Annotated in this window: 45 protein-coding genes (1 of these 45 running past the window's edge); 26 read left to right on the forward strand and 19 right to left on the reverse strand. The window is 72.8% G+C overall.

The annotated features are described in order from the left end of the window. Positions 1 to 121: 121 nt before the first annotated feature. The 6 genes from JS756_RS27690 to JS756_RS27715 form a co-directional block, all read right to left on the reverse strand. A complete protein-coding gene (locus tag JS756_RS27690; RefSeq protein WP_205385958.1) occupies positions 122 to 805 on the reverse strand; it encodes an alpha/beta fold hydrolase in 684 nt (227 codons plus the stop codon). Positions 806 to 1,324: 519 nt separating this feature from the next. Further along, entirely contained in the window at positions 1,325 to 1,540 is a 216-nt protein-coding gene (locus tag JS756_RS27695) for a hypothetical protein (protein WP_205385959.1), read from the reverse strand. Then, positions 1,540 to 1,938: a hypothetical protein gene (locus JS756_RS27700; protein ID WP_205385960.1), complete on the reverse strand. Its 399-nt coding sequence runs from the start codon at positions 1,936 to 1,938 to the stop codon at positions 1,540 to 1,542. Before JS756_RS27700 ends, JS756_RS27695 begins: the two co-directional genes overlap by 1 nt. An 83-nt stretch (positions 1,939 to 2,021) precedes the next feature. After that, the gene (locus tag JS756_RS27705) at positions 2,022 to 3,485 is read right to left on the reverse strand and encodes a sensor histidine kinase (RefSeq protein ID WP_205385961.1); all 1,464 of its coding nucleotides are present in this window, start codon (positions 3,483 to 3,485) and stop codon (positions 2,022 to 2,024) included. Further along, positions 3,482 to 4,177 carry a response regulator transcription factor gene (locus tag JS756_RS27710; RefSeq protein ID WP_205385962.1) on the reverse strand — a complete coding sequence of 232 codons (696 nt, stop codon included), beginning with the start codon at positions 4,175 to 4,177 and terminating at the stop codon, positions 3,482 to 3,484. Before JS756_RS27710 ends, JS756_RS27705 begins: the two co-directional genes overlap by 4 nt. Before the next feature lie 901 nt (positions 4,178 to 5,078). Next, positions 5,079 to 5,504 (reverse strand): hypothetical protein, encoded by a 426-nt coding sequence (locus JS756_RS27715; protein ID WP_205385963.1) that lies wholly within the window; start codon positions 5,502 to 5,504, stop codon positions 5,079 to 5,081. Between the two features lie 368 nt (positions 5,505 to 5,872). Between JS756_RS27715 and rlmN the strand changes: the two genes are divergently transcribed. The 4 genes from rlmN (at position 5,873) to JS756_RS27735 (ending at position 10,963) form a co-directional block, all read left to right on the forward strand. After that, the gene (gene rlmN / locus JS756_RS27720; protein ID WP_205385964.1) at positions 5,873 to 6,979 is read left to right on the forward strand and encodes a dual-specificity RNA methyltransferase RlmN; all 1,107 of its coding nucleotides are present in this window, start codon (positions 5,873 to 5,875) and stop codon (positions 6,977 to 6,979) included. A 199-nt stretch (positions 6,980 to 7,178) separates the two neighbouring features. Next, a complete protein-coding gene (locus JS756_RS27725) occupies positions 7,179 to 8,300 on the forward strand; it encodes a thiamine ABC transporter substrate-binding protein (RefSeq protein WP_205385965.1) in 1,122 nt (373 codons plus the stop codon). Positions 8,301 to 8,338: 38 nt separating this feature from the next. Further along, complete coding sequence (locus tag JS756_RS27730; protein WP_205385966.1) at positions 8,339 to 9,943, forward strand: ABC transporter permease; 1,605 nt, start codon at positions 8,339 to 8,341, stop codon at positions 9,941 to 9,943. Continuing rightward, positions 9,944 to 10,963, forward strand: coding sequence for an ABC transporter ATP-binding protein (locus JS756_RS27735; RefSeq protein WP_205385967.1), 1,020 nt, complete (start codon positions 9,944 to 9,946; stop codon positions 10,961 to 10,963). Positions 10,964 to 11,398: 435 nt separating this feature from the next. Here JS756_RS27735 and JS756_RS27740 read toward each other — a convergent pair whose 3' ends face one another. From JS756_RS27740 to JS756_RS27765, 6 genes are all read right to left on the reverse strand, one after another. After that, entirely contained in the window at positions 11,399 to 12,088 is a 690-nt protein-coding gene (locus JS756_RS27740) for an LAETG motif-containing sortase-dependent surface protein (RefSeq protein WP_205385968.1), read from the reverse strand. A gap of 201 nt (positions 12,089 to 12,289) precedes the next feature. After that, a complete protein-coding gene (locus tag JS756_RS27745) occupies positions 12,290 to 12,697 on the reverse strand; it encodes a VOC family protein (RefSeq protein ID WP_205385969.1) in 408 nt (135 codons plus the stop codon). Between the two features lie 120 nt (positions 12,698 to 12,817). Then, positions 12,818 to 14,155 carry a hypothetical protein gene (locus JS756_RS27750; RefSeq protein ID WP_205385970.1) on the reverse strand — a complete coding sequence of 446 codons (1,338 nt, stop codon included), beginning with the start codon at positions 14,153 to 14,155 and terminating at the stop codon, positions 12,818 to 12,820. Beyond that, positions 14,137 to 14,877 (reverse strand): ABC transporter ATP-binding protein, encoded by a 741-nt coding sequence (locus tag JS756_RS27755; protein ID WP_205385971.1) that lies wholly within the window; start codon positions 14,875 to 14,877, stop codon positions 14,137 to 14,139. The genes JS756_RS27750 and JS756_RS27755 overlap by 19 nt, the downstream gene beginning before the upstream one ends. A gap of 242 nt (positions 14,878 to 15,119) precedes the next feature. After that, positions 15,120 to 16,484, reverse strand: a complete 1,365-nt coding sequence (locus JS756_RS27760) for an aspartate aminotransferase family protein (protein WP_205385972.1) — start codon at positions 16,482 to 16,484, stop codon at positions 15,120 to 15,122. Between the two features lie 19 nt (positions 16,485 to 16,503). Next, a complete protein-coding gene (locus JS756_RS27765) occupies positions 16,504 to 17,028 on the reverse strand; it encodes an Lrp/AsnC family transcriptional regulator (protein WP_205385973.1) in 525 nt (174 codons plus the stop codon). 165 nt (positions 17,029 to 17,193) lie between these two features. On the opposite strand from JS756_RS27765, the gene JS756_RS27770 reads away from it, so the two are divergent. The 3 genes from JS756_RS27770 (at position 17,194) to JS756_RS27780 (ending at position 22,131) form a co-directional block, all read left to right on the forward strand. Further along, positions 17,194 to 18,633 carry a gamma-aminobutyraldehyde dehydrogenase gene (locus JS756_RS27770; RefSeq protein ID WP_205385974.1) on the forward strand — a complete coding sequence of 480 codons (1,440 nt, stop codon included), beginning with the start codon at positions 17,194 to 17,196 and terminating at the stop codon, positions 18,631 to 18,633. A 404-nt stretch (positions 18,634 to 19,037) separates the two neighbouring features. Continuing rightward, positions 19,038 to 21,464 (forward strand): MGH1-like glycoside hydrolase domain-containing protein, encoded by a 2,427-nt coding sequence (locus JS756_RS27775; RefSeq protein WP_205385975.1) that lies wholly within the window; start codon positions 19,038 to 19,040, stop codon positions 21,462 to 21,464. A 136-nt stretch (positions 21,465 to 21,600) separates the two neighbouring features. Next, on the forward strand, positions 21,601 to 22,131 hold the full coding sequence (locus JS756_RS27780; RefSeq protein ID WP_205385976.1) for a hypothetical protein: 531 nt from the start codon (positions 21,601 to 21,603) through the stop codon (positions 22,129 to 22,131). A 196-nt stretch (positions 22,132 to 22,327) separates the two neighbouring features. On the opposite strand, the gene JS756_RS27785 is transcribed toward JS756_RS27780, so the two are convergent. Together JS756_RS27785 and JS756_RS27790 are read right to left on the reverse strand one after the other, a co-directional pair. Further along, entirely contained in the window at positions 22,328 to 23,011 is a 684-nt protein-coding gene (locus JS756_RS27785) for a glycerophosphodiester phosphodiesterase (RefSeq protein WP_205385977.1), read from the reverse strand. Positions 23,012 to 23,044: 33 nt separating this feature from the next. Beyond that, positions 23,045 to 24,199 (reverse strand): adenosine deaminase, encoded by a 1,155-nt coding sequence (locus JS756_RS27790; RefSeq protein ID WP_205386034.1) that lies wholly within the window; start codon positions 24,197 to 24,199, stop codon positions 23,045 to 23,047. Positions 24,200 to 24,289: 90 nt separating this feature from the next. On the opposite strand from JS756_RS27790, the gene JS756_RS37620 reads away from it, so the two are divergent. After that, positions 24,290 to 25,357 carry a DUF4190 domain-containing protein gene (locus tag JS756_RS37620; RefSeq protein WP_275892739.1) on the forward strand — a complete coding sequence of 356 codons (1,068 nt, stop codon included), beginning with the start codon at positions 24,290 to 24,292 and terminating at the stop codon, positions 25,355 to 25,357. Between the two features lie 444 nt (positions 25,358 to 25,801). On the opposite strand, the gene ybiA is transcribed toward JS756_RS37620, so the two are convergent. Further along, positions 25,802 to 26,386 carry a riboflavin biosynthesis intermediates N-glycosidase gene (ybiA, locus tag JS756_RS27800; protein ID WP_205385978.1) on the reverse strand — a complete coding sequence of 195 codons (585 nt, stop codon included), beginning with the start codon at positions 26,384 to 26,386 and terminating at the stop codon, positions 25,802 to 25,804. Positions 26,387 to 26,598: 212 nt separating this feature from the next. Between ybiA and JS756_RS27805 the strand changes: the two genes are divergently transcribed. From JS756_RS27805 to JS756_RS27840, 8 genes are all read left to right on the forward strand, one after another. Then, positions 26,599 to 28,107 (forward strand): gamma-aminobutyraldehyde dehydrogenase, encoded by a 1,509-nt coding sequence (locus JS756_RS27805; protein ID WP_205385979.1) that lies wholly within the window; start codon positions 26,599 to 26,601, stop codon positions 28,105 to 28,107. A gap of 55 nt (positions 28,108 to 28,162) precedes the next feature. Beyond that, positions 28,163 to 29,410: a polyamine ABC transporter substrate-binding protein gene (locus JS756_RS27810; protein ID WP_205385980.1), complete on the forward strand. Its 1,248-nt coding sequence runs from the start codon at positions 28,163 to 28,165 to the stop codon at positions 29,408 to 29,410. Then, positions 29,407 to 30,561 (forward strand): ABC transporter ATP-binding protein, encoded by a 1,155-nt coding sequence (locus tag JS756_RS27815; protein WP_205385981.1) that lies wholly within the window; start codon positions 29,407 to 29,409, stop codon positions 30,559 to 30,561. The genes JS756_RS27810 and JS756_RS27815 overlap by 4 nt, the downstream gene beginning before the upstream one ends. Continuing rightward, on the forward strand, positions 30,561 to 31,490 hold the full coding sequence (locus JS756_RS27820; protein WP_205385982.1) for an ABC transporter permease: 930 nt from the start codon (positions 30,561 to 30,563) through the stop codon (positions 31,488 to 31,490). The genes JS756_RS27815 and JS756_RS27820 overlap by 1 nt, the downstream gene beginning before the upstream one ends. Next, positions 31,491 to 32,291 (forward strand): ABC transporter permease, encoded by an 801-nt coding sequence (locus JS756_RS27825; protein ID WP_205385983.1) that lies wholly within the window; start codon positions 31,491 to 31,493, stop codon positions 32,289 to 32,291. It abuts the gene before it with no gap. Positions 32,292 to 32,354: 63 nt separating this feature from the next. Beyond that, positions 32,355 to 33,782 (forward strand): NAD(P)/FAD-dependent oxidoreductase, encoded by a 1,428-nt coding sequence (locus tag JS756_RS27830; RefSeq protein ID WP_205385984.1) that lies wholly within the window; start codon positions 32,355 to 32,357, stop codon positions 33,780 to 33,782. Positions 33,783 to 34,065: 283 nt separating this feature from the next. Next, positions 34,066 to 34,539 carry a hypothetical protein gene (locus JS756_RS27835; RefSeq protein WP_205385985.1) on the forward strand — a complete coding sequence of 158 codons (474 nt, stop codon included), beginning with the start codon at positions 34,066 to 34,068 and terminating at the stop codon, positions 34,537 to 34,539. Positions 34,540 to 34,654: 115 nt separating this feature from the next. Next, positions 34,655 to 36,457: a chitinase gene (locus tag JS756_RS27840; protein WP_205385986.1), complete on the forward strand. Its 1,803-nt coding sequence runs from the start codon at positions 34,655 to 34,657 to the stop codon at positions 36,455 to 36,457. Here JS756_RS27840 and JS756_RS27845 read toward each other — a convergent pair. Both JS756_RS27845 and gabT read right to left on the reverse strand, forming a co-directional pair. Then, positions 36,396 to 37,007: a phosphatase PAP2 family protein gene (locus JS756_RS27845; protein WP_438817349.1), complete on the reverse strand. Its 612-nt coding sequence runs from the start codon at positions 37,005 to 37,007 to the stop codon at positions 36,396 to 36,398. The two genes, JS756_RS27840 and JS756_RS27845, sit on opposite strands and share 62 nt — an antisense overlap. A 383-nt stretch (positions 37,008 to 37,390) precedes the next feature. Next, positions 37,391 to 38,725 (reverse strand): 4-aminobutyrate--2-oxoglutarate transaminase, encoded by a 1,335-nt coding sequence (gabT, locus tag JS756_RS27850; RefSeq protein WP_205385988.1) that lies wholly within the window; start codon positions 38,723 to 38,725, stop codon positions 37,391 to 37,393. A 282-nt stretch (positions 38,726 to 39,007) separates the two neighbouring features. On the opposite strand from gabT, the gene JS756_RS27855 reads away from it, so the two are divergent. After that, positions 39,008 to 41,131, forward strand: coding sequence for an ATP-binding protein (locus tag JS756_RS27855; protein WP_205385989.1), 2,124 nt, complete (start codon positions 39,008 to 39,010; stop codon positions 41,129 to 41,131). 163 nt (positions 41,132 to 41,294) lie between these two features. Further along, positions 41,295 to 42,971 (forward strand): PucR family transcriptional regulator, encoded by a 1,677-nt coding sequence (locus JS756_RS27860; RefSeq protein WP_205385990.1) that lies wholly within the window; start codon positions 41,295 to 41,297, stop codon positions 42,969 to 42,971. A 436-nt stretch (positions 42,972 to 43,407) separates the two neighbouring features. On the opposite strand, the gene JS756_RS27865 is transcribed toward JS756_RS27860, so the two are convergent. Next, positions 43,408 to 45,417, reverse strand: coding sequence for an NHL repeat-containing protein (locus tag JS756_RS27865; RefSeq protein ID WP_205385991.1), 2,010 nt, complete (start codon positions 45,415 to 45,417; stop codon positions 43,408 to 43,410). 666 nt (positions 45,418 to 46,083) lie between these two features. Between JS756_RS27865 and JS756_RS27870 the strand changes: the two genes are divergently transcribed. Continuing rightward, positions 46,084 to 47,529, forward strand: a complete 1,446-nt coding sequence (locus JS756_RS27870) for an aldehyde dehydrogenase family protein (protein WP_205385992.1) — start codon at positions 46,084 to 46,086, stop codon at positions 47,527 to 47,529. 181 nt (positions 47,530 to 47,710) lie between these two features. On the opposite strand, the gene JS756_RS27875 is transcribed toward JS756_RS27870, so the two are convergent. Beyond that, positions 47,711 to 48,217, reverse strand: a complete 507-nt coding sequence (locus tag JS756_RS27875; RefSeq protein ID WP_205385993.1) for an NUDIX hydrolase — start codon at positions 48,215 to 48,217, stop codon at positions 47,711 to 47,713. A 509-nt stretch (positions 48,218 to 48,726) separates the two neighbouring features. Here JS756_RS27875 and JS756_RS27880 point away from each other — a divergent pair. The 7 genes from JS756_RS27880 to JS756_RS27910 all read left to right on the forward strand — a co-directional run. Continuing rightward, entirely contained in the window at positions 48,727 to 50,670 is a 1,944-nt protein-coding gene (locus JS756_RS27880; RefSeq protein WP_205385994.1) for an acyl-CoA dehydrogenase family protein, read from the forward strand. A 128-nt stretch (positions 50,671 to 50,798) separates the two neighbouring features. After that, on the forward strand, positions 50,799 to 52,082 hold the full coding sequence (dxr, locus tag JS756_RS27885; RefSeq protein WP_205385995.1) for a 1-deoxy-D-xylulose-5-phosphate reductoisomerase: 1,284 nt from the start codon (positions 50,799 to 50,801) through the stop codon (positions 52,080 to 52,082). Next, entirely contained in the window at positions 52,079 to 53,383 is a 1,305-nt protein-coding gene (locus tag JS756_RS27890) for a M50 family metallopeptidase (protein WP_205385996.1), read from the forward strand. The genes dxr and JS756_RS27890 overlap by 4 nt, the downstream gene beginning before the upstream one ends. 367 nt (positions 53,384 to 53,750) lie before the next feature. After that, positions 53,751 to 54,908: a flavodoxin-dependent (E)-4-hydroxy-3-methylbut-2-enyl-diphosphate synthase gene (gene ispG, locus JS756_RS27895; protein WP_205385997.1), complete on the forward strand. Its 1,158-nt coding sequence runs from the start codon at positions 53,751 to 53,753 to the stop codon at positions 54,906 to 54,908. A gap of 504 nt (positions 54,909 to 55,412) precedes the next feature. Then, on the forward strand, positions 55,413 to 56,261 hold the full coding sequence (locus tag JS756_RS27900) for a GNAT family N-acetyltransferase (RefSeq protein ID WP_205385998.1): 849 nt from the start codon (positions 55,413 to 55,415) through the stop codon (positions 56,259 to 56,261). 25 nt (positions 56,262 to 56,286) lie between these two features. Continuing rightward, the gene (locus JS756_RS27905) at positions 56,287 to 56,817 is read left to right on the forward strand and encodes a GNAT family N-acetyltransferase (RefSeq protein WP_205385999.1); all 531 of its coding nucleotides are present in this window, start codon (positions 56,287 to 56,289) and stop codon (positions 56,815 to 56,817) included. Positions 56,818 to 56,890: 73 nt separating this feature from the next. After that, positions 56,891 to 57,671 carry the 5' end (the start) of a proline--tRNA ligase gene (locus JS756_RS27910; RefSeq protein WP_205386000.1) on the forward strand. The gene runs 920 nt beyond the window's last position, so the window shows 781 of its 1,701 coding nt (coding positions 1–781); its start codon is at positions 56,891 to 56,893; its stop codon lies off the right edge, out of view.

The raw sequence follows: 57,671 nt of genomic DNA on the forward strand, positions 1-57,671 counted from the left end.
TCCGCCGCGAAGGTCTCCAACTCACCACGCACCACAGCAATCTCGTCCGGAGTCACGCAGACTCAACGCCACGCCGGGCCCACAGGACACGCACCGCCACAACCAACCTGACCAAGCACTACTAGGAGCCGGCGGCCTCGGCCAGGACGCGGGCGAGTTCCCGGGGGCGACTGGCCATCGGCCAGTGGCCCGAATCGAGGTCCACGTACCTCAGGTCGGCAACGCGGGCGAGGTCGGGACTCTCGCCTGCGGCGATCCACTTTTGGGCCTCGGCCGGGGTGAACTCGGGGCAGACGAGCACGACGGGGACGCCGAGTCGGCGCTCGTCGGTCAACCGCACGACCCCTCTGGCGACCGCCTCGGGCACCGGGACCGCGTGCGCGGCGATGCGGTCCCGGGTCGCCGCGTCCAGATCCGCGGAGTCCGCCCCTTCGAACGGCGCCCAGCCGGGGAAGGGCATGACGCCGTCCTCGACCGCGAAGAAGTCGGCGTACGCGCGACCGTCCGCGGCGGGGAAGCCGCCGATCATGGCGACCCCGGCTACGTTCCCCGGTCGCGCGTCGGCGGCCAACCAGGCCAGCGTCGCCGCGGCCGAGTGCCCCACCACCAGCGGCTTGCCGGGCGAGGCGTCCACGGCGGCGAGCACGGCCGCCAGCTGGTCGTCGAGCGTCGCGGAGGCGGCGCCGTCGCCCTGGCCGGGCAGGGTGATCGGTACGGGGCGGTGGCCGAGGGCGGTGAGTTCGGGCACGACGTCGTCCCAGGCCGATGCGTCGAGCCACAGTCCGGCGATGAGCAGAATGTCCACGCGGCTTCTCCCGGGGAAGGGTCGGATCAGACTCCCCGCACGTTATCGGGAGCCTCTGACAACGCTCTTGGACCAGCGGTGGAGCCCCTCAACCCCACCGGGCGGGACGCTCGGCAGCGGGGAGGGCTTCCGTGACGGGCCCCGGCTCGTGGCAGCAGGGGAGAGGCTGTCGACCACGGTGCCCCGGGTCCGGGGGGAGAATCTCCGCGCCACAGGTTGCCCCGCGCCGGCGCCTGAAGCACACGCGCCGTGAGCGCTCCCGTCCGGTCCTGCGCCTGATCGGAGGCCGGCGCCCGATCAGCGGTTGATCGCCCCCGCCGGTCCGGTCGTCCGCGGGCCGTCCGAGGGCGATCGGCGGCGACCGGTCACGACCGGGAGCGGCGGTGCCCGGTGCAACGGCCGCGGCTCACCCGAGTGAGCACACCACACGCGGCGCGGACCGCGGACGGAGCGGCCGGCGGCAAGCCGTACGCGCCGGGTGGGAAACGCTGAGCGGCATCCCCCACCCGGAAGCGCCCGTCAGTCGTCCTGCGCCGTGTCCTTCTCCGCCGAGGCTGCGGCGGACTCGGCCGCGTTCACCTTCTGCAGCATCTGCTCATAGCCCGAGGGCGTGGCCGACGAGGACGGCGAGGAGGTCGTCGGGGACGCGGTGTCCTGGGGCGCACAGCCCACGGCGAGCGCAGTGAGCAGCGCCGCCGCGGGGAGCACGCAGGCGGCGGCCCGGCGAGCCCGCATCAGCTCGCCGCCTTGCCGCCGCTGTTGTCCTTGCACCAGGTCCGCACCTCCGACAGGTCCTTCTTCCGCTGCGGGAGGGAGGCCGCCAGCGACTTGCGGAAGGCGAGCCGGTCCTTCAGAAAGGTGGCGATCTCGTCGTGGCCGGCCTTCTCGGCGCTGTCCACGCGCTGCTGCAGCCGCGCCACCGAACCGCGCGCGTCGGCACCGGCCTCCAGCCGCTTCAGGGCCCGGTCGATCCGCCGTTCCAGCTTGGGCACCCGCTTGCACAGCGCTGCGGCCCCGTCGCCGGTGGGCGCCGGAGCGGGGGTGCCGTCGGCCGCGGCCACGCCCGTGGTGCCCGCCAGCACCGCCGCCGCGGCGAGCCCGACCAGCAGGGTGCGCCGTCGTCGTACCAACATCTGTGCCTCCGTTTCCCGGGCGGCCGCACGGTCCGTCCGATGGTCCGCCGGACGGCCTCGTGGTCCGTCCGGCGCGACGGATGCTAGGAAGCGTCTTTGTGGGAACTCTGTGACCGGTTCGTCCCGGCCGTTCCGATCAGCCAGTCACGCCGCTCGGGCGGAGCAGCGCCGCCCGATGGCAGCCGTACCTCGAAGCGCGCCCCGACGCCGTGCGGGCCGTCCGCCACTGTGACGGTCCCCCGATGCAGCGCCGACTGCTGGGCCACGAGCGTGAGGCCGAGCCCGGAGCCCTCGCTGTCCGGCCCCCGCCGGAACCGGTCGAACACGTGCTGCCGCATCTCGGGTGGGACGCCCGGTCCGCCGTCGTCCACCGTGACGGCGGTCTGCTCTCCCACGCGCCGCACCGCGACCGAGACGGCCGCCCGGCCCCGGGCGTCCCGGCCGTGGGCCAGGGCGTTGGCCAGCAGGTTGTCGAGCAGCAGGCGCAGGCCCGGCTCCCAGCCGTGCACCGTCAGTCCCGGGGCCGCGTCCAGGGTGATCCGGGCGTCGGGGGCGCGGCGCCGGGCCTCGGCTACCGCCGCGTCCGCGATCTCGGTGAGGTCGACGGTCCGGAACGCCTCCGCCTCCACCAGGTCCCCGCGCCCCAGTTCGCGCAGCATCACCAGGAGCCCCAGCAGACGAGCGTGTTCACGGCGCAGGTCGGTGAGCACCTCGGTGTGGTCCGGGTCCGGGAGGTCGGGGTGTGCGGCGAGGATGTCGAGGTTGGTGCCCAGGCTCATCAGCGGCGTGCGCAGTTCGTGCGCGGCGGCCGCCGAGAACGAGCGTGCCGTCTCCAGTGCTTCGGCGGTGCGGCCGGCCTGCTCGTCGTAGCGGGCGAGCACGGTGCTCACGGTGGCCGCGAGGTCGTCGACCTCGGTGACGCCGGTCGGCCGGTGGTACGGCCGGGCGGTGCTGGTGCGGGGGTCGAGTCCCGCGGTACGCCGGGTGAGGCGGCGCAGGGGCCCGGTGGCGCCGGTCGCTATGCCCCAGGCCATGAGGCCGGACACCGGGGCGGCCAGCAGTGTGTTCACCAGCACGCGGCGGCCCACGAGCCGCAGCTGGCCGCGATCGGCGCTGTCCGGCGAGAAGACCCACAGGGTGCCCGAGGCGCCGGCGGTGCGGACCGGCCGGGACAGCGCCCGCCAGCCGGTGCCGCCCGCCCGGACGGTGACCGGGCCGGTGGCGTTCGCGGGCAGCGGCACCGAGGCCGCGGGCTGCGGGCCGCCACTGAAGGTGCCGTCCGGTCCTATGACGCGGATGCCCACGTCGAGCGCGGCGCTGTAGAGCCGGCGCTCCCTGGTGTCGGCCGCCTTGGGCCGGTCGGCGGTGGTGGCGCGCAGCAGCGCGCGGGCGTCCGGGGCGAGGGCCGCCGCGCGCTGGCGGAGGTGCTGGTCCTCGGCGCTGTGCAGGTCGCGGGCCACCAGGTGCAGCAGCAGCCAGCCGAAGGCGAGCACCAGGAGGGGCACGGTGCAGCCCACCGCGAGTCCGATGCGTGTCGACAGTCTCACGGCTCGTCCCGCAGGACGAAGCCCACACCACGCACGGTGTGGATGAGCCGACGCCGGCCGCCCACCTCCAGCTTGCGCCGCAGATAGCTGACGAACGTGTCGACGGCGTCGGTGCGCACGTCGAAGCCGTAGCCCCACACGCGGTCCAGCAACTGGTCGCGGGTGAGGACGATCCCGGAGTTGCGGGCGAAGGTCTCGAGCAGTTCGAACTCCCTGCGGGTCAGTTCCAGCGGCTGTCCGTCCCGCTCGGCGGTGCGCGCCGCCGGGTCGATCACCAGGCCCGCCGTCCGCAGCACCTCCCCTCCGCTCGGCGGCCGGCGGCGCAGCAGCGCGCGCAGCCGCAGCACCAGTTCCTGCAGGGCGAAGGGTTTGACCAGGTAGTCGTCGCCGCCCGCCTGCAGGCCGGCGATGCGGTCGGCGGTCTCGTCGAGCGCGGAGAGCATCAGCACCGGCAGGTCCCGGCCGGCGTCACGGAGCCGGGTGCACACCTCGATGCCGCTCATCCCGGGCATCGACACGTCCAGGACGAGCACGTCGGGCGGTGCGTCCGCGACAGCGGTGAGCGCCTCGGGACCACTGCCCGCCGTGCGAACCGCGAAGCCGCTCAGCCGGAGCCCGCGCTCCAGCGAACGACGGATCGCCGCGTCGTCGTCGACGACCAGGACAGCTCCCTGACCTGCCGTACCCCCCATGCGTCCCTCCTCGTCGTCGGGCAAGGGTACGACCCTCCCCGATCGAGGACAGCCGCGGTGCGGTATCCCCGGCGGGGGCACCGCCTCGTGCGGCAGCGGATGAGGGTCCTGCGCGACGATCTGCGACACGGGTACCGCCGTGCCCAGGCCCGGAGAACTCACTGGCCGTCACTGTTGCAGTGCTCCGGCGTGCACCCTTTGCCGTGCTCGGGGACCCTCACCGCGGCGGGCCGTCTGTGGGCCGTGGACGGGGTGCGGCGTCCTGTCGACCTGAGCGGAGACCTCCCGGGGTCGTGTCCATGCACGTGAGAATGGCCTCGTGGATGCAGCAGTGTGGGTCGGTGCCATCTCTGGTCTGTCGGGGGCGGCTTTGGGGGCAGCGGGCGCAATAGCGTCGACGTTGATCTCGCAACGTCATCAACGGTCTGTCGCCCGTGACGAACGGCGTTCGCAGCTCGCGCGAGAGGCCGTCGACATGTTGACGGCCGAGTTCGTGGCTCTGCGGAACCTGGCGAGAGGATTCCCGGAGGAGGGTGCCGGTGAGGACGAGATGCGCCCTTTCCGCTTGGAGGCACTCGACCATCACCTGCGTATCGACCAAGCACTCGTCAGACTTCCGGATGAGAAGCTCAGGACGCGCATCGGGGACGTCTTGTTGGCTAGTCAGCGTGCCTTTCAAGGCGTCGAAGACGACCGTCGGACAAAGTTCACGGCAGCCTTCAGCGTGACGGCGGAAGCACTCGGTTGCTTGGGCGCAAGCCTGAGGGAAGAGGAACTGCCGCCCCCTGGCCCGCATACGGCTGAGGCCCGGCGGCGACGCCTCGCGTATGAGGCTCAGCGCCGCGCGAGTGCTGCCGACTCGCCCTGAGTCTCAGGTCGGCCGAGTGAGTCGCCGTCGCCATCACGCTGTTCGGTCAGGACAGTGTCCACTGCTCTGCGGGTCCGCTCTCCGGCCGGACGGCATCAGGTCCGCGTACGCTCGCAGCGTCGACGCCGGGTCGGAGTCCGTCACGGCATGACCGGCTCGACGGGCCGGGTCGGTGCGGCGGGACACCATGGCGCGATGGAAGGCTTCTTCGCGCTGCTCGCCCCGCTGTCGGGGTGGCATGACGGGACAGTACGTGCAGGTGCCGTCGCCCTCGTTGCAGTCGGCCGACCATCCGTGGTCGACGGTGCGTCGTGTCGTCTTCGGCGACTGGTGCCAGGGGGTGTCCACGCGGGTCGCCCCAGGAACGGTGGCGTGCGTGGCCGGTGCGGCTCCCAGCGTCAGCAGGAGTGCCCCGGCGGCGGTGGCGGTGCGTCCTCTCGCGAGTAATGTCGTGGCCATGGACCCCAGGGAGCCGACAGGGACATTCCCGAGCGCTCTATTGCGCGAGGTGCGGGGATCCGGTCACCCCTCGGAGGTCCGTGAGCTGCATCGACCTGGAGGGGCCTGGTGGGACGGGTCACTGCTCGACCGGGACCTTCCCGCCATCCGGTGATGCGGTAGCACTCGACCGCTTGGACGCTCTGTTCCGCGTGAGCGGACCGGCACGATGAACAGTGGCCGCTCAGCCAGGGTGCACGGCCTCATCGGCTGGGCCGTCTCCGGGCCGTCCGATGCGGGCGGGCGGCGACCGGTGGCGACCATGGGCGACCGTCGTAGCGGGCGACAGCCGCAGGTCACCTGAGACGATCTGCGACACTGGTACCGCCATGCCTAAGCCCGGAGAACTCACCTTTGTCGCGCCGCGCGGAGCCAAGAAGCCGCCGCGGCATCTCGCCGATCTCTCGCCCGCCGAGCGCAAGGAGGCGGTGGCTGCGGTCGGCGAGAAGCCGTTCCGCGCCAAGCAGCTGTCGCAGCACTACTTCGCGCGGTTCGCGCACGACCCGGCGGAGTGGACCGACGTTCCCGCCGGGTCGCGCGAGAAGCTGCGGGAGGCGCTCTTCCCGGACCTGATGACCGTCGTGCGGCATCTGTCGACCGACCAGGGCACCACCCGCAAGACGCTGTGGCGGCTGTTCGACGGGACGCTCGTGGAGTCGGTCCTCATGCGCTACCCCGACCGGGTGACCATGTGCATCAGCTCGCAGGCCGGGTGCGGCATGAACTGCCCCTTCTGCGCCACCGGGCAGGCCGGGCTCGACCGGAACCTGTCGACGGCCGAGATCGTGCACCAGATCGTGGACGGCATGCGCGCGCTCAGGGACGGGGAGGTCCCCGGCGGCCCGGCCCGGCTGTCGAACATCGTCTTCATGGGCATGGGCGAGCCGCTCGCCAACTACAAGCGGGTCGTCGGCGCCGTCCGAGCCCTCACCGATCCCGCGCCGGACGGGCTCGGGCTGTCGCAGCGCGGGATCACCGTGTCGACGGTCGGGCTCGTGCCCGCCATCCACCGGTTCGCGGACGAGGGCTTCAAGTGCCGGCTCGCGATCTCCTTGCACGCGCCCGACGACGAGCTGCGCGACACCCTGGTGCCGGTGAACACGCGCTGGAAGGTGCGCGAGGTCCTCGACGCGGGTTTCGACTACGTCGAGAAGTCCGGCCGCCGGCTGTCCATCGAGTACGCCCTGATCAGGGACATCAACGACCAGGCCTGGCGTGGCGACCGGCTGGGCCGCCTGCTGCGGGGCAAGCCGGTGCACGTCAACCTCATCCCGCTCAACCCGACGCCCGGGTCCAAGTGGACCGCCTCCCGGCCGGAGGACGAGAAGGCGTTCGTCGAGGCGATCGCCGCGCACGGGGTGCCGGTGACCGTCCGGGACACCCGCGGTCAGGAGATCGACGGGGCGTGTGGTCAGCTCGCGGCCACCGAGCGGTAGTCTGAGGACCGTCCACATCTTCATATTCCGACAGGGGAGCGCCACAGCGCTGAGAGTGCGGCGATCGGGCCGCAGACCCTCTGAACCTCGCCCAGGTCATTCTGGGTAGGAAGTTCGGTCATCACTCAAGCTGTTGCGCCCCGCCCGGACACGTCCGGGCGGGGCCGCGTCTCTTCCTGGTCACTCCAGGAGGAATCCAGTGCACACCAAGACGTTCGTGGCCGCGGCCGTCGGCCTCGGCCTCGTCACGCTGTCCGCGTGCGGCTCGTCGTCGTCCGGCGGCAGCGGCACCGCCTCCGGCGGCTCCAGGACCGTCACTCTCGTCAGCCACGACTCCTGGGCGGCCTCCAAGAGCGTCATCGCCGCGTTCGAGAGGCAGTCCGGCTACAAGGCCAAGGTCCTGTCCAGCGGCGACGCCGGCCAGGCCGTCAACAAGGCCATCCTCACCAAGGACAACCCCCAGGGCGACGTCCTCTTCGGCGTCGACAACACGCTGCTCTCCCGCGCGCTCGACAACGGCCTCTTCCAGTCGTACCAGGCCAAGGGGCTCGATCGGGTCGACGCGGCCTACCAGCTCGATGCGGACCGGCACCGGGTCACGCCGATCGACCACGGCGACATCTGCGTCAACTACGACAAGAAGTACTTCGCCGACCACAAGCTGACCCCGCCGGCCTCCTTCGACGACCTGATCAAGCCCGAGTACAAGGACCTCCTGGTCACGGAGAACGCCTCCACCTCCTCCCCGGGCCTCGGCTTCCTGCTGGGCACCGCCGCGAAGTACGGCGACGGCGGCGCCTCCGGCTCGAGCGGAGCCGACGGCGGGGGAGGCTGGCAGGACTACTGGAAGAAGCTCAAGGCCAACGGCGTGAAGGTCGTCAACGGCTGGGAGCAGGCCTACAACGAGGAGTTCTCCGGATCGGCCGGAGGCAAGAAGGCCAAGGGCGACCGGCCCCTGGTCGTGTCGTACGCCTCCTCCCCGCCCGCCGAGGTCATCTACGGCGACCCGAAGCCGACGACCGCGCCGACCGGCGTGGCCATGGGCACCTGCTTCCGGCAGATCGAGTTCGCCGGGCTGCTCAGCAACGCCCACAACAGCGCGGGCGGCAAGGCCCTCATCGACTTCCTGATCTCGCGGCAGTTCCAGGAGGACATGCCGCTGAACATGTTCGTCTACCCCGTGGTCGGGGACGCGAAGGTGCCGGCCGAGTTCACCCGGTACGGCCCTCCGGCGAAGAACCCCGAGACCATGGCCCCCGGCAGGATCGCCGACCACCGTGACCAGTGGGTCAAGTCGTGGACCTCGCTCGTACTGCAGTAGCGCGGCGCCGGCGCCGGAACGTGGCGCGGCCGGCCCTGATGGCCGTGCCCGTCGCGTTCTTCGCCGTCTTCTTCGTCTACCCCGTCGCCGCCATCGTCGCGCGCGGCCTGCACGTCGACGGGCGCTGGCGACTCGGGCGCATCGTGGAGGTGGCCGCCCAGCCGGACATCCGGCACGTGCTGTGGTTCACCACCTGGCAGGCGGTCGCCTCCACCGCACTCACGCTGCTCGTCGCACTGCCCGGCGCCTACGTCTTCGCCCGCCTCGACTTTCCCGGCAAGCAGGTGCTGCGGGCGGTGGTGACCGTGCCGTTCGTGCTGCCCACGGTCGTCGTCGGCACGGCGTTCCTCGCGCTGGTCGGACGCGGCGGCCTCCTCGACGAGCTGTGGGGCGTCCGGCTCGACAGCACGGTGTGGGCGATCCTGCTCGCGCACGTCTTCTTCAACTACGCGGTCGTCGTCCGCACGGTCGGCGGCCTGTGGGCGCAGCTCGACCCACGCCAGGAGGACGCGGCGCGGATGCTCGGCGCGTCCCGCCTGCGGGCCTGGCGCACGGTCACCCTGCCGGCCCTCGCCCCCGCGGTCGCCGCGGCCGCGCTGATGGTGTTCCTGTTCACCTTCACCTCCTTCGGCGTCGTCCAGATCCTCGGCGGACCGACCTTCTCCACGCTGGAGGTGGAGATCTACCGGCAGACGTCCGAGATGTTCGACCTGGCCACGGCCGCCGTGCTCACCCTGGTCCAGTTCACGGCGGTCGGCGCGATCCTCGCCGTGCACGCGTGGACCGTACGGCGCAGGGAGAGCGCCCTGACGCTGGTGGACGCCGCCACCACCGCCCGCCGGCCGCGCGGCGCCGCGCAGTGGACCCTGTTCGCCGGTGTCCTCGCCACGGTCGCCGTGCTTGTGCTGCTGCCGCTGGGCGTCCTGGTGCGGCGGTCGCTGGACGCCCCCCGCTTCGCCTACTACCGGGCGCTGACCAGCGAGGACGGCGGCATGTTCCTGGTGCCGCCGATCGAGGCGATCGGCAACTCGCTGCGGTATGCGGTGGCCGCCACCGTCGTCGCCGTCGCCGTCGGCTCGCTTGCCGCGGCCGCGCTGGCCCGGCGGGACGCCGGCCGGCTCGTGCGCGGGTTCGACGCGCTGCTGATGCTGCCGCTCGGCGTCTCGGCGGTGACCGTCGGCTTCGGTTTCCTGATCGCGCTGGACGAGCCGCCCCTCGACCTGCGGGCCTCGTGGATCATCGTGCCGCTGGCCCAGGCACTGGTCGGTGCCCCCTTCGTGGTGCGCACCATGCTGCCCGTGCTGCGCGCCGTGGACGTACGGCTGCGGGAGGCGGCGGCCGTACTGGGGGCGTCGCCGTGGCGGGTGTGGCGGGAGGTGGACCTGCCACTGGTGAGGCGGGCGCTGCTGATCGCAGCGGGCTTCGCCTTCGCGGTGTCGCTGGGCGAGTTCGGCGCGACGGTCTTCCTCGCCCGGCCGGACCACCCCACCCTGCCCGTTGCCGTGGCCCGGCTGCTGTCCCGGCCCGGGGAGCTCAACTACGGCCAGGCGATGGCTCTTTCGACGATTCTCATGCTGGTGTGCGCCGCGTCGCTGCTGCTGCTGGAGCGGCTGCGGGGCGCGGACCGGACGGGGGAGTTCTAGATGCTGCTGAGCCTTGACGCCGCGACCGTCCGCTTCGGTGAGCGGGTGGTGCTCGACGCGGTCGGTCTGGACGTCGCCGAGCACGAGGTGGTGTGCGTGCTCGGGCCCAGCGGCAGTGGCAAGTCGACGCTGCTGCGGGCGGTGGCGGGGCTGCAGCCGCTCGCCTCGGGACGCGTGCTGCTGGACGGCCTGGACCAGTCGGGGGTGCCCGCGCACCGGCGGGGGGTGGGGCTCATGTTCCAGGACCATCAGCTCTTCCCGCAGCGGGACGTGGCCGGGAACGTGGCCTTCGGGCTGCGCGTGCGGCGCGCCCCGAGGGCCGAGCAGGCCGAGCGCGTGGAGGAACTGCTGAAGCTGGTCGGGCTCCCGGGGGCCGGCCCTCGGGCGGTGTCCGCCCTCTCCGGGGGCGAGCAGCAGCGCGTGGCGCTGGCCCGGGCACTCGCGCCCCGGCCGCGACTGCTGATGCTCGACGAGCCCCTGGGGCAGCTCGACCGCTCCCTGCGGGAGCGGCTCGTCGTCGAACTGCGCGAAGTGTTCGGCCGGTTGGGTACGACGGTGCTCGCGGTCACCCACGACCAGGGCGAGGCCTTCGCGCTCGCCGACCGGGTGGTGGTGATGCGGGACGGGCGGATCGCACAGTCCGGCACGCCGCTGGAGGTGTGGCAGCAGCCGGCGGACGCGTTCGTGGCGCGCTTCCTGGGCTTCGACAACGTGGTGCCGGCGACGGTCGTCGGGGAGGCCGCCCAGACGCCGTGGGGGAAGGTGCCCGTGCCCGAGGGTGCGGCGCAGGGCGAGGGGACGCTGCTGGTGCGGCCGGCCGGGGTGCGGCTGGTCGCGACGCCGCAGGGGCTGCCCTGCACGGTCGCCGCGCGCACGTTCCGGGGCACGCACGTGGCCCTGCACCTCCAGCCCGAGGGGGCGCCCCGGATCGAAGCGGCGTGTGCGCTGCGCCGGGCCCCGGAGGTGGGGGACGTGGTGGGCGTGGACTTCGACGCCACCGAGGTCGTGGTCCTGGGCTGAGGGGCGGCGGAGCCGTCCGGCCCGCGACGCCGTTGCGGCGCGCGAGGCGGGAGCAGCCTGCCCGCCCGTCCCCCCACCGTTCCCGCTGCCGTGCCGCCGGCGCTTCCGCCGGCCCGGGGCGCCCGGCCCCCTTTCCCGCCCTCGGCGCTGCCCGTGCCGTCATGGGGCTCACGCCGCCACGGCGCTCACGCCGCCACGGTGCCTGTGATGTCGCTGAGGCGGGTGCCCCACCCGGCCCGTGCCGTCGCCGACGTTCCCGTGCCGCTTGCTCCGGCCGCCCGCCCGCCCGGTCGTGCCGCATGCCCTCCCGTGCCGTCCGCGCCGCTCACCCCGCCCCGTCCGGGCGGTTCTCCCGACCCCGCCCGCGCAGCTCACTTCTCCCCGCACACGGCGATGGCCCGCCCCGATGAGGGCGGGCCATCCGGTGCTGCGGGGTCAGCGGTCGTTGCTCGCTCCGCGGCGGCGCAGGCCGAGGAAGACGGCGCCGCCGCCCACGACGACCAGCGCGGCCGCGATGCCGGCGATCAGGCCGGTGTTGGAGCTCGCGCCGGTCTCGGCCAGGTGGGACTCGCCCACGGCCGGGGACGGGGCGTTGCTGGGGGTGGCCGCGGGGGTGCTCGTGCCGGGGGTCGGCGTCGCGGTCTCCGCCGGCGTGGACTCGGACTCCGACGGCGCCGGGCTGCTCGGTGTGGCCGGCGGGGTCGACTCCTCGGTCGTGCAGGCCGTCGACGGCGTGGTCAGGTTCGGCTCGATGTCCGCGTCCACGATGGGGTGGGCCCGGTCGCCGGCCAAGACGTGGACGCGGTACTCCGCGTTCGGCTTCCACTCCTCGGCGAAGGTGACGGTCACGCCGTCCTTGGCCCCCTTCACCTCCTGCTCGCCGACCTTCTTCTCGTCGGCGCCGTTGTTCTCCAGGAACACGGAGACGACGGCCGGGGTGCCGGAGGCGTCCACGTCGGTGACGGTGATCACGCCCTTGCCGTCGGCGCACTTGGCCTCGGCGGAGAACTCGCCGATGTTGCAGGCGAGCGCGTTGCCGGCGGCGCCGAGTGCGAGCGCCGCGGAGGCGGCGGCCACGCCGAGGACGCGTACGGAACGGGCGGTGGTGCGGCGGGATATGGACACGTTTGTCCTTTACAGGATGCAACTGCGGGGGGCTGACGCGGAGATGGGATACCGGCATGTGCCGGGAAACTCCTCCACCACGAGACTCACAGGTCTATAAGCGTGCCATAAGCAGTGTCAATGCATAGGGGGCCCGCGGCAGTTGCCTTTGCCTGCTTATTAACCGCCGGAACGTTTCAACGCGTTGAACGTCCGCACCGGTCAGCCCTGCGAGGCGGCCGGTTCCATCCAGACGACCTCCCAGGTGTGGCCGTCGAGGTCGTCGAACGCGCGGCCGTACATGAAGCCGAGGTCCTGGGTCCGGCCGCTCGCGCCGCCGCCGAGGGAGATCGCGCGGTCGACGAGTTCGTCGACCTTCTCCCGGCTCTCCGCGCTGAGCGCGATCAGCACCTCGCTGGTCCTCGCCGCGTCTGCGATCTCCTTGTCGGTGAAGGTCGCGTAGAAGGGCTTGGTCAGCAGCATCGCCACGATCGTGTCGCTGATCACGACGGAGGCAGCGTTCTCGTCGCTGAACCGGGGGTCGATCGCGTAGCCCAGGTCCGTGAAGAACCGCTTCGAGGCGTCGAGGTCGTTCACGGGCAGGTTCACGAAGATCATCTGCTGGTGCATGAGGTCTCTCCCGTCGGGGTGCCGCGGTCGCGGTGTGGTTCGGTGGGTGGACCCGGGGACGGGCCGGAACTCACCGGCGGCGCACGGACTTCCTCGCGTGTGCCGCCGGTGCCCGGCCCGTCAGCGGGTCAGGGGGAGTGCCGCCAGTTCCGCGACGAACAGCGTCAGCGGGCCGAACACCGCCAGCAGGGCCCCGGCGCGCAGGGCGGCGGCGCTGCGCAGCACGGTCGCCGGGGCGCCCACCCGCCGCAGTGCGGCGGTCGTGTCGGCCCGATCCTGCCGGGCCTCGACGGCCGCGGTGAGCAGGGTGGCGACGGTGCAGCCGACGACCAGCAGGGCGCCGAGGGCGGTCAGCGGGCCCAGGTTGCCGTCCCGGTGCAGCATGGGCAGGGCGTAGGCCGCCGACGCGACCGCGCAGACCACGCCGAGAGGGCGGCCGATCCGGTCGGCCTCGGCCATCAGCACCCGGCCGGCCAGCAGGCGCAGGGCACCGGGGCGCACGGCCTGGAGGAGGCGTCCGCACAGGTGGGTGAGGCCGGGACCGGCGAGGGCCAGGCCGACGGCGGTGAGGGTCCAGCCGACGAGCACGGCGGCAGGGCCGCCGGCCAGGCCGCCGGGGAGTGCCAGGGTGGCGGGAGCGGTGTTGCGGAGGGCGTACGCCTCCACGGCGAGGCCCGCGGCGAGCAGGGTGATGCCCCAGGGGAGTGCGGCGGTGGGTTCACCGTCCGGCGCCGCACCCCGGCCGCCGTCCTCGGTGGCGGTTCCCGCCGCCGCGGGGGCGCCGTCGGTGTCCGGGGTCCGGCCGGTCGCGCCGTTCGCGGGCTCGTGGTCCCGGTTCCGCCACCGCGCCCCGAACCTGCCGTACGCGCCGAACGTGTCCGGAGCCCCGGCCCGCCCGTACTCCCCGAACCGGCCGAAGCCCCGGTTGGTCGCGGTCGGCCGTGCCTCCCTCGGCCGCAGGGCCAGCGCGACCGTCACCGACGCCGTCGCCGGGACGACGGCCAGCAGGGTGAGCGCGGCCGGGAGCGGCAGTGGCCGGTCGGCGGCCAGGAACGCGGAGGCGGCCCCGTCGAAGGGCAAGCCGGTGAGGTCGCCCCGGAGGTGGAGGAAGACCAGGAGCGCCAGCATCGAGCCGAGGAGGGTCGACAGCGCCGTCGTGATCGCCGAGACGGCCATCAGGCGGGTGGGGCCGAGGCCGATGGCGGACAGGCCGGGCCGGGGCCGGGAGGCGGGGTCCGTGCGGGCCACGGCCAGGGCGAAGTGCGCCGTGGCGGCCAGCGGGACGGCGCACCACGCCAGGCGCAGCAGCAGTGAGCCGGCCGGGGTGCCGGGGTGGCCGAGGGCGTAGCCGAGGACGCACAGGAGCAGGAAACCGGTGCCGGCGGACGCGGCTGCCACCAGCAGGCGGCGCAGTTGGACGGCCGGTCGGGCGCTGCGGGTCAGGCGGAGAGCGAGCACGCGGCCCGGCCTTCCGTCTCGGCGACCGCGGGGAGGTGGACGGTGTTCACCTGCCGGCCGTCCAGCAGCGACACGGTGCGGTCGGTCAGGGACGCCGTCTCGGCGTCGTGCGTGGCCAGTACCACCGTGATGCCGTGCGAGCGGGCCGCGGTGGTCAGCGTGCGCAGGACGTGGCCGCGGTCGGCGCGGTGCAGCGGGGCCGTCGGTTCGTCGGCGAACAGGACCGAGGGGGCCGGCGCCAGGGCGCGGGCGATGCAGACGCGCTGGCGTTCCGCCTGCTGGAGTTCCTGGGGGCGCTTGCGGGCGGTGTCGCCGATGTCGAGGCGTTCCAGCCATTCCTGGGCGGCGACCTTGGCACGGCGCCTGCCGGTGCCGCGCAGCATCAGCGGCAGGGCGGTGTTCTCCCAGACGTTCAGCTCGGGGACGAGCACGGGCGCCGGGTCGATCCAGCCGAAGCGGTCGCGGCGCAGCCGCTCACGGGTCATCTGGCCCATGGTGTGCACCGGCACGCTGTTGAACCACACCTCCCCGCGCTGCGCCGGCACCAGTGCGGACAGGCAGCGCAGCAGGGTGGTCTTGCCGCTGCCGCGCGGGCCGCTGACGGCGAGGATCTCGCCCTCGCGCACGCCCAGGGAGACACCCTGCAGGGCGGGCGAGCCGTCGTGATGCGTGAAGTGCAGGGACCGTGCCCAGAGCACGTCGTTGTCCGGCGGGGCCTCCATGGGCGTACACCTCGGTTCAGATCCGTAGTTCCCGTGCCGTTCCCCCGAGCGGGGGAACGAAGGCGGGGCCGATCGGTCACCAGGCACGCTAGGGATCCGGGGGCGTGACGCCGGACAGCACGCGGCCCGGAGGCACCCCTTCTCACTCGTACGGGTGCACCCCGGGCCGTTCACGCCGATCGGGCGGACTCCGTGCCGTGACGGGAAGGACCTTCCGGTCACGGCACGGCCGGAGCCGCCGGCTAGAGCTTCGTCCAGGCCTCGGTCAGGGTCGCGCGCAGGATCTGCTCGATCTCGTCGAAGGTCCCCTGGTCGGAGATCAGCGGCGGGGCGAGCTGGATGACCGGGTCGCCGCGGTCGTCGGCACGGCAGTACAGACCGTTCTCGAAGAGCTTCTTGGACAGGAAGCCGTACAGGACGCGCTCGGTCTCCTCCTCGTCGAAGGACTCCTTGGTCGCCTTGTCCTTGACCAGCTCGATGCCGTAGAAGAAACCGTTGCCGCGGACGTCGCCGACGATCGGCAGGTCGTGCAGCTTCTCCAGCGTGGAGCGGAACGCGCCCTCGTTGTCGAGGACGTGCTGGTTGATGGCCTCACGCTCGAACAGGTCGAGGTTGGCGAGGCCGACGGCCGCGGAGACCGGGTGGCCGCCGAAGGTGTAGCCGTGCAGGAAGGTGTTGTCGCCCTTGTAGAAGGGCTCGGCGAGGCGGTCGGAGACGATGCACGCGCCGATCGGGGAGTAGCCGGAGGTCATGCCCTTGGCACAGGTGATCATGTCCGGCACGTAGTCGAACTTGTCGCAGGCGAACATCGTGCCGAGGCGGCCGAAGGCGCAGATGACCTCGTCCGACACCAGCAGCACGTCGTGCCGGTCGCAGATCTCGCGAACCCGCTGGAAGTAGCCGGGCGGCGGCGGGAAGCAGCCCCCGGCGTTCTGCACGGGCTCCAGGAAGACCGCGGCGACGGTGTCGGCGCCCTCGAAGAGGATCTGCTGCTCGATCTGGTCGGCGGCCCAGCGGCCGAAGGCCTCGGGGTCGTCGCCGAAGATCGGGGCGCGGTAGATGTTGGTGTTCGGCACCTTGTGGGCGCCGGGGACCAGCGGCTCGAAGGGGGCCTTCAGGCCCGGCAGGCCGGTGATGGACAGGGCGCCCTGCGGGGTGCCGTGGTAGGCGACCGCGCGGGATATCACCTTGTGCTTGGTGGGCTTGCCGACGAGCTTGAAGTACTGCTTGGCGAGCTTCCAGGCGGTCTCGACCGCCTCGCCGCCGCCGGTGGTGAAGAAGACCTTGTTCAGGTCGCCCGGCGCGTGGCCGGCCAGTCGCTCGGCCAGTTCGACGGCCTTGGGGTGCGCGTAGGACCAGACCGGGAAGAACGCCAGCTCCTGCGCCTGCTTGAAGGCCGTCTCGGCGAGTTCGGTGCGGCCGTGGCCGGCCTGGACCACGAACAGGCCCGCGAGACCGTCGAGGTAGCGCCTGCCCTTGTCGTCGTAGATGTAGGTGCCCTCGCCCCGGACGATGGTGGGGACCGGGGAGTTCTCGTACGACGACATGCGGGTGAAGTGCATCCACAGGTGGTCGTAGGCGGATCGGCTGAGGTCCTTGGTGCTCACGGTTATCGGGTCCTCACGGTTATCGGGTTCCCCACATGTAGGTCTGCTTCTTGAGCTTCAGGTAGACGAAGCTCTCGGTGGTGCGGACACCGGGCAGGGACCGGATGCGCTTGTTGATGACGTCCAGCAGGTGGTCGTCGTCCTCGCAGACGATCTCGGCGAGGATGTCGAAGGAGCCCGCGGTCATCACCACGTACTCGACCTCCGCCATGGCGGTCAGCGCGTCGGCGACGCCCTCCGCATCGCCCTCGACGTTGATGCCGACCATCGCCTGCCGGCGGAAGCCCACCGTCAGCGGGTCCGTGACGGCGACGATCTGCATCACGCCCTGGTCGAGCAGCTTCTGCACGCGCTGGCGGACCGCGGCCTCGGAGAGCCCGACGGCCTTGCCGATGGCGGCGTACGGCCGGCGGCCGTCCTCCTGGAGCTGTTCGATGATGGCGAGGGAGACGGCATCCAGGTGGGGGGTGCCGTTCCTCGGCTCACGGGACTCCCGCGGGTCTCTCGGGTCTGCGCTTCGACTGGCCACGGGCTCACTCTGCACGACGTCTCGACAGTTTTGCAAGGCCCGAGCAATGAAATTCGTTGTTTATGAGAGTGAGACCTGCGGATTTCGAAGCCGTGATGTGATCGGGGGTGTTGAAAACGTGGGATGCCCGACTAGGCTGTGTGTCTCAGTGATTGGACACCCGAACTTGGAGGGCCGGCAGTGAGCACCGAGCTGCGTCGTCTGCGCAACTACATCGACGGTGAGTTCCGGGACGCCGCCGACGGACGGACCACCGAGGTGGTCAACCCCGCGACGGGCGAGGCCTACGCGACTGCGCCCCTGTCCGGCCAGGCGGACGTGGACGCCGCCATGGAGGCCGCCGCCCGCGCCTTCCCGGCCTGGCGGGACACCACCCCGGCCGAGCGCCAGAAGGCTCTCCTGAAGATCGCGGACGCCTTCGAGGCCCGCGCCGAGGAGCTCATCGCGGCCGAGGTGGAGAACACGGGCAAGCCCACCGGGCTGACCCGCTCCGAGGAGATCCCGCCGATGGTCGACCAGATCCGCTTCTTCGCGGGCGCGGCGCGGATGCTGGAGGGCCGGTCCGCCGGCGAGTACATGGACGGGATGACCTCGATCGTCCGCCGGGAGCCGGTCGGCGTCTGCGCACAGGTCGCCCCGTGGAACTACCCGATGATGATGGCGGTGTGGAAGTTCGCCCCGGCGATCGCCGCGGGCAACACGGTCGTGCTCAAGCCGTCCGACACCACCCCGGCCTCCACCGCCCTGATGGCCGAGATCCTCGGCGAGATCCTGCCCAAGGGCGTCTTCAACGTCATCTGCGGCGACCGCGAGACCGGTCGCATGATGGTCGAGCACCCGACCCCGGCGATGGCCTCCATCACCGGCTCCGTCCGCGCCGGCATCCAGGTCGCCGCCTCCGCCTCCCAGGACGTCAAGCGCGTCCACCTGGAGCTGGGCGGCAAGGCCCCCGTCGTCGTCTTCGAGGACACCGACATCGCCAAGGCCGTCGAGGACATCTCGGTGGCCGGTTTCTTCAACGCCGGCCAGGACTGCACGGCCGCCACGCGCGTGCTGGTCCACGAGTCGATCCACGAGGAGTTCGTCTCCGCGCTCGCCAAGGCGGCCAACGACACCAGGACCGGCCAGCCGGACGACGAGGACGTGCTGTACGGCCCGCTCAACAACCCCAACCAGCTGAAGCAGGTCGAGGGCTTCATCGAGCGGCTGCCCGCCCACGCGCGCGTGGAGAGCGGTGGCAAGCGGGTCGGCGACAAGGGCTACTTCTTCGCGCCGACCGTCGTCTCGGGCCTGAAGCAGGACGACGAGATCATCCAGAACGAGGTCTTCGGCCCGGTCATCACCGTCCAGTCCTTCACCGACGAGGACCAGGCGGTGGAGTGGGCCAACGGCGTCGAGTACGCCCTCGCCTCCTCGGTGTGGACCAAGGACCACTCCCGCGCCATGCGGATGTCCAAGAGGCTCGACTTCGGCTGCGTGTGGATCAACACCCACATCCCGCTGGTCGCGGAGATGCCGCACGGCGGCTTCAAGAAGTCCGGCTACGGCAAGGACCTGTCCGCCTACGGCTTCGAGGACTACACGCGCATCAAGCACGTGATGACCTCGCTGGACGCCTGAGGCGGCGCCCGCGGGCGCTGTGAGGCTCGCGGCCCCGGACGGAGGACGGACCGTCCGGGGCCGCGGTGTGCCCGGCCCCGGACGTGACGTGCCGACCGCATGTCTCGCGCCGGCCTCTCGCCGGGCTTCGCCCCACCGCCTCGCCACTCGTGCCGCCGCACCGCTCGTCCCGTCCCCTCGGTCGCCCCGCACTGCCGTCGCCTGGCCGGTCCCCCGGATCGATCCGCCCGGTCGGCGACCCTTCGGTGTGCCCCGGGCAGCCGCTCCACCCTCCGGCCCGGCGTCCACCCGATTCCGGCTCGCACCCTGCCGCGCCCGTGTCGCGATTGCGTCCCGGCGACAGCGTCGGCACGCTGAGTGACGATTCGTCAGCAAGGTGTGACGCGGTGATCGGTAGGTGATCCATGGCTCCGAGGCGGCCCCGAGGGCTGTACGTGATGTCCGCCTGCGCGGCGCTGGCGCTGGCGGCGGGAGGGACGCAGGTCCCCGTCGCGGCCGTTCCCGCGACGACCGCGGCAGGGCACCCCGCCGGCGGGCCGCACGCGCTGACCGCCGGCCGGGGCGCCGACGCGCCGTCGTCCGCGCGGTCCGCCGCGCATCCCGCCGACGCGCTCCCCTCGGTGACGGACGCCTTCACGGCCGGATCCCTCACCGGATGGCGGACCGTGAGCGGTGCCTGGCGGGCGACCGCCGGTGTCCTGCGCGGCAGCGGCGAACTGCGCCGCCCGCTGTGCGCCTGCTCGCCGGACGAAGAGCTGAACCGTGCGCGGGTCTCCCTCCGTTTCCGGGTCCCGGACACCGCCGCGGACCCCCTGGCCTCGGTGTCGGTCGCACTCGACGGAGCCGCCGACCACGACCGCCTGTGGCTGACCGCGCAGCCCTTCGGGGCGACGCCGCGGCTCCAGCTGGTCCGCTCCACCGCCACCGGTGAGACCCGCTACGCCGACACGCTCCGCGCCGCCGACCTGGCCCCCGGATCCTGGTACCGCCTCGAACTGGAGTGGCGCCACGGCATCGCCTTCGCCCGCATCCAGCCGGACGGCGCCGCCCGCCCCGCAGCCCCCGTCGCCGGCCACGTCGTCGGCGCCGCCGACTTCCACCCCGTCGCCGGGGGCCTGCGCACGCACGCCCTGCCCTCGGTCGACGCGGACGACTTCGCCGCGAGCCGGCTGAGCCGGGGCCCGCGCCACAGCGGTGCCGAGCGGGGGGTCTTCGCCCCGGTGGCCCGGCATCTGGTCTCCGTGCCCGCCTACGACCTGGCCCGGGTGCCCCGGCCGGTGATCGACGACAGGCCCGAGTGGATCGCCCTGTACGACCGGGCCTGGTCCCTCCTCCACACCGGTCACATCCGGAGGCCGGTCGACGGGTCGCCGCTGGTGCGCACCTACCTGGACGAGGCCTTCGGCCCGGACCTGCTCTTCCAGTGGGACACGATCTTCATGACCGTGTACGGGCGCTACCTCCAGCCCGGCTTCGACGTGATGGGGTCGCTGGACAACTGGTACGCCCTCCAGGAGCCGACCGGCGCCATCTGGCGCGTCTACCGCGAGTCCGACGGCACCCGCCACCCCTGGGCGGACGGCCCGCGCGGCGTCAACCCGCCGCTGTTCGCGTGGGCCGAGCTGAAGTCGTACCGGCTCACCGCCGACCTCGCCCGGGTGCGCCGCGTCCTGCCGGCCCTGCAGGCCTACGCCGACTGGGTCTCCGTCAGCCGCTGGTCGCAGGCCGCGCCGCACCAGCTGTACTGGAACGACGGCGAGGGCAACGGCATGGACAACCTGCCCACGCAGCCGGGCCCCGCCGGTGACGGCACGGGCACCGGGCAGGTCGACATGAGCAGCCAGATGGTGCTGATGTGGCGGAGCCTGGCCGAGTTGGAGACCGCCGCGGGCGACACCGGGCGCGCCGCCGACGACCGGGCCCTGGCCGACGCGACGGCCGAGCGCCTCAACCGCTGGTCGTGGAACTCCGCCGACGGGCGCTACTACGAGGTCTCCGCCACCGGCGCCCAGTACAAGGTCGACGGCATCGCGGGCTTCTGGACCCTGCCGGCCGGGGTGGCCACCGGCGACCGCGCCCGGCGCCTCGCCGACGCGCTGGCCGACCCGGGCGCCTACTGGACCGACATGATCTTCCCCGCCCTGGCGAAGGGCTCGCCGTCCTACGACCCGACCGGGCGGTACTGGCGGGGCGGTGTGTGGGCGCCGACGAACTACGCCGTCGTCGAGGGCCTCCAGGCCACCGGCCGCACCGGCCTCGCCCGCAGGGCCGCCGAGAAGTACCTCACGGGTCTGACCGAGGTGTACGGCACCACGGGCACGCTCTGGGAGGCGTACGCGCCCGAGAGACGATCGGGGGCCTGGCTCGCCGCCTCCCGCAGCGGCGGCACGCCGGTAGCGGCCCCCGGCGCGGCTCTCGACCCGGCGGGCGCCTACCTCTCGCCCGCCACCACCAAGCCGGGCGACGCGCCGAACGCGGCGGGCGGCACCGACGGCGTCGTCAAGCGGGACTTCGTCGGCTGGACCGGCCTCGGTCCCGTGGCCATGCTCATCGAGGACGTCATCGGCATCGAGGCGGACACCCCGCGCCGCACGATCACCTGGCACCTCACCCGCACCGACCGCCACGGCGTCGACCACCTGCCCCTCGGCAGCCTCGGCACGGTCTCCCTCGTGGCCGACGCGCGCTCCGACGTGTCCGCGCCCGTACGGGTGTGCGCGAGCAGTACCGCGCCGGAGGCCCTGACCGTCGTCGTCACCGACGCCACCGGGAACGCCCGCAGCGTGACCGTCGCCCCCGGCGCCGACCGGCAGTGCCGGACCCTCCACTGATCCGCGGCGCCGGGAGGCGGGCCCCGGGCCTCCCGGCGCGGTTCCGCGCACCGGGGAGCGGCCGGTTCCCAGTGGTGTGCGGCGCTGGGCCGGAACAGTTTTGAACGCGTTCAATTCATAGGCGTACGCTACTGTCATGAACGAGACGAGTGACAGACTCGCCCTGCTGAAGGGCATCCGCGCCTGGCTGGTGCTGTTCGTCGTGTGCCTGGTGCTCAGCGGCGCCACCGCCTTCCCCCTCGTCCACGAACTGCGCTGGACGCAGGAGGCGATGCGGGCCCTGTCCGTGCCCGAGCACCTGCCCGGGGCGGCGGACTGGATCGAGCGGGTCCGGCAGGGTGTCGACGCCACCGACGCCCGCTACCCCTTCGTCCTCTACGGCACCGACTGGCTCGCCTTCGCCCACCTCGTGATCGCGGTCGCCTTCTACGGCCCCTACCGCGACCCCGTCCGCAACATCTGGGTCGTCGAGTTCGGGATGATCGCCTGTGCCGGCGTCCTCCCGCTGGCGCTGATCTGCGGACCGATCCGCGGCATCCCCGTCTGGTGGTCGGTCGTCGACATGTCCTTCGGCGTGTTCGGAGTGATCCCGCTGTACGTCGTCCGCCGGAGGATCAAGAGGCTGGAGGCGCTCACCACGGCCGCCGCGCCGGTGCTCGCCACCTGAGGGCGATGCGGCGGGGCCCGGACGCGTACGACGTCCCGACGGCCCCCGGACGCTCCCGAGCGCGCGGCGCTCCCGCGCCGGGGCGACCTCACCCCGGCACGGGTGTCCGCCGGCACACCGCAGGGGGTCGACGCCGCACGCGGCGGCGCGGGGCCGGATCGCCGGCCGGGAGGGAGCCGGCAGGCGGGGAACCTCGTCAGCCGGCCCGCAGCCCGAGCAGGACGTCGACGCGGTTCGTGGTGATCGAGTCGACGCCGGCGTCCAGCAGACGGCGCATGGAGCGGCGGGTGTCCGGCGTCCACACCGACAGCAGGTGGCCGTCGCGGTGGACACGCTCGGCCAGGGCCCGGTCGACGAGCGGGAAGCGGTAGTTCAGCCAGCGCGGGCGCACGGCGTCGAGGAGTGCGGGGCGCGGCGGCGCCAGCGTCGTCCACGTCAGGGCGATCTCGGCGGCCGGATCGGCGGCGCGCACGGAGAGCATGGCCGCGGCGTCCGCGCAGTAGTGGACACGGTCCTGGGCCCCTGCCTCCCGCACGGCGTCCACCACCCGGCGGGCCGCCCGTACATCGGGGGCGCCCGGCAGGTCGAGCATGACCCGGCTGCCGTCGGTCACCGCCAGCGCCTCCGCCAGCGTCGGCACCCCGCCCCCGGTCAGGCGCCCCACTTCGGCCGCCGACAGACCGAGCAGCGGCCGGTCCCACTCCCACAACCGCTTCAGCGTCTCGTCGTGCAGCAGCACCGGCACGCCGTCCTCGGTGAGGCGTACGTCGATCTCGACCACGTCCGCGCCCAGGGCGAACGCGGAGCGCAGCGAGTCGAGCGTGTTCTCGCGGACGCGGTAGGGGTCGCCGCGATGGGCGACGGCGGTCACGTTCTGCATGAGGCCATTGTGGTGGGGCGCGGCCGGCCTGCGTCAGGGGGCGAGCCAGGCCGCCGTGTACGTGTCGATCTCGGCCACGATGCGGGCCTTGCCGGACGCGTCCAGGAAGGACGCCTCCACCGCGTTCTTCGCGAGGTCGGCGAGACCGCGTGCGTCGAGGCCGAGGAGACGGGCGGCCACGGCGTACTCGGTGTTGAGATCGGTGCCGAACATCGGCGGGTCGTCGGAGTTGATCGTGACCGTCACCCCGGCCTCCACGAACGTGCTGATCGGGTGCTCGTCCAGGGTGGCCACCGCGCGCGTGGCGATGTTGGAGGTCGGGCACACCTCCAGCGGGATGCGCCGCTCGGCGAGATGGGCGAGCAGCTGCGGGTCCTGCGCGGAGCTGGTGCCGTGCCCGATGCGCTCGGCCCGCAGATGGGTCAGCGCGTCCCACACGGTCTCCGGGCCGGTGGTCTCCCCGGCGTGCGGCACCGAGTGCAGCCCGGCCGCGATCGCCCGGTCGAAGTACGGTTTGAACTGCGGGCGCGGCACGCCGATCTCGGGTCCGCCGAGCCCGAAGGAGACCAGGCCCTCCGGCCGCAGCCGATCGTCGGTGGCCAGCCGCGCGGTCTCCTCGGCCGAGCCCAGGCCGGCCTCCCCGGGGATGTCGAAGCACCAGCGCAGCACCGTGCCGAACTCGGCCTCCGCCGCCTTGCGCGCGTCCTCGATCGCGTCCATGAAGGCCCGCTCGTCGATGCCGCGCCGCGTGGAGGAGTACGGCGTGATGGTCAGCTCCGCGTAGCGGACCTGCTGCCGGGCCAGATCGCGCGCCACCTCGAAGGTCAGCAGGCGCACGTCCTCCGGGGTGCGGATCAGGTCCACCACCGACAGGTACACCTCGATGAAGTGCGCGAAGTCCGTGAAGGTGAAGTAGTCGGCCAGCGCCTCGGGGTCGGTGGGGACCTTGGAGTCGGGGTGGCGTGCGGCGAGTTCGGAGACGATCCGCGGGGAGGCGGACCCGACGTGGTGGACGTGCAGTTCCGCCTTGGGCAGTCCGGCGACGAAGCCGTCGAGGGAACGGGCGCCGGGTGCGGCGGGGGCGGTGGATGCGACGACGCGGTCGGTGAAGCGGTCGGTCAAGGGGTCCTCCCCGGGACGGCGCCCCGGGCCCCGGTGGGGCGGGCGGGACGCGGGTGATCGGCTGATCGGTGACTCGGGATCATCGTAGGCCGGAGCAGTGACGGATCATCCCTGGCCTTAGCATGACGGAACGCACAGACTGAGGGGGTCCCGCGCATGTCCGACGACGCGCCGACGCCGGAGGTGCCGGAGAGCACCCCCGCGCAGCGGCCGACTCCGCCGTCCGGTGCCGCTCGCGACCCGTGGGCCCCGCCGGCGGCCGGAGAGCCGCAGGACGCGGCACCGCGGGTGTCCCTGGGCAAGCCGGACCCGTCCCCGCCGCCGCGGGACGCCGCAGCACCGGTGCCGCCCCAAGGGGCGGAGCGGCAGCCTGGACCGGGCCGGCCCGCGGAGGACGGGGGACCGGGGTTCACACTCGCCACGGGCGTCCCGGACCCCGTCCCGCCGTCCGTCCACGACCAGCAGACGGTCGCCTCCCTGCCGGGTGCCGGCGAGGGTGGGACCTTTGGTGCCGCCGGAACCGCCCAGCCGTGGGCGGGACCCGCCGGCCCGGCCGCCGACGCGGGCCGTGCGTTCGCCGCTCCGGGCACGACGGCACAGGCCGATGCGGGCAGCGCGGGCGCGGGCCATCCGTTCACGCCCCCCGGCCCCACGGCGCAGGCCGGCGCGATCAACCCCTTCGCACCGCCGGGACCGGCCGTGCCGGGGGCTCCCGGGGGTCCGTTCGCACCGCCCACCGCCATGGGCGGCACCTTCGCACCGCCCACCGGCATGGGCGGTGCCTTCGCACCGCCCGGCTCGCCGGGCGAGCCCGTGCCCCCGCCGCCGATCGCCCCGGACGGGCCCGGGCAGATGCCCTACGCCCATCCCGGCGTGCCCTACGGTCCCCCGCCTCCGGCCGGCTACGGGCCCGGCGCCCACGCCCCGCACGTGCCCGGTGTCCCGGCCGGCTACTACGGCTGGCCCGGCGTCCCCATGATGCCCAGCAACGGGATGGGCACCGCGGGGCTCGTGCTCGGCATCCTGTCGACCATCATCTTCTGCCTGTGGCCGCTGGCCATCGTCCTCGGGATCCTCGGGGTGATCTTCGGCGCGATCGGCCGCCGCAAGGCCGACCGGGGCGAGGCCACCAACGCCGGCCAGGCCCTGGCCGGCATCATCTGCGGCGCTGTGGGGATCGTCCTCGGCATCGGCCTGCTCGTGCTCACCCTCGTAGCACCCTGAACGGCGGCGCCCCGGTCGGCGGCGCCCCGGTCGGCGGCGCCCCGGCCGGCGGAGCGGCGGCCGCGGGAGGGCGCCGGGCCGATCCGGGCCCTGCCGAGCCGCGGTTCGGGGGGACCGAGCCGCGACCTCGGCGTCGAGTCCCGACCTGGGGGACCCGAACCGGCCGCGACCGGAGGGACCCGATCCGCGGCCCTGGGTGACCTGGGCCGCGATCCTGGATGACCTGAGCCGCGACCCGCGGGCTTCCGCCCTGCGGCATCCCGCTCTGTCGAGCGCTGCGCCCCGCGGGGCCCGTAGCCCGCGGCGCCGACCCGCGCCGCGATCTGCGGAACCACCATCGCGGAACACCTACCGCGGTGTCACGACCCGTGCCGTGGCGCCATGACCCGTGGTGTCGGCCCCGCACCCCGCCCGTTCCGCGGTCCGCCGCGTGCCGGACCCGCCTCAGGCGGCGGCGCGCAGCCGCCTGCGGGCCTCCATCAGGGCGAAGCCCAGCAGGTTCGGTCCGCGCCACCGCTCCGGATCCGCGGCGGCCTCGTCCGCCGCGGCGAGGCCGATGCCCCACACCCGGTCCACGGGGCTGGCCTCGACCAGGACCCGGTCGCCGGTGCTCACCAGGAACGCCCGCAGCTCCGGACGGGCTCCGAACTTGTGGACGCTGCCCTCGACGACGATCCGGAAGCGCTCCCGCTCCCACGTCCCCTCGTCGAAGCCGCGGACCAGGCGCCCCGCCTTCTTGGCCTCCGCGGGATGCCGTGCGTCCAGAACCTGCCGCTCGGCCTCCGGGTCCGCGAACAGCCTGGCCTTCTCCGCCATCATCCAGTGCTCCGCCGTCCGGTACGTCACCCCGGCCACCGTGAACGGCGACGGCCACCACTGGCTCAGACAGCTCGGCCCCACCCGGCCGTCGGGCCGTGGCCGGTGCCCCCAGAAGAAGAGGTACTTCACCGCCGACCCCGCGCGGACATGCCTGGTCAGGGACTCCAAGGAGTCGATCGTGCCCACTTCGTCCCCCGTGATCCTTTCCATGCACGCGAGTCTGACAGGCACCACGGACAGTGCGTCCTCCCTTTTCCGCCCCGACTCGACACCTGGTCGACAGATTCCGTCGCGTAACCAAAAGGCAACAACGGAATCCCTTGTTGGAGTCCCTTGGCTCTGTCAGGATCGGCACTCAAATCGAGCTGGAGCTACGCCACCCACCCCTCGAAGAGGCAGGGGTGACGGCGGAGGAGAGCCACATGCAGTTCCCCGCACAGGAACGTTTCGCGGACGGCGCGCAGTTCATCGCGGGCCGTCTCGCCCGGGGCAGTTCGGGCCGCACCCACGCGGTGGTGGACCCTGCCACCGGTGACGACGTCCATACGTACGCACTGGCCGGCACCGACGACGTCGACGCCGCCGTCGCCGCCGCCCGCGCGGCCTTTCCGGGCTGGGCGGGTGCCACGCCCGCCGAGCGCTCCGAGGCGCTGCACCGCTTCTCCGCGGTCCTCGCCGACCGTGCCGAGGACCTCGCCCGCGCGGAGTCCCTCCAGTGCGGCAAGCCGCTGAAGCTGAGCCGCGAGTTCGACGTGCCGGGCACCGTCGACAACACCGCATTCTTCGCGGGCGCCGCCCGCCATCTGCAGGGCCAGTCGGCCGGTGAGTACTCCGGCGACCACACCTCCTACGTCCGCCGCGAGGCGATCGGGGTCATCGGGTCCATCGCGCCCTGGAACTACCCCCTGCAGATGGCCGCCTGGAAGATCCTCCCGGCGATCGCCGCGGGCAACACCGTCGTGCTCAAGCCCGCCGAGCTCACCCCGCTGACCTCGCTGCTCTTCGCCGAGGCCGCCACCGCGGCGGGCATCCCGGACGGTGTGGTCAACATCGTCACCGGCACCGGCCGGGAGGCGGGCGAACACCTGGTCGGCCACCCCGACGTGGCCATGACCTCCTTCACCGGCTCCACGGCCGTCGGCCGGCGCGTCGCCGAGGTCGCCACCGCCACCGTCAAACGCCTCCACCTGGAACTCGGCGGCAAGGCGCCCTTCGTCGTCTTCGACGACGCCGACCTCGACGCGGCTGTCAACGGCGCGGTCGCGGGTGCGCTCATCAACACCGGGCAGGACTGCACGGCCGCCACGCGCGCGTACGTGCAGCGGGCCGTGTACGAGGAGTTCGTGGCCCGCACCGCCGCCCTCATGGAGACCGTCCGGCTCGGCGACCCCTTCGCCCCCACCACCGACCTCGGTCCGCTGATCTCGCACGTCCAGCGCGACCGGGTGGCCGCCTTCGTCGACCGGGCGCGCGGCTACGCGCGCGTCGTGACCGGCGGCGAGGCGCCCGGCGGGGATCTCGCCAAGGGCGCCTACTACCGTCCCACGCTCATCGCGGACGCACCGCAGGACAGCGAGATCGTGCAGTCCGAGATCTTCGGTCCCGTCCTCGTCGTCCTCCCCTTCGACACCGACGACGAGGGGATCCGGCTCGCCAACGACACCCCGTACGGGCTGGCCGCCTCGGCGTGGACCCGGGACGTGTACCGGGCGGGCCGCGCGACCCGCGACATCAAGGCCGGGTGCGTCTGGATCAACGACCACGTCCCGATCATCAGCGAGATGCCGCACGGCGGCTTCAAGCAGTCCGGCTTCGGCAAGGACATGTCAGCGTACTCGTTCGAGGAGTACACCCAGATCAAACACGTCATGTTCGACAATACGGCGGTGGTCAGGAAGGACTGGCACCGCACCATCTTCGGGGACCGATAGCCAAGACGAGGGCCGCCGACCACGGCCGAAACCTTCCCGAAAGGGCACCACGCGCATGGAGCAGTACGAGCCCGACCGCCTGAACCCGGTCCAGCGGGCCGCCGTCAGGCGCAGCCTCCGCAACGGCAGGGCATCCCTGACCCGTCGTTCGCTGCTGCGCGCCTCCGCGGGCGGCGCGCTCACCGTCGGCGGACTCGGGGCGCTGAGCGCCTGCGGGATCCCCGCGGCCGGAAAGACCGAGGGCGGCACGTCCGCGGAGGACCACTCGGCCAAGGAGAAGACCGTCCACTTCTCCAACTGGACCGAGTACATGGACGTCGACGACAGCGGCAAGCACCACCCGACGCTGGACGCGTTCACCGAGCGCACCGGTATCTCGGTGAAGTACACCGAGGACATCAACGACAACAACGAGTTCTTCGGCAAGATCAAGCCGCAGCTCGCCGCGGGCCAGGACACCGGCCGCGACCTGATGGTCCTCACCGACTGGCTGGCCGCGCGCCTGATCCGGCTGGGCTGGGTCCAGAAACTCGACCCGTCCAACCTGCCGCACGCCTACGCCAACCTCTCGTCGCAGTTCCGCACTCCCGACTGGGACCCGGGACGGGCGTACTCCTACCCCTGGCAGGGCATCGCGACCGTCATCGCCTTCAACCGGAAGGCCTTGGACGGCATCGAGGTCAGGTCGGTCTCCGACCTGCTCGACAACCCCAAGCTGAAGGGCCGCGTCGGCTTCCTCACCGAGATGCGCGACAGCATGGGCATGACCCTGCTGGACATGGGCAAGGACCCGGGGAGGTTCACCGACGACGACTACGACGCTGCCGTCGCCCGCCTGCAGAAGGGCGTGGACAAGGGTCAGATCCGCCGCTTCACCGGCAACGACTACACCTCCGACCTCACCAAGGGCGACCTCGCGGCCTGCCTCGCCTGGGCCGGTGACGTCGTCCAGCTGAAGGCGGACAGCCCCGACGTCGACTTCATCATCCCCGACAGCGGATACATGACGTCCAGCGACAACCTGGTCATCCCCAGCAAGGCGCGCCACAAGACGAACGCCGAGCGGCTGATCGACTACTACTACGAGCCGCAGGCCGCCGCGGAGCTCGCCGCGTACATCAACTACGTCTGCCCCGTCGACGGGGTGAAGGACGAGCTGGCGAAGATCGACGAGGACGCGGCGAGCAACCCGCTGATCCTTCCCGACAAGGCCATGCAGGCCAAGTCGCACGCCTTCCGCTCACTGAGCCAGAAGGAAGAGACGACGTACGAAGAGAAGTTCGCGAAGCTGACTGGGGCGTGACGACCATGAAGACCACAGACAACAGCGGCGACGTCCGCCTCTCCGGAATCAGCAAGACCTACGGCTCCTTCACCGCCGTGCACCCGCTCGACCTGACCGTGCCGCAGGGATCCTTCTTCGCCCTGCTCGGCGCCTCGGGCTGCGGGAAGACGACCACCCTGCGCATGATCGCGGGCCTGGAGGAGCCCAGCAGCGGCACCGTCCGGCTCGGCGACCAGGACGTGACCGCGCTGCCGCCGTACAAGCGGCCGGTGAACACGGTGTTCCAGTCCTACGCCCTCTTCCCACACCTCGACGTCTTCGAGAACGTCGCCTTCGGTCTGCGCCGGCGCGGCATCAAGAGTGTGAAGAAGCAGGTCGAGGACATGCTGGAGCTGGTCCAGCTCGGAGAGCAGGCCCGCAAGAAACCGCACCAGCTCTCCGGCGGCCAGCAGCAGCGCGTCGCGGTGGCCCGCGCCCTGATCAACCACCCCCAGGTGCTCCTCCTCGACGAGCCGCTCGGCGCCCTGGACCTGAAGCTCCGCCGCCAGATGCAGCTGGAGCTCAAGCGGATCCAGACCGAGGTCGGCATCACCTTCGTCCACGTCACACACGACCAGGAGGAGGCCATGACCATGGCCGACACGGTCGCCGTGATGAACGCGGGCCGGGTCGAGCAGCTGGGCGCGCCCACCGACCTGTACGAGAACCCGCAGACCACGTTCGTCGCGAACTTCCTCGGCACCTCCAACCTCATCGAGGCCGAGGTCGGCACCCGCAGCGGGGACGACATCGTCCTGGAGGCGGGCGGCGGCAAGCTGGTGCTGCCCGCGGCGCGCTGCTCCGCGCCGACGACGGCCGGCGGCCGCCTGCTGGTCGGCGTCCGGCCGGAGAAGATCTCCCTCACCCACGCCGACGACGCGGGCGAGATCCCCGAGGGCCGCAACCGCGTCACCGGCCGGATCGCCGACGCCAGCTTCATCGGCGTGTCCACCCAGTACGTCATCGACAGCCCGGTCTGTCCCGAGCTCGACGTCTACGTCCAGAACATCGAGCGCGACAGCCGCCTGGTGCCCGGCGCCGAGGTCGTCCTGCACTGGAACCCGGCGCACACCTTCGGCCTGGACGCGGCCCAGGACATCGACGCGGGGCTCGAGGAAGAGGCCGCCTGATGTCGACGCTCACCGAGGCGCCACCGCCTCCCTCCCCGACCGTCACCGACAAGAAGGCGCCCCGCAGGCGGGGCCGGTTCACGCCGTACTGGCTGCTGCTGCCCGGCATGCTGTGGCTGATCGTCTTCTTCGCCCTGCCGATGATCTACCAGGCCTCCACGTCCGTGCAGACGGGCTCCCTGGAGGAGGGCTACCGGGTCACCTGGCACTTCGCCACCTACTGGCACGCCCTGGCCGACTACTGGCCTCAGTTCCTGCGCTCGGTCGCCTACGCCGCCTCCGCCACGGTCCTGTGCCTGCTGCTCGGCTACCCGCTGGCCTATCTGATCGCCTTCCGCGCGGGCCGCTGGCGGAACCTGATCATGATCCTGGTGATCGCGCCGTTCTTCACCAGCTTCCTGATCCGCACCCTCGCCTGGAAGACGATCCTCGCCGACGGCGGCCCGGTCGTCGGCGCCCTCAACACGCTGCACGTCCTGGACGTCACCAGCTGGCTCGGCTGGACGGCCGGCGACCGCGTCCTGGCCACCCCGCTGGCCGTCGTGTGCGGTCTGACGTACAACTTCCTGCCCTTCATGATCCTTCCGCTGTACACCTCCCTGGAGCGGATCGACGGGCGGCTGCACGAGGCGGCCGGCGACCTCTACGCCAAGCCGTGGACGACCTTCCGCAAGGTCACCTTCCCGCTGTCGATGCCGGGCGTGGTCTCGGGCACCCTGCTGACCTTCATCCCGGCGGCCGGCGACTACGTCAACGCCGAACTCCTCGGCTCCACCGACACCCGCATGATCGGAAACGTGATCCAGACCCAGTTCCTGCGGATCCTGGACTACCCGACGGCCGCGGCGCTGTCCTTCATCCTCATGGCGGCGATCCTGCTCATGGTGACCGTCTACATCCGCAGGTCCGGGACGGAGGATCTGGTCTAAATGCCCTTCGTCAACTGGCTCAAGAGAAATCTCGTCGTCATCGCGGGACTGCTGACGCTGGCCTATCTGCTGCTGCCGAACGTCGTCGTGACGGTGTTCTCCTTCAACAAGCCGAACGGCCGCTTCAACTACCAGTGGCAGCAGTTCTCCACGGACGCCTGGACCGATCCGTGCGGCGTCGCCGACCTGTGCGGCTCGCTGGGGCTCAGCCTCCAGCTCGCGGTGTGGGCGACGCTCGGCGCGACGCTCCTCGGCACGATGATCGCCTTCGCGCTGGTCCGCTACCGCTTCCGGGCGCGCGGCGTGGTCAACTCGCTGATCTTCCTGCCGATGGCGATGCCCGAGGTCGTGATGGCGGCCAGCCTGCTGACCCTGTTCCTCAACATGGGTGCGCGGCTGGGCTTCTGGACGATCCTCATCGCCCACATCATGTTCTGCCTCAGCTTCGTCGTCACCGCGGTCAAGGCCCGCGTGATGTCGATGGACCCGCGTCTGGAACAGGCCGCCCAGGACCTCTACGCCGGCCCGGCGCAGACGTTCCTGCGCGTCACCCTGCCCATCGCGGCACCCGGAATCGCCGCGGGCGCGCTGCTCGCCTTCGCGCTCTCCTTCGACGATTTCATCATCACCAATTTCAACGCCGGTTCGACCGTCACGTTCCCCATGTTCGTGTGGGGTTCGGCCCAGCGCGGCACGCCGGTGCAGATCAACGTCATCGGTACGGCCATGTTCCTGGTCGCCGTACTGCTGGTGCTGGCCTCGATGGTCCTCGGCAACCGCCGCGGCCGACGGAAGGCCTAAGGCACCCCGGGGCGCCGCACGGCACGGGGCGCCCCGGCAAGAACCTCGTAGGGAGTTGAAATCATGGCCCCTGGTGCCATGAGCCGTGGCAGTGACTGGACGAAGTCCCTCTCCGACGCCCAACCGGTCCCGTACTGGCTGGACGACCCCGGCCGACCCCGCCCGGAACCCGCTCTCACCGCCGCCGAGACCTGCGACCTGCTCGTCGTCGGCGGTGGCTACAGCGGGCTGTGGACCGCGCTCCTGGCCAAGGAGCGCGACCCGCAGCGGGACGTCGTCCTGTTGGAGGGCCGTGAGGTGGGCTGGGCCGCCTCCGGCCGCAACGGGGGCTTCTGCGCCGCCTCCCTCACCCACGGCCTCCCCAACGGGCTCGCCCGGTGGCCGGACGAGATCCACACCCTGGAGGAGCTGGGCGCCCGCAACCTCGACGAGATCGAGAAGGCGGTCTCCCGCTACTCGCTCGACTGCGACTTCGAGCGCACCGGCGAGATCGACGTCGCGACCGAGGCGTACCAGGCGCGGGAACTGCGAGACTGGTACGACGAGATGGAGCGCAGGGGCCTCGCCGCAGGCGTGGAGTTCCTGGACGCGGAGGCCGTCCGGGAGCAGGTCGACTCGCCCACCTTCCAAGCGGGCCTGTTCGACCGCCGGGGCGTGGCCATGCTCCACCCCGCCAAGCTCGCCTGGGGCCTGAAGCGGGCCTGCCTCGCCCTCGGCGTCCGCGTCTACGAGCACACGCCCGCGCTGACGCTGAAGCCGTCCGGCGCCGGCGTGGCCGTCCGCACCCCGTACGGCCAGGTCCACGCCCGCGGGGCGGCCCTCGCGACGAACGTCTTCCCCAACCTGCTCCGGCGGGTGCGCGCCTACACGGTCCCCGTCTACGACTACGCGCTGATGACAGAGCCGCTCAGCGCCGGCCAGCTCGCGTCGATCGGCTGGAAGAACCGGCAGGGCCTGGGCGACAGCGCCAACCAGTTCCACTACTTCCGGCTCTCCGCCGACAACCGCATCCTCTGGGGCGGCTACGACGCGATCTACCCCTACGGCGGCCGGGTGCGCGCCGAGTACGACGACCGCCCGGAGACCTACGCCAAGCTCGCCGGCCACTTCTTCACCTGCTTCCCGCAGCTGGAGGGCGTCCGCTTCACGCATGCCTGGGGCGGCGCGATCGACACCTGCTCCCGCTTCTCCGCCTTCTTCGGCACCGCCCACCGGGGCAGGGTGGCGTACGCGGCCGGCTACACGGGCCTCGGCGTCGGCGCGACCCGCTTCGGCGCGGACGTGATGCTGGACCTGCTGGCGGGCCTGGCCACCGAACGCACCGCGCTGGAGATGGTCCGCAGGAAGCCGCTGCCGTTCCCGCCGGAGCCCTTCGCCTGGACCGGCATCGCCCTCACGAAGTGGTCGTTGGCCCGTGCGGATGCGCGCGACGGCCGGCGCAACCTGTGGCTGCGGACGATGGACAGGCTGGGGCTCGGATTCGACAGCTGACCTCGCGCCTCGGCGGGCCGTGTCCGGCCGGTGCCCCGGGGCCGCCGGGCGCCGGCCCCACCGGTCGGCCCTGGGTCTCGGCCCCACCGGTCGGCCCGGAGGCCGATCCGCGGCGTGCCCCGGCGGCCGAGGGGGCGCGAAGCGGCGGGGTCCGCGCCCCGTCGACACGCCTGTGACCCACCTCATCCGAAAGAAGCGCCGGAATCCGCGTAATGTCCGCGAGCGGCCCGCCTCTCTTCCGCTGACGCGCCTGCGTCCACGCAACGGAGAGAGAGGTCTTCTGATGGCTTCGGCAAAGACGGCGGTCGAATGGCTGGCATCCGTCGCACCGGATCCCGATGCCTGCCGCTGGGAGTGGGAGCGCAATCCTCACGGGGTCGCCCTGCTGCCCGCCGGCCGGGCCTGGGACGTGCTGATCCTTCCGGGCGAACTCGGCTACCCGACCCTCGACGTGCTCACGCGCATCCTCGATCACCCGGGTCCGGTCCTGGTCGACTTCGGTGACAACCGCATGGGTTTCTTCGTTCCGCCGGGCACGGCCGCCCGCTGGCTCGGTACCGGCATCCGCTCCGTCGGCGCCGGCACCTGGATCGTCGTGCCGCGTCCCGGCCGGCAGACCGGCGGGGTCCGCTGGCTCGTCCCGCCGGACGGCTCGGGCACCCTGACCGACCCGGCCCTGCTGGAACTGGCGATGCACGAGGCGGCGGCCGAACTGGCGCGGGAGCCGTCGAGGGGGCCGGCGGGGGAGGACGGCTGACCCCGCGGGCGAGGCGTCCCGGCGACCGGAGGCCTTGACATCGGAATTGGTCTGGACCAAGGTGGGGATCCGTCGGGCTCCACCCTTGCGAACTCCCCCATGACCGGAGGCAGTTGTGGACCGCTCCAGACCCTTGGCCGCCCTGCTCGCAGCCGCGGCCCTCGCCGTGCCCGGCCTCACCGCGCTCTCGTCGGCCGCCCGTGCGGCCGACGCGGACCTGCTCGTGAACGGCGGATTCGAGGCGGGCCTCGACGGCTGGACCTGCACGGCGGGCAGCGGCACGACGGTCGGCTCCCCCGTCCGCAGCGGGAGCGCGGCCCTCCAGGCCGTCCCGGCCGGCAGCGACAACGCCCGGTGCGCCCAGGAGGTGGCCGTCCAGCCGGACGCCGAGTACACCCTGACCGGTCATGTGCGCGGCTCCTACGTCTTCCTCGGCGCCGACGGCACCGGCACCACCGACGCGTCTGCGTGGACCCGGTCGGCCCCCGACTGGCAGCGACTGACGACGACCTTCCACACCGGCCCGTCCACCACGAAGATCACGGTCTACACGCACGGCTGGTACGGCACGGGCGCCTATCAGGCCGACGACATCTCCCTGACCGGTCCCGGAGCGGACACCGGCCTGCCGCCCGCCGCACCCACCGGACTCACCGCCGGCACGATCACCTCCACCGGCGTGGCCCTGTCCTGGGCGGCCGTGCCCGGCGCGACCTCGTACGCCGTCCACCGCGACGGCACCGAGGTCCTGACCGTCGGCGGGACCTCGGCCACGGTGACCGGCCTGACCCCGTCCACGGCGTACGGCTTCCAGGTCAGCGCACGCAACGACGAGGGGGAGTCGCCCCGGTCGGCGACGCTCACGGCCACCACGGCCTCCGGCTCCGGCGGCGGCACCGCGGACCTCCCGCCGCACGCCCTCGTCGGCTACCTCCACGCCGGCTTCGCCAACGGCTCCGGCTACACCCGGCTGGCCGACGTCCCCGACAGCTGGGACGTCATCGACCTGGCGTTCGGCGAGCCGACCTCGACCACCTCCGGGGACATCCGCTTCACCCGCTGCCCGGTCACCCGGTGCCCGAACGCCGAGAGCGACGCCGAGTTCAAGGCCGCCGTCAGGGCGAAGCAGGCGGCCGGCAAGAAGGTCCTGATCTCCATCGGCGGCCAGAACGGCCAGGTGCGGCTGACCACGGCGGCGGCCCGCGACGCCTTCGTCACCTCCGTCTCGAAGATCATCGACGAGTACGGTCTGGACGGCCTCGACATCGACTTCGAAGGCCACTCGCTGTCGCTGGACGCCGACGACACCGACTTCAGGAACCCGACCACCCCGGTGATCGTGAACCTGATCTCGGCGGTCAGGACCCTGAAGGCCCGGTACGGAGCGCACTTCGTCCTGACGACGGCGCCGGAGACGTTCTTCGTGCAACTCGGCCACCAGTACTACGGCACCGGCCGATGGGGCGGTCAGGACCCGCGCTGCGGCGCCTACCTCCCGGTCGTCCACGCCCTGCGCGACGACCTGACCCTGCTGCACGTCCAGGACTACAACTCCGGTCCCGTCATGGGCCTGGACGGCCAGTACCACTCCATGGGCGGTGCGGACTTCCACATCGCCATGACCGACATGCTGCTGACCGGCTTCACCGTGGCCGGGAACGCCGACCGCTTCTTCCCGCCGCTGCGCCCCGACCAGGTGGCCATCGGCATGCCGGCCTCCACCGACGCGGGCAACGGGTATGTCTCCCCGGCCGAGGTCACCCGGACCCTGGACTGCCTGACGAAGGGGACGGGCTGCGGGTCGTACGCCACCCACGGCACCTGGCCCGGTCTGCGCGGCCTGATGACCTGGTCGATCAACTGGGACCGGTACGGGAGCCGGGAGTTCCAGCGGACCTTCGACGGCTACTTCGGCTGAGCAGCGACCGCAGCAGCACGAGCAGGACGGTGCCCAGGCACCAGCTTGCGACGACATCCAGCGGCCAGTGGTATCCGCGGCGCACCAGACCGTAGGAGGCGCCCAGGACCAGGGCCGCAGCGGCGAGGACCAGGACCCACCGGGCGGCCGCCGACCGCAGCCGGGGCAGCAGGAGCAGCACCGCACCGCCGTAGGCGACGGCGGCGGTGGCGGTGTGTCCGGACGGGTAGTAGCCGGCCGCCGACGGCACGACGGGAGTGCCGGGGCGGTCGGTCCACTCCTTCAGGGGCACCACCAGTGCCGGCACCAGCGCCATGACCACGGCTGCGGCGGCGGCCGGCAGCCACCACCGGTCCACGCCCGCGGCGCGCCCGCGCAGAGCCGCCCGGACGGCGGCGACGGCCAGGACCGGGACCGCCACCTGGACGTTGCCCAGGTCCGCCAGCAGTTCGGAGAAGCGGTCGGGGTCGACCAGCAGACGGCTGAGCCGCGCGTCCAGCCGGAGCAGCGGGCCGTCGGCCAGGACCTGCCAGGTGATCAGCGCGAACACGAGGGCCGGAAGGCCGAGCAGCAGAGGCAGCCGCGAACGCGACGGGAAGGAGGTCGGCCGCCCCGGAACAGGGGGGGAGGTTCCGGGGAGGCCGTCCGGATCGGAACGTCGCGCGCCCCGGGGGGTCTGGGGCGGGCGACCGTCCGATCGGTGAGGAGATCCGGAACCGGAGGCTCCGGGTGTGTGCGCGAGGGCACGACCAGGTCGCAGCTCGGGAAGCCCCGGCCTGGGACCGCCCACGGTTCCCCGTGGGCGAGGGGTATCTCTCATCTGGGTAGAACCTACGGCAGGGGGTGCCGGCGCGACAGCTGGAAACGACTCCTGTCATCCACCTCGCACACCTTCTTCACACGCTCTGCCGCAGGTGCACCCGGCAGCCCGCCTCAGACGCCGGCGAACGCCTGCTCGATGATGTCGAGGCCCTCGGTGAGCAGGTCCTCGCCGATGACCAGCGGGGGCAGGAAGCGCAGCACGTTGCCGTAGGTGCCGCAGGTCAGAACGAGCAGGCCCTCCTGGTGGCAGGCCTTGGCGAGGGCGGCCGTCGCCTCCGGGTTCGGCTCCTTGGTGGCGCGGTCCTTGACCAGCTCGACGGCGATCATCGCGCCGCGCCCGCGGATGTCTCCGATGATGTCGAACTTCTCGGCCATGGCGGTGAGGCGGGCCTTCATGACCGACTCGATGTCCTTCGCCCGGGCGTTGAGATCGAGCTCCTTCATCGTCTCGATCGCGCCGAGCGCGCCCGCGCAGGCCACCGGGTTGCCGCCGTAGGTGCCGCCCAGGCCGCCCGCGTGCGCGGCGTCCATGATCTCGGCGCGGCCGGTGACGGCGGCGAGCGGCAGACCGCCCGCGATGCCCTTCGCCGTCGTGATCAGGTCGGGGACGATGCCCTCGTCCTCGCACGCGAACCACTGGCCGGTACGGCAGAAGCCGGACTGGATCTCGTCCGCGACGAAGACGATGCCGTGCGCGGAGGCGAACTCGCGGATCGCCGGCAGGAAGCCCTTGGCCGGCTCGATGAACCCGCCCTCGCCGAGCACCGGCTCGATGATGATCGCGGCCACGTTCTCCGGGCCGACCTGCTTGGTGATCTGGTCGACGGCCTGCGCGGCGGCCTCCGGTCCGGCGTTCTCGGCACCGGTCGGCCAGCGGTAGCCGTAGGCCACCGGCACCCGGTAGACCTCCGGGGCGAACGGGCCGAAGCCGTGCTTGTACGGCATGTTCTTCGCCGTCAGGGCCATGGTCAGGTTGGTGCGGCCGTGGTAGCCGTGGTCGAAGACCACGACCGCCTGGCGCTTGGTGTACGCGCGGGCGATCTTGACGGCGTTCTCGACGGCCTCGGCCCCGCTGTTGAACAGTGCCGACTTCTTGGCGTGGTCACCCGGCGTGAGCTCGGCCAGCGCCTCGGCGACGGCCACGTAGCCCTCGTACGGCGTGACCATGAAACAGGTGTGCGTGAAGTCCTGGAGCTGCGCGGTGGCACGGCGTACGACGGCCTCGGCCGACGCGCCCACGGAGGTGACCGCGATGCCGGAGCCGAAGTCGATCAGACGGTTGCCGTCGACGTCCTCGATGATGCCGCCGCCCGCACGCGTGGTGAACACGGGCAGCACCGAGCCCACGCCCTGCGCGACCGCGGCGGTACGGCGGGCCTGAAGCTCCTGCGACTTCGGGCCGGGGATGGCGGTGACGACGCGGCGCTCCTGCGGAAGTGCGGTCATGCGGGGCTCCTGGGGGTCTTGCGGACGCTTTCCTTCTTTTCTCGCAGGTTAGGACGGGCGACGAGGGGTGGGCATGCTCCATGTGGGCGTTGTCGGCGGCCCCCGTTGTCCTCCGTGGACATAGAGGGCGCAAAGGCGGCGCACACGGCGGACCGGCCCCTGGGGCCGGCCGCGGTCACCGCTTCCCGGACGTCCGGCCGCGTAAGCGGTGAACTCCCTTTGCCGGGGCGTTAGATTGGCTCGCTGATGGTGGACGGAACGGCTGGTCAGGGGGCAAGCGCGATGGACAGCGACGGTGCGCACGACGCACGGGGCACGCATGCGAACCCGGTGCCGCGTCCGGCGGGGCCACGCGAGGGCCTCGCCGTGCCGCCGATGCCCCCGGCTCCGCCAGGAGCCCCGCCCAGGCCGGACGGCTCGGCCTTCCTGGCCTGGCTGCGGGCGCCCAGGCCGCAGGCGGCCCCGGGAGTGTGGCGGTTCGGGCACCGGCCGCGGCCCGAGGAGGAGCCCGAGCGGCTCCCCGCCCGGCAGCTGATCAGCGGGGCCCTGATCGCCTTCCTCGTCGGCTGGCTGGTCTGGTCCCTGCTGTGGAACGGCTACCTCGGCGGCTGGTGGCTGCTCCCGCTGTACGCGATGATCCCGGACTCGTGGGCCCAGCCGCACAGCTTCGGCGCCGTCGTGGTGGTCTACGCGTACTACGTGCTGATCGCGCTCGCCATCATGGTCGGCGTGGGCCGCCTCGGCCGCTGGGGCGAGCTGTGGCGGCGCTACGGACCGCCCGCCTGGCGCCGCACCGAGCGGATCGACCGCCGCCCGCCCGCCCCCGACGAGGACCCGGCCGAATGGCCCCAGCTGCGCGCCGCCGGCGCCACCGACGCCGCCGAGCGGCTCGCCGCCGAGGCGCGGGCCGGCCTGATGCGGGACGTCGACCAGGCCCGGATCGCCCGCGCCTGGCAGGGCGTGCGCAACGGCCGGCACAGCCTCGCCGCCTTCACCGGCGCGGTGCTCAGCGAGGGCGCCGCCGCCTGCCTGCACCCCTCCGGCGCCCGCGACCTGCCCGCCCGGCAGGCCCGGCACGACCTCGTCACCGGTCAGGTCCGGCTCGGCACGACCGCCGACGACCCCCGCAACCCCTACGCCTATCGGGGCACCGGGCTCGCCCTCGGCCCCGAACTGCTCGGCACCTCACTGCTCGCCGTCGGCCCGGCCGGCTCCGGCAAGACGGGCAGCGTGGTCCGCCCGCTCGCCGAGTCCCTGTGCCTGCACGCGCTCGCCGGACGGGCCGCGGTCGTGGTGGTCGGCGCGGCCGGCGCCGGGCTCGGCCCGGCCGACGCCTATGACGTCGTCGTCCGCATCGGCCACCCGGACTCCGTCCACGACCTCGACCTGTACGGCGGGACCACCGACCCCGACGAGGCGGCGGCCGTGCTCGCCGAGGCGCTCGTCGGCGACCTCGCCGATCCCCACCCCGGCGGCGACAGCCGGCGGTCCACCACCGTGCTGGCGCAGCTCCTGGGGCCGTTCCGGGCCGTCCACGGACGCTTCCCGTCCGTGCCCGAGCTGCGCCGGCTGCTCGACGGCGCCCCCGGCCCGCTCGCCGCGCTGCGCAAGGCGCTCCAGGAGAGCGGGCAGGAGTCGCTGCTGCGTGAACTCGACGCGCGGGAACGGCAGATGGGACACCCCGGAGATGTCGGCGGGGTGCTCGCCGACCGGGTCGCGCTCCTGGACCGGCCCGCCTTCGCCGGGTTCTTCGACACCTCCCCGTCCGCGCGCCCGTTCTCGCTCCAGGCCCTCGACCACCCCGTGCGGGTCCGCATCGACCTGCCCGAGCGCGGGCACGCGGACGCCTCCCGGATGCTGGCCCGGCTGGTACTCGCCCAGTTCACGGTCGGCGTGGCGGTACGGGAGGACCGGTCGCTCTTCGCCTGCCTGGTCCTGGACGACGCGACCGGGGTCGCCACGCCGCAGGCCGTGCGCGGCATCCAGCGGCTGCGCTCCGTCAACGCCGGTGCCGTGCTGACGCTGCGCACCCTGGACGACGTACCGCGTCCGCTGCGCGGGCCGCTGCTCGGGGCGACCGGGTGCCGGGTCGCGCTGTCCGGCCTGACCCCGTGGGACGGGCAGGACTTCGCCGAGGTGTGGGGCAAGGAGTGGACCGAGGCCCGCGACGTCACCGACCGGCAGATCATCGCCGAGACGCCCGCCGGGAAGGCCGTGCACATGCTGCGCCGGGTGATCACCGGCAAGGCGCCGACCGCCCGTGCCGTCACCGTCCGGCAGGTCGAGCGGGAGCGCTGGTCCGCCTCCGAACTGGCGCACGCGGTGCCGCCGGGGCACGCCGTGCTGTCGCTCACCGACGTCAGGGGCGAGCACGCGCCTCCGCTGCTGGTGGACCTGCGCGGCTGACCCGGCGGCGGGCCGGTGCGGCGGGCCGGCCGGGCGCCGGGCCCGCGCCGCCCCGGAATCCGCCGGCGGCCCGCACAGGACCGTACGGTGAGGCAGAATCACCGTAGGCCGTTCATACGCGGCGGCCAAAAGATCACCGAGATCTCCTCGACCTGAAGGCCCCATGCCCCCCACCCTCGCCTCACTCGTCCACCACTCCGCGCTCAAGCTGACCGTGCGGGCCGGCGGGGACCGCCTGGACGTGCCCGTGCGGTGGGCACACGTGAGCGAACTCGCCGACCCCGTGCCCTACATGGAGGGCGGCGAGCTGCTGCTGATCACCGCGCTGAAACTGGACGCCGAGGACCCCGAGGCGATGCGGCGCTATGTGAAGCGGCTGGCCGGGGCCGGCGTCGTCGCGCTCGGGTTCGCCGTCGGCGTCAACTACGAGGAGATCCCCGACGCCCTCGTGCACGCCGCCCGCGAGGAGGGGCTGCCGCTACTGGAGGTGCCGCGCCGCACCCCCTTCCTCGCCATCAGCAAGGCGGTGTCCGCGGCCATCGCCGCCGACCAGTACCGGTCGGTCACCGCCGGATTCGCCGCACAGCGCGAACTGACCAAGCAGGCCCTCAACGCCGGCCCCGAGGGCCTGCTCGGCGCGCTCGCCGGGCAGGTCGACGGTTGGGCGGCCCTGTACGACGCCTCCGGCGCCGTCGTCGCCACGGCACCCGAGTGGGCCGGACGGCGGGCCGCACGGCTCACCGCGGAGGTGGAGCGGCTGCGTGACCGCCCCGCACCGGCCTCCTCCGTCGTCGGCGGACCCGGCCACGAGGACCGCGTCGAACTGCACTCCCTCGGCACCGGCCGCCGTCCGCGTGCCGCGCTCGCCGTCGGCACGGCCACCGCGCTGGGCACCGCCGAGCGGTACGCCCTGCACTCAGCCATCGCCCTGCTCACCCTCACCACGGAGCGTTCCCGCTCCCTGCGCGCCGCCGAGCAGCGACTCGGTGCCGCCGTGCTGCGGATGCTGCTGGCCGGTGAACCCGACCACGCGCGCGCGGTCGCCGGGGACCTGTACGGAGCGCTGCTGGACGCGCCCTTCCGCGTGGTCGTCGCCGAGTCGGCGTCCTCCTCCGCCGTCCGGGTGCACGCCGACGCGCACGCGCGCGTGACCGGGGCGAAGCCGTCCCCCGCCGCCGCACCGGCCGCCGCCGGTGCGGGCGGCGACCCCTTGGGCGGACTCGCCGAGGCCGTGGAGTCCGCCGCCGCCCGGGCCGGGGAGGCCGTCCTGGTCGTACCGGACAGCGGACGGCTCGTGGTGGTCGCCGCCGACGGGGGCGCCGCCGTCGGAGCCTGCACCGAGTACGCGGCGGCCCTGGAGGCGGCGCGCGCCGTGGAGGGCGCCGTGGAGGGCGCCGAGCAGCCCGTGGAGGACGACGAACTCGTCGTCGGCCTGTCCGCGCCCGCCGGCCCGATCGCCGCCGCGACCGCGTACAAGCAGGCCGAGCAGGCGCTGTCGGTGGCGCGGCGACGGGGCCGGGTGTGCGTGGAGCACGAGCAGCTGGCGGCGGGGTCGGTGCTGCCGCTGCTCGCCGACGACGCGGTCAGGGCCTTCGCGGACGGGCTGCTGCGCAACCTCCACGAGCACGACGCGACCGGGCGGGGGGACCTGGTGGCGTCCCTGCGGGCGTGGCTCTCGCGGCACGGCCAGTGGGACGCCGCCGCCGCCGACCTGGGGGTCCACCGCCACACCCTGCGCTACCGGATGCGGCGCGTGGAGGAGATCCTCGGCCGTTCCCTGGACGACCCGGATGTGCGGATGGAGCTGTGGCTGGCGCTGAAGGCGACGGCCACGGATTGACGCCCCTCTCCTGCCGTCCTCTCCGGCCCACGGACCTGCTGGGATTCCGGTCCGTGCAGCTGTGCGGCACCCCCCTCGGGTTCCTGACCGCGCGGGCCACTGCCGACCGGTGAGGACCGGTCCTGCACGGCTTCCACCGGCCCGACTTCCCGTCCGTCCGGCGGCAGGTCCGACAACTCGGTTGCCGGACGGAGCGACGTGAGGACCGGCGCTGCGCCCCGACGGGCCGCCGGGGACCGGATGCCTCACACGTTCCCCCTGAACGGTGCAACGCCGGGCAGGAGTTCGATGGCGACGGCCGCGGAGCAGGACAAAGCCCCCGCGGGCCACCGGCGGGGGCTCCGTCTCGGCGGGGGAGGGGGACCGCGGTGTTCCGTTCCCGGCCCGCGCCCCGGTCCCGGCGACGCGCTCCCCGCACGCCGCCGGGACACGGCGGTCACAGGTGCTGCGGTGCTCCCAGCAGGGGAGTGCGCACCGGAGCGGCGAGACCGACGAACACGACCATCTCGCGGCCGCCCGGGTTGGTCTGCACGGGCACGTCGCGCCAGTTGTTGGCCAGCCACACGTTGCCGGACGGGTCGATCTGGACGGCCGTGTTGCGCTCCAGGCCCTGCTCCGGGTAGCCGGTCGCGGCCGGTGAGATCGGGTCGCCCGTGTGCAGCCCCTCGGGGCAGGCGGACTCGCGGGCACCGCACAGGTTCGCCACGCGGTGGCCGCCGAAGTTCGCCACCCACACCGTGTCGTTGCCGTCGACGGCGATGCCCCAGGGCAGGAACAGGCCGTCGTTGACGAACGGCTTCGCGGGCGTCGATCCGTCCGGACGGATCATCGTCACCGACGCGTCGACGTCCCGGGTGACGATGTCCTTGATCGCCTCGGCGACCATGGCGGGGGTGGTGCCCTCGCACGGGGCGACGACGGCGCCGCCGTTGGCCACCCAGACATTGCCGAGGCTGTCGGACGCGACACCCATGGGGCGCTTGATCCCGCCGTCGGAGACCGTGCGCATCGGCCTGCCCTGCGGCGACAGCATCATGACGTTGTTGCTGCCGTTGCCGGTCACCCAGGCGCGCCCGCGGGTGTCCACCGTGATGCCGAACGGCTTGACCAGCCGGTCCCCGCCCGGTGCGATGTTCCGGGCCCGGCGCGCGTCCCCGTGCGGGATCCGCGTCACGCTCCGGCCGCCGCAGTTGGCGATCCAGACGTTGCCGTCGCGGTCGGCCTGGGTGCCCTGCGGCTGGAGGATGTCGCCGAACCGCCAGCCGCGGGGCGGCGAGAGCGGCCGGCCGTTCGGCGTGAACTCCGAGACACTGCGGTACAGGCGGCTCGCGTCGAGCGGGCAACCGGTGCCCTGGAAGCCGAAGTTGGCGGCCCAGACGTGGCCCCTGGGGTCGATGGTGGTGCCGAAGCCGACGCCGTACAGCCCGCCACCCCGGTACGGGGCACCGGGGACGTCCTCACCCGTGGGGGTCAGCCGGGACAGGATCCGCGAACCGCAGGTCGACTGCAGCGGGTCGGGGTTGAACCGGTAGTTGTTGCCGATCCAGGCGGTGCCCCGCGCGTCGAACGCGACGTTGCCCGGCCCGTCCAGCTCGTGCCCGTTGCCCGTGTAGCGCAGGGCGAGGGTCCAGGCGGCGGGTGCCGTCTCCAGCCTCGGGCGGTACACGGTGCGGTGGTCGGCCAGGGCGTAGAGCGCCGCGGCGTTGTTGCCGGGCAGGCGGGCGATGTCGGCGACGGCCTGGAACGTCTCGCGCGGGGCGGCGGCCCCGGGGTGCGCGGCCAGGTCGAAGAGGGTGCCGCAGGTCTCGCCCGCGGTGCAGCCGGTCAGGATGTCGGCCAGCGTGTTGAATGCGCGCAGGGTGGACGTCTGGTCGCCGTTCGGCGCGGTGGTGAGCAGGCGGGCCGCCGAGCCGTCGGTGACGTCGGCCAGGTTGTGCGAGACGGCGGCGGCGTTCTGCAGGCCGGGACTGCGGCCGGCCACCTGGCCGCCGTGGGTGAACTGCGCCATGGCGAAGCCGGCGGCGACCGTGGTGCGTTCGTTGAGGACCACCTTGCCCGGCCGCCGGTGCGCGCCGAGCATCGCGACGAGGCGGACCGGCTCGACCCGGTGCGCGGCACGCGGCTGCCTGTGACCGCGCGGTCCCGTGTCCGCGGTCACGTACAGCACGGCGTCGGGGTTGTGCGGGGCGCGGTAGGCGAGGCGGAAACGGCCCTTGGCGTCGCTGCGCCCGCGGGCCAGCGGGCGGGCTCTCCCACCGAATCGGTCTCCGGCCTGCAGGAGCGTGACCTCGGCACCGGCGAGGGGCCGGCTGCCGCTGCGGACGACACCCTGCTGGTGCAGGGTCTCGTGCGAGGCGGGCGGTTCGCCGCCGGCCTCCGGGAGGGAGGCTCCCACGGCCAGGGAGGCCATGAGGGCGGTGATCAGGGCGGCACTGCGACGACGCACGGTGACTCCGTTTCTTCGGCTGCTACGGCGGATCAGAACGGCGGCCGGGCCCTTCGCCGGTGCGGCCTCCGGCCGCGGCGACGGCTTTCACGGTGTCATCGAGGCGGGTGCCGAAACGGTCCGCCGCCTTGGCGTGGCGCCGCCGCCACCCGTTCGGCCGACCGCCGGTCGGTGGGGGAGGCCGCGGGGGTCGGCGCCCGCGTCCGCCCCGGACCCGACCGGGCCCGGTCGGGAACGCCGGCGGGGCGGGGCCGGTCCCCGGGTGGCAGAGCACCGTCGGCGGCCCCGCCCGGACCCGGACCCCGCCCGGACCCGGACCCCGCCCGGACCCGGGCCCCGCCCGGACCCGGGCCCCGCCCGGACCCGGGGCCCGGACCCGGACCCGGCGCCGTGCGGCGCCTTGCACGGTCCGGAGGGAGCGGGCCGTGGTGTGGTGCGGGCACCGTCGCCCCGTCCCGCACCGTGGGACATGCCGGACATCGCCGGCGCGCACAGGGACGCCCCGACCCCCGGGCGAACGCCCCCACCAGGCAGCCGTACGCCAAACCGGAGCATGCCCCTCGCCCACTGCTACGCCCCGGACAAACACCCCCCGGCCGCCGCCGCCCTACCGTGGACCGGGACAGGCAAGAACACCCCCAAACGCGGAAGGGCCGGGACTCGCACATGACTTCCACCCACGCCTTCTGGCTCGCCGGCCGCCAGGCCACCGGCGAGGACACCTTCGACGTCACCTCCCCGTGGGACGGCCGGCTCGTCGGCAGGGCGAGCGTGCCGTCCGAGGCCCAGGTCGAGGAGGCCGTGGCCGCCGCGTACGCCGTGCGGGACGAGTTCGCCGCCACCCCGGCGCACGTCCGTGCCGCCGCCCTCGACCACGTCAGCAAGCGCCTCGTCGAGCGCACCGAGGAGATCGCCCGACTGATCTCCGCCGAGAACGGAAAGCCGATCAAGTGGGCCCGCGGCGAGGTCGGTCGCGCCGTGTCCGTGTTCCGCTTCGCGGCCGAGGAGGCCCGCCGGTTCAACGGCGGCGAGGCCCAGCGCCTCGACACCGACGCCGGCGGCCAGGGCCGGCTGGCGCTCACCCGCCGGTTCCCCAAGGGCGTCGTGCTCGGCATCGCGCCGTTCAACTTCCCGCTGAACCTGTGCGCCCACAAGGTCGCCCCGGCGATCGCGGTCGGCGCGCCGATCATCCTCAAGCCGGCCCCGGCCACCCCGCTGTCCGGGCTGATCCTCGGCGAACTCCTCGCCGAGACCGACCTGCCGGCGGGCTCCTGGAGCATCCTGCCGGTCCCGAACGACCGCATGCCCGCCCTCGTCCAGGACGAGCGGCTGCCGGTCATCTCCTTCACCGGCTCCGACAAGGTCGGCTACGCGATCATGGACTCGGTGCCGCGCAAGCACTGCACCCTGGAGCTGGGCGGCAACGGCGCGGCCGTCGTGCTGGCCGACTTCGCGAGCGACGCCGACCTGGACTGGGCCGCGACCCGCATCGCGACCTTCTCCAACTACCAGGGCGGCCAGTCCTGCATCTCCGTGCAGCGCGTGATCGCCGACGCGTCGATCCACGACCGCCTCCTGCCGCGCATCGTCGCCGCCGTCGAGGCCCAGGTCACCGGTGACCCCTCCGACGACAAGACCGACGTCGGCCCGCTGGTCAGCGAGGACGCCGCCAAGCGGGTGGAGTCCTGGGTCGAGGAGGCGGTCGCCGCGGGCGCCACCCTCCTCACCGGCGGCAAGCGCGACGGCGCGTCCTACGCGCCGACCGTCCTCACCGACGTGCCGGCCGACGTGACGCTCTCCTGCGAGGAGGTCTTCGGCCCGGTCCTCACCGTGCAGAGGACCGACGGCGAGGCCGAGGCCTTCGCCGCCGTCAACGACTCCAAGTACGGTCTCCAGGCCGGCGTCTTCACCCACGACCTGCAGACCGCTTTCCGCGCCCACCGCGCCCTGGAGGTCGGCGGCGTGGTCGTCGGCGACGTCCCGTCCTACCGCGCCGACCAGATGCCGTACGGCGGCGCCAAGCAGTCCGGCGTCGGCCGCGAGGGCGTGAAGTTCGCGATGGACGACTACACCTACGAGCGGGTGCTTGTGCTCACCGGCCTCGCTCTCTGAGCCGGCCGACCGCGGACCGGCGACGGCCTGAGCCCACTGTGCGGGGGTTCGGGCCGTCGCCGTGTCCATGGTCACGGGGCCCGCGCCCCGCGAGGACGCCGACACCCGAGGGCCGCCCCCGTTCGGAGCGGTCCTCGCGGGGGGCGGCCGGATCCTGCCGGCGGCGGGGTCCGGCAGGCTCTCAGCCGGGGTCCCGGTCCTCGTCGAAGTCACCGAGGTGCAGCGGCCCTTCACCGGGCGGCCGCCCGGCCAGCGCCCGCGGAAGGAGCGTCGCGAGGCCCTTGGGCCGAACGGCCTCCGCCGTCGAGGCCAGCTCGGGCACCGTCCACCACGCGTACCCGAAGGGTGCCTCGTCCGCGTCGATGCGCATCCGGTCGGCCTCGCCACCGGTGACGCGGACGAGGCGGTACTCCTCGTACTGGTCGCAGACCCGTCCGTCCCAGGTGAACAGCGCGCGGCGGGTCCACAGGAGCGGGCCGAGGCGGGCCGGCGCCAGGTCGAGTCCCGTCTCCTCCCGGGTCTCGCGGAGCGCCGCGCGGATCGGGTCCTCGCCGTTCTCCACCTCGCCGCCCACGGTGTACCACCACCGTGTCCCCTCCCGCCGCGGATCCCGGCCGCACATCAGGAGCAGGCGCCCATGGTCGTCCACCACCAGGACGCGGGAGGTCCGCCTCTTCTTCGCCGTCATGTCCGGGCAGCCTATGGGCTTTCCCGTGATCCCGGGTGGACCGGCCGGGGCGCCGGACGGGCGCGTCCCAGGGCGGAGGGACGTCCTCGTACCGGGCGAACGCGGGCGAACGCGGGCGACCCGGCGACGCGGCGAGGGCCATGGCCGTCGTCATGCGCCCGTCGGGACCACGGGACGGCCCCTGGCGTCACGACCCGTCAGGTCCGCCGGCCCGCGGCACCCGGCTCGGCGCCGCACGCCCGCGCGGCCCGGTCTCCGGCCCGGCACCGCGCCGGTCCCCGTCTCTCCGCCGCCGGGACCCGCGCGGGGCCGCCGGGCTTCCCGGGGAACTCCGGGGCATGTCCGGGGACTCGTCCCGGGCGGTGGACATCGAGACGTATTCCGTCCAGATCGGCCGAACGGCCGCACGCGGGGTGGTGGCCCCGCCCCGGATCGGGTACATACGATCGGGTAGCACCCGTCGGTAACCACAACGGTCCAAGATCCCGATTCGCGGCGAGGTGACCCTCATGTCCGCAAGCCCCGAAGCCCCCTCCGGTCGACCCGTCGTCACCGAACGGGAGGCCCGCCAGGTGGCGGAGGCCGCCCGTGAGCAGGCCTGGCGCAAGCCCAGCTTCGCCAAGGAACTGTTCCTCGGGCGATTCCGGCTCGACCTCATCCACCCGCACCCGCTCCCGTCCGACGAGCACGTGCAGCGCGGCGAGGACTTCCTCGCCAAGCTCCGCGACTTCGTCGAGACCAAGGTCGACGGTCCCCTCATCGAGCGAGAGGCCCGCATCCCCGACGAGGTGATCACCGGGCTCAAGGAGCTCGGCGCCTTCGGCATGAAGATCGACACCAAGTACGGCGGTCTCGGCCTCACCCAGCTGTACTACAACAAGGCGCTCGCGCTGGCCGGTTCCGTGTCCCCCGCGATCGGCGTGCTGCTCTCCGCGCACCAGTCGATCGGCGTGCCCCAGCCGCTGAAGATGTTCGGCACCCAGGAGCAGAAGGAGCGGTTCCTGCCGCGCTGCGCCCGCACCGACATCAGCGCCTTCCTGCTCACCGAACCCGACGTCGGCTCCGACCCGGCCCGGCTCGCCACCAGCGCGGTACCCGACGGCGACGACTACGTCCTCGACGGGGTGAAACTGTGGACCACGAACGGCGTGGTCGCCGACCTGCTCGTGGTCATGGCCCGGGTCCCCAGGAGCGAGGGCCACCGCGGGGGAATCACCGCCTTCGTCGTCGAGGCCGACTCGCCCGGCATCACCGTCGAGAACCGCAACGCCTTCATGGGGCTGCGCGGCATCGAGAACGGCGTCACGCGCTTCCACGGCGTCCGCGTCCCGGCCGCCAACCGCATCGGCGAGGAGGGTCAGGGCCTGAAGATCGCCCTGACCACCCTCAACACCGGGCGGCTGTCCCTGCCCGCCTCCTGCGTCGCCGCCGGCAAGTGGTGCCTGAAGATCGCCCGCGAGTGGTCGGCGGCCCGCGAGCAGTGGGGCAAGCCGATCGCCCACCACGAAGCCGTCGGTTCGAAGATCTCCTTCATCGCCGCCACCACCTTCGCGCTGGAGGCGGTCACCGACCTCGCCTCGCAGATGGCCGACGAGGACCGCAACGACATCCGCATCGAGGGCGCCCTCGCCAAGCTCTACGCCTCCGAGATGGCCTGGCTGATGGCCGACGAACTCGTCCAGATCCGCGGCGGCCGGGGTTTCGAGACCGCCGAGTCCCTGCGCGCCCGCGGCGAGCGCGGTGTGCCCGCCGAACAGCTCCTGCGGGACCTGCGCATCAACCGCATCTTCGAGGGCTCCACCGAGATCATGCACCTGCTGATCGCGCGGGAGGCCGTCGACGCCCACCTGTCCGTCGCGGGCGACCTCATCGACCCCGAGAAGTCCCTGCAGGACAAGGCCAGGGCGGGCGCGAACGCGGGCGTCTTCTACGCGAAGTGGCTGCCGAAACTCGTCGCCGGCCCCGGCCAGGTGCCGGGCGCCTTCGGCGAGTTCAAACGCGAGGTGGACCTCTCGGTGCACCTGCGCCACGTCGAGCGCCACGCCCGCAAGCTCGCCCGCTCCACCTTCTACGCCATGTCCCGCTGGCAGGGCCGCATGGAGGCCAAGCAGGGCTTCCTCGGCCGCGTCGTCGACATCGGCGCCGAACTGTTCGCGATGAGCGCCGCCTGCGTCCGTGCCGAGCTGCTGTACCGCCGGGGCGACCACGGCCGCGAGGCCTACCAGCTCGCCGACGCCTTCTGCCGCCAGTCCCGTATCCGCGTGGACGAACTGTTCGACCGCCTGTGGACGAACACCGACGACCTCGACCGCAGGGTCGTCAAGGGCGTCCTCGGCGGCGCCTACACCTGGCTGGAGGAGGGCGTCATCGACACCTCCGGAGACGGTCCCTGGATCGCCGACACCCCACCGGGACCCAGCGAGAAGGAGAACGTCCACCGCCCCGTCCGGTGAGAACCCGGTGAGAACACGGTGAGCATCCGCGGGCCCGGCCGGCGGGTGCTCACCCCGCGTTCCGCCCCGGCCCCCCGTGAGGGGGACACCCTGTCCTGTCGCCCGCCCCTTGCGGCCACAATGGGAGAATGACCGACAGTCCCGCCAGCCCAGCCAGCCCAGCACCCCTCGCCGACCCGCACCTGGTCTACGACCCGGTGACGGGCGACGGCCCGAAGGACGTGGCGATCCTCGGCTCCACGGGGTCGATCGGCACCCAGGCCGTCGACCTCGTGCTGCGCAACCCGGACCGCTTCCGGGTCACCGCCCTCTCCGCCAACGGAGGCAGGGTCGCCCTGCTGGCCGAGCAGGCCCGCCGGCTTCGGGTGCGGACCGTCGCCGTGGCCCGCGAGGACGTCGTACCGGCGCTGCGCGACGCGCTCGCCGCCGAGTACGGCACCGGCGAGCCGCTTCCCGAGATCCTCGCCGGACCCGACGCGGCCGCCCAGGTCGCCGCCGCCGACTCCGCCGAGTGCCACACGGTCCTGAACGGCATCACCGGCTCCATCGGCCTCGCACCCACCCTCGCCGCGCTGAAGGCGGGCCACACCCTGGCCCTGGCCAACAAGGAGTCCCTCATCGTGGGCGGCCCGCTGGTCAAGGCGCTCGCCGAGCCCGGCCAGATCATCCCCGTCGACTCCGAGCACGCCGCCCTCTTCCAGGCGCTCGCCGCCGGCACCCGCGCCGAGGTCCGCAAGCTCGTCGTCACCGCCTCCGGCGGCCCCTTCCGCGGCCGGACCAAGGACCAGCTGGCGGACGTCACCGTCGACGACGCCCTCGCGCACCCCACCTGGGCCATGGGCCCGGTGATCACGGTCAACTCCGCCACCCTCGTGAACAAGGGGCTGGAGGTGATCGAGGCGCACCTCCTCTATGACATTCCCTTCAGCCGCATTGAGGTGGTCGTGCACCCGCAGTCGTATGTTCATTCGATGGTGGAGTTCACGGACGGATCGACGATGGCGCAGGCGACGCCGCCCGACATGCGCGGGCCCATCGCCATCGGCCTGGGCTGGCCCGAACGCGTCCCCGACGCGGCGCCCGCCTTCGACTGGAGCAAGGCCTCCACCTGGGAGTTCTTCCCGCTGGACAACGAGGCCTTCCCCTCCGTGAACCTCGCCCGGCACGTCGGTGAGCTGGGGGGCACCGCCCCGGCGGTGTTCAACGCGGCGAACGAGGAGTGCGTGGACGCCTTCCTCAAGGGGAACCTGCCCTTCGCCGGAATCATGGATACCGTCATTCGGGTGGTGGAGGAGCACGGAAGCCCCCGTACGGGAACCTCACTGACGGTGCCGGACGTCCTGGAAGCGGAGGCTTGGGCGAGGGCCCGGGCCCGGGAACTGACGGCGAAGACGGCGGAGGTCCGTGCATGACGACCCTGATGATGATCCTCGGCATAGTCGTCTTCGCGGTCGGCCTGCTCGTCTCGATCGCCTGGCACGAGCTGGGGCATCTGTCCACCGCCAAGCTCTTCGGCATCCGCGTCCCGCAGTACATGGTCGGCTTCGGCCCGACCGTGTGGTCGCGCAGGAAGGGCGAGACGGAGTACGGGGTCAAGGCGATCCCGCTCGGCGGCTACATCCGCATGATCGGCATGTTCCCGCCCGGCGACGACGGCCGGATCCAGGCACGGTCCACCTCACCCTGGCGCGGCATGATCGAGGACGCCCGCTCCGCCGCCTTCGAAGAGCTGGAGCCGGGCGACGAGACCCGCCTGTTCTACACGCGCAAACCGTGGAAGCGCGTCATCGTCATGTTCGCCGGCCCGTTCATGAACCTGATCCTGGCGATCGGCCTGTTCCTCACCGTGCTGATGGGCTTCGGCATCCAGCAGCAGACCACCACCGTCAGCTCCATCTCGCCCTGCGTGATCGCGCAGAGCGAGAACCGCGACACCTGCAAGAAGTCCGACCCGGCCTCCCCGGCCGCCGCCGCGGGGCTGACGGCCGGTGACAAGATCGTCTCCTTCGACGGCCGGCCGACCGACAACTGGAACACCCTCTCCGACCTGATCCGGGACAGCGCCGGCAAGAGTGTGCCGATCGTCGTCGACCGCGACGGCCGCCGCCTCACCCTGCACGCCGACATCGCCACCAACCAGCTCGTCAAGAAGGACGCCGGCGGCGCCTACGTCCAAGGCGAGTACGTCAAGGCCGGCTTCCTCGGCTTCAGCGCTGCCACCGGCGTGGTCCGGCAGGACTTCGGCGGGTCGGTCACCTGGATGACCGACCGGGTGGGCGACGCCGTCGACGCCCTCGTCGCGCTGCCGGCCAAGGTCCCCGCCCTGTGGGACGCCGCCTTCAACGGTGCCCCCCGCGCCCCCGACTCCCCGATGGGCGTGGTCGGCGCGGCCCGCGTCGGCGGCGAGATCTTCACCCTCGACATCCCGCCCAGCCAGCAGCTGGCCATGGCCGTCTTCCTGGTCGCCGGCTTCAACCTCTCCCTGTTCCTGTTCAACATGCTCCCGCTGCTCCCGCTCGACGGCGGGCACATCGCGGGTGCCCTGTGGGAGTCGCTGCGGCGGAACGCGGCGAAGGTGCTGCGGCGTCCGGACCCGGGCCCCTTCGACGTGGCGAAGCTGATGCCGGTGGCCTACGTGGTGGCCGGGATCTTCATCTGCTTCACCGTCCTGGTGCTGATCGCGGATGTGGTGAACCCGGTCCGGATCACCTGACCGGCCCCGCCGCCACCGAACCCGAGGGCCTCGCCCTTCGTCCCCGGCCCGAACCCGCGGACGAAGGGCGAGGCCCTCGGGCGTGGGGCCGCGGGGCGGACGACGCACCCCACCGATTCCGCACCCCCGCCCCTGTTCGCGCCCGGCCCACGTCTCGAGCCCGGTCCCGGGCGCCGCGCGCACCGGGCATCCGGACAGCATGTCCGCGGAGGCGCACACCACGCCCTCTCCGCCGACCCGGCACGCCATCGAGCGGATCGTCGGGCCGTCGTGTGCCGACGTTCGGTTCCGTGCCGTAATCTCGAAGCCCGGAGCCCGCCGCTGAACGGGGCCGGACCATGATCCACGACTTGGGGTTGCACAGCAGATGACTGCGATTTCTCTCGGCATGCCGTCCGTTCCGACCAAGCTCGCCGAGCGCCGGAAGAGCCGGCAGATCCAGGTCGGGTCGGTGGCGGTGGGCGGCGACGCGCCGGTGTCCGTGCAGTCGATGACGACCACGCGGACGTCCGACGTCGGTGCCACGCTGCAGCAGATCGCGGAGCTGACGGCGTCGGGCTGCCAGATCGTGCGGGTGGCCTGCCCGACGCAGGACGACGCCGACGCCCTGGCCACGATCGCCCGGAAGTCGCAGATCCCGGTGATCGCCGACATCCACTTCCAGCCCAAGTACGTCTTCGCGGCGATCGAGGCCGGCTGTGCCGCCGTCCGCGTCAACCCGGGCAACATCAAGAAGTTCGACGACCAGGTCAGGGAGATCGCCCGGGCGGCCGGGGACCACGGCACGCCGATCCGGATCGGTGTCAATGCCGGCTCGCTGGACCGGCGGCTGCTGCAGAAGTACGGCAAGGCCACCCCGGAGGCGCTGGTGGAGAGCGCGTTGTGGGAGGCGTCGCTGTTCGAGGAGCACGACTTCCGGGACATCAAGATCTCCGTGAAGCACAACGACCCGGTCGTGATGATCGAGGCGTACCGGCAGCTCGCCGAGCAGTGCGACTACCCCCTGCACCTGGGGGTGACGGAGGCGGGTCCGGCCTTCCAGGGCACCGTCAAGTCCGCCGTCGCCTTCGGTGCGCTGCTCTCCCGGGGTATCGGGGACACCATCCGGGTGTCGCTGTCCGCCCCGCCGGCGGAGGAGGTCAAGGTCGGTATCCAGATCCTGGAGTCGCTGAACCTGCGGCAGCGCGGCCTGGAGATCGTCTCCTGCCCGTCCTGCGGGCGGGCCCAGGTCGACGTCTACAAGCTCGCCGAGGAGGTCACCGCCGGCCTCACCGGCATGGAGGTCCCGCTGCGCGTCGCGGTGATGGGCTGCGTCGTCAACGGTCCCGGTGAGGCCCGTGAGGCCGATCTGGGTGTCGCCTCCGGCAACGGCAAGGGGCAGATCTTCGTCAAGGGCGAGGTCATCAAGACCGTGCCCGAGTCGAAGATCGTCGAGACCCTGATCGAAGAGGCGATGAAGATCGCCGAGCAGATGGAGGCCGAGGGCGCGGAGTCGGGCGAGCCCTCCGTGTCGGTCGCCGGCTGACGACGACGCACGAGAGGGCCGGCCGCCCCACGGCCGGCCCCCGGGCTCCGCGGCCCGGAGACCGGCCGACCGTGAGCGGCCGGTGAGCCGCGGCGCCGCCGGTGGAGGGTGAGCGTCCGCGGCACCGGCCGTCGTTCCGGCGGCCGGGTGGCCGCCGTTCCGGCCGCGTGGGTCCGTTCTCACCGGCCGCACCGTCGTCTCGCGTTCCCCGCGCCTGACTTCTCGCCCCCTCGCTTGCTCCCCGGCGCGCGGGCGACCGGCTGCCTCGCCGTGACCACCGCGGACCGCCTCCAGGCCCGGGCCGCACCCCCGGGACCCGCTCGCCGTCCGCCGTCCGCGAGGTGTCGGAAAGCCCCCTGCCCCGTCGGTCCCCTGAGCGGGTCCCAGCCTCATCGGCCACGTGCGGATCTCCCGCCGCAGCCTGCCGTCCCACCGGGCGGCGCCGCAGATTTTCGCCGGGTACAGTGCGGAGATCAGTCGACCCCAGCGTGTGAGGCCCCGTACGTGTTGACCCAGACCACCTCACGGGTCCTCCAACCGAGCGACCTGGACGCCGCCCTCGCGGTGCTCGACCGCGAGCCGGTCGTCAACGCCTTCGTGACCGCCCGCGTGCAGGTCGCGGGACTGGACCCGTGGCGCCTCGGCGGGGAGATGTGGGGCTGGTACGAGGACGGCATGCTGACGTCCCTGTGCTACGCGGGCGCCAACCTGGTCCCGATCTGCGCCACCCCGCGCGCCGTCCGCGCCTTCGCCGACCGCGCCCGCCGGGCCGGCCGCCGCTGCTCCTCCGTCGTCGGCCCCGCCGGTCCCACCGCCGAGCTGTGGAGCCTCCTCGAACCGCACTGGGGCCCCGCCCGCGACATCCGCACCCGCCAGCCGCTGATGGCCACCGACCGCATGCCCGCCGACGTCGCTCCCGACCCCTACGTCCGCCGCGTCCGCAAGGACGAGATGGAGACGATCATGCCGGCGTGCGTGGCGATGTTCACCGAGGAGGTCGGTGTCTCGCCGCTCGCCGGTGACGGCGGTCTCCTCTACCAGGCCCGCGTCGCCGAACTCGTCGGCGCCGGACGGTCCTTCGCCCGCCTCGACGACCGCGGCCGGGTCGTGTTCAAGGCGGAGATCGGCGCCGCCACCCCCCAGGCGTGCCAGATCCAGGGCGTGTGGGTGGCTCCCGAGTACCGCGGGCAGGGCTTCGCGGCCCCCGGCATGGCCGCGGTCCTGCGCTACGCCCTCGCCGACGTCGCCCCGGTCGTCAGCCTCTACGTCAACGACTACAACACCCCGGCCAGAAGGACGTACGAGCGCGTAGGCTTCCAGGAGGTCGGTGCCTTCATGAGCATCCTTTTCTGAGCCGACGCCCCTGTACGCTCCCCGCATGGACGCTGTGATCGGCCCCCTGGATCTCTCCGCCCACGTCGACGAGGCGCTGGCGGTCCAGGCAGTCGCGTTCGGCCTCGGTGCCGACGAGGTGGCCGTCCGCCGCCAGATCGTCCTCCGGCACATGACCCACCGGGGAGCCAGGGCCCTCGGCGCCACCGTGGGCGGCACCCTCGTCGGCTTCGTCTACGGCATGCCCAACGACCGCTCCCACTGGTGGTCCACTGTCGTGGAGCCCTACCTGCGCGCCCGGGGCCACGAGCACTGGCTCGACGACTCCTTCGTCATCACCGAACTGCACGTCCACCCCGCGCACCAGCACCGCGGCATCGGCCGCAGCCTCATCACCACGATCACCGACTCCGCCGACGAACCCCGCTCGATCCTCTCCGCGATCGACACCGACAGCCCCGCGCGCGCTCTGTACCGCTCCCTCGGCTACGAGGACCTGGCGCGGCAGGTGCTCTTCCCCAGCGCGCCCAAGCCGTACGCCGTCATGGGGGCCCCACTTCCCCTGCGTCGCGGCTAACCGATTTCCGGGCACGCCCGCCACCCGGCTAACCTCCTTGCCATCACCCTTACCCGGCAGGAGTACAAGAACCATGGCGAACGCACCTGTCCAGCGCATGTCCCAGTTGATGGCGAAGACGCTGCGCGACGACCCCGCGGACGCCGAGGTGCTCAGCCACAAGCTGCTGGTCCGCGCCGGCTACGTCCGACGCACCGCCGCGGGCATGTGGAGCTGGCTGCCGCTCGGCAAGAAGGTCCTCGCCAACGTGGAGCGGATCGTCCGCGAGGAGATGGACGCGATCGGCGCCCAGGAGGTTCTGCTCCCGGCGCTGCTGCCCCGCGAGCCCTACGATGCCACCGGCCGCTGGGACGAGTACGGCCAGGAACTGTTCCGGCTGAAGGACCGCAAGGGCGGCGACTACCTCCTCGGCCCGACGCACGAGGAGATCTTCACCCTGCTGGTCAAGGACCAGTGCACGTCCTACAAGGACCTGCCGGTCATCCTCTACCAGATCCAGACCAAGTTCCGGGACGAGGCCCGCCCGCGGGCCGGCATCCTGCGCGGGCGCGAGTTCCAGATGAAGGACTCCTACTCCTTCGACCTCGCCGACGAGGGCCTCGCCCACTCCTACGCCCTGCACCGGGAGGCGTACCAGAAGATCTTCACGCGCCTCGGCCTCGACTACCGCATCTGCGCCGCCACCGCCGGCGCCATGGGTGGCTCCGAGTCGGAGGAGTTCCTCGCGCCGGCCGCTGCCGGCGAGGACACCTTCGCCGACTGCCCGAACTGCGACTTCGCCGCCAACACCGAGGCGATGACGTACGCGCTGAAGCCGGTGGACGCCGAGGGCGTGCCGGCCCCGGAGGACATCC

Origin of the sequence: Streptomyces actuosus (assembly GCF_016921115.1) — a bacterium.
GTDB lineage: Bacteria > Actinomycetota > Actinomycetes > Streptomycetales > Streptomycetaceae > Streptomyces > Streptomyces actuosus_A.

Excerpts from the sequence above, each read along its gene's own strand:
- JS756_RS27695 (WP_205385959.1), bottom strand. The coding sequence starts at position 1,540 with ATGCGGGCTCGCCGGGCCGCCGCCTGCGTGCTCCCCGCGGCGGCGCTG.
- JS756_RS27700 (WP_205385960.1), bottom strand. The coding sequence starts at position 1,938 with ATGTTGGTACGACGACGGCGCACCCTGCTGGTCGGGCTCGCCGCGGCG.
- JS756_RS27710 (WP_205385962.1), bottom strand. The coding sequence starts at position 4,177 with ATGGGGGGTACGGCAGGTCAGGGAGCTGTCCTGGTCGTCGACGACGAC.
- JS756_RS27715 (WP_205385963.1), bottom strand. The coding sequence starts at position 5,504 with ATGGCCACGACATTACTCGCGAGAGGACGCACCGCCACCGCCGCCGGG.
- rlmN (WP_205385964.1), top strand. The coding sequence starts at position 5,873 with ATGCCTAAGCCCGGAGAACTCACCTTTGTCGCGCCGCGCGGAGCCAAG.
- JS756_RS27730 (WP_205385966.1), top strand. The coding sequence starts at position 8,339 with ATGGCCGTGCCCGTCGCGTTCTTCGCCGTCTTCTTCGTCTACCCCGTC.
- JS756_RS27735 (WP_205385967.1), top strand. The coding sequence starts at position 9,944 with ATGCTGCTGAGCCTTGACGCCGCGACCGTCCGCTTCGGTGAGCGGGTG.
- JS756_RS27745 (WP_205385969.1), bottom strand. The coding sequence starts at position 12,697 with ATGCACCAGCAGATGATCTTCGTGAACCTGCCCGTGAACGACCTCGAC.
- JS756_RS27755 (WP_205385971.1), bottom strand. The coding sequence starts at position 14,877 with ATGGAGGCCCCGCCGGACAACGACGTGCTCTGGGCACGGTCCCTGCAC.
- JS756_RS27775 (WP_205385975.1), top strand. The coding sequence starts at position 19,038 with ATGGCTCCGAGGCGGCCCCGAGGGCTGTACGTGATGTCCGCCTGCGCG.
- JS756_RS27780 (WP_205385976.1), top strand. The coding sequence starts at position 21,601 with ATGAACGAGACGAGTGACAGACTCGCCCTGCTGAAGGGCATCCGCGCC.
- JS756_RS27785 (WP_205385977.1), bottom strand. The coding sequence starts at position 23,011 with ATGCAGAACGTGACCGCCGTCGCCCATCGCGGCGACCCCTACCGCGTC.
- JS756_RS37620 (WP_275892739.1), top strand. The coding sequence starts at position 24,290 with ATGTCCGACGACGCGCCGACGCCGGAGGTGCCGGAGAGCACCCCCGCG.
- ybiA (WP_205385978.1), bottom strand. The coding sequence starts at position 26,386 with ATGGAAAGGATCACGGGGGACGAAGTGGGCACGATCGACTCCTTGGAG.
- JS756_RS27805 (WP_205385979.1), top strand. The coding sequence starts at position 26,599 with ATGCAGTTCCCCGCACAGGAACGTTTCGCGGACGGCGCGCAGTTCATC.
- JS756_RS27810 (WP_205385980.1), top strand. The coding sequence starts at position 28,163 with ATGGAGCAGTACGAGCCCGACCGCCTGAACCCGGTCCAGCGGGCCGCC.
- JS756_RS27820 (WP_205385982.1), top strand. The coding sequence starts at position 30,561 with ATGTCGACGCTCACCGAGGCGCCACCGCCTCCCTCCCCGACCGTCACC.
- JS756_RS27825 (WP_205385983.1), top strand. The coding sequence starts at position 31,491 with ATGCCCTTCGTCAACTGGCTCAAGAGAAATCTCGTCGTCATCGCGGGA.
- JS756_RS27830 (WP_205385984.1), top strand. The coding sequence starts at position 32,355 with ATGGCCCCTGGTGCCATGAGCCGTGGCAGTGACTGGACGAAGTCCCTC.
- JS756_RS27835 (WP_205385985.1), top strand. The coding sequence starts at position 34,066 with ATGGCTTCGGCAAAGACGGCGGTCGAATGGCTGGCATCCGTCGCACCG.
- gabT (WP_205385988.1), bottom strand. The coding sequence starts at position 38,725 with ATGACCGCACTTCCGCAGGAGCGCCGCGTCGTCACCGCCATCCCCGGC.
- JS756_RS27855 (WP_205385989.1), top strand. The coding sequence starts at position 39,008 with ATGGACAGCGACGGTGCGCACGACGCACGGGGCACGCATGCGAACCCG.
- JS756_RS27860 (WP_205385990.1), top strand. The coding sequence starts at position 41,295 with ATGCCCCCCACCCTCGCCTCACTCGTCCACCACTCCGCGCTCAAGCTG.
- JS756_RS27870 (WP_205385992.1), top strand. The coding sequence starts at position 46,084 with ATGACTTCCACCCACGCCTTCTGGCTCGCCGGCCGCCAGGCCACCGGC.
- JS756_RS27875 (WP_205385993.1), bottom strand. The coding sequence starts at position 48,217 with ATGACGGCGAAGAAGAGGCGGACCTCCCGCGTCCTGGTGGTGGACGAC.
- JS756_RS27880 (WP_205385994.1), top strand. The coding sequence starts at position 48,727 with ATGTCCGCAAGCCCCGAAGCCCCCTCCGGTCGACCCGTCGTCACCGAA.
- dxr (WP_205385995.1), top strand. The coding sequence starts at position 50,799 with ATGACCGACAGTCCCGCCAGCCCAGCCAGCCCAGCACCCCTCGCCGAC.
- JS756_RS27890 (WP_205385996.1), top strand. The coding sequence starts at position 52,079 with ATGACGACCCTGATGATGATCCTCGGCATAGTCGTCTTCGCGGTCGGC.
- ispG (WP_205385997.1), top strand. The coding sequence starts at position 53,751 with ATGACTGCGATTTCTCTCGGCATGCCGTCCGTTCCGACCAAGCTCGCC.
- JS756_RS27905 (WP_205385999.1), top strand. The coding sequence starts at position 56,287 with ATGGACGCTGTGATCGGCCCCCTGGATCTCTCCGCCCACGTCGACGAG.